This is a genomic window from Synechococcus sp. CS-1333 (assembly GCF_025128015.1).
GTDB lineage: Bacteria > Cyanobacteriota > Cyanobacteriia > PCC-6307 > Cyanobiaceae > MW101C3.
The window spans coordinates 108769-162972 of the sequence record NZ_JAHLYO010000034.1; the positions used below are offsets into that span (position 1 = coordinate 108769).

58 protein-coding genes (2 of these 58 cut by a window edge) are annotated in these 54204 nt (G+C 67.1%); 38 read left to right on the top strand and 20 right to left on the bottom strand.

The features are described from left to right. Positions 1 to 130 carry the 5' end (the start) of an MBL fold metallo-hydrolase gene (locus KQ303_RS14230; RefSeq protein ID WP_259730788.1) on the bottom strand. 668 nt of this gene lie to the left of the window's left edge, so only the first 130 of its 798 coding nucleotides appear in the window; it begins with the start codon at positions 128 to 130; its stop codon lies beyond the left edge, outside the window. A gap of 29 nt (positions 131 to 159) precedes the next feature. Beyond that, on the bottom strand, positions 160 to 312 hold the full coding sequence (locus KQ303_RS14235) for a hypothetical protein (RefSeq protein WP_198948298.1): 153 nt from the start codon (positions 310 to 312) through the stop codon (positions 160 to 162). 195 nt (positions 313 to 507) lie between these two features. Between KQ303_RS14235 and KQ303_RS14240 the strand changes: the two genes are divergently transcribed. Beyond that, entirely contained in the window at positions 508 to 2235 is a 1728-nt protein-coding gene (locus KQ303_RS14240; RefSeq protein ID WP_259730853.1) for an NAD(P)/FAD-dependent oxidoreductase, read from the top strand. Here the strand turns inward: KQ303_RS14240 and KQ303_RS14245 are convergent. Beyond that, a complete protein-coding gene (locus KQ303_RS14245) occupies positions 2201 to 2563 on the bottom strand; it encodes an AbrB family transcriptional regulator (protein ID WP_094513159.1) in 363 nt (120 codons plus the stop codon). The genes KQ303_RS14240 and KQ303_RS14245 overlap by 35 nt on opposite strands. A gap of 189 nt (positions 2564 to 2752) precedes the next feature. On the opposite strand from KQ303_RS14245, the gene KQ303_RS14250 reads away from it, so the two are divergent. Further along, positions 2753 to 4453 carry an FAD-binding domain-containing protein gene (locus KQ303_RS14250; protein ID WP_259730789.1) on the top strand — a complete coding sequence of 567 codons (1701 nt, stop codon included), beginning with the start codon at positions 2753 to 2755 and terminating at the stop codon, positions 4451 to 4453. Between the two features lie 33 nt (positions 4454 to 4486). On the opposite strand, the gene pgeF is transcribed toward KQ303_RS14250, so the two are convergent. From pgeF to KQ303_RS14265, 3 genes are read right to left on the bottom strand one after another with little or no spacing between them, the layout of a single operon-like run. Next, complete coding sequence (pgeF, locus tag KQ303_RS14255) at positions 4487 to 5296, bottom strand: peptidoglycan editing factor PgeF (protein ID WP_259730790.1); 810 nt, start codon at positions 5294 to 5296, stop codon at positions 4487 to 4489. A 10-nt stretch (positions 5297 to 5306) separates the two neighbouring features. Next, positions 5307 to 6194, bottom strand: a complete 888-nt coding sequence (locus KQ303_RS14260; RefSeq protein WP_094513170.1) for a Tab2 family RNA-binding protein — start codon at positions 6192 to 6194, stop codon at positions 5307 to 5309. Further along, positions 6191 to 7486 (bottom strand): S1 RNA-binding domain-containing protein, encoded by a 1296-nt coding sequence (locus tag KQ303_RS14265; protein WP_259730791.1) that lies wholly within the window; start codon positions 7484 to 7486, stop codon positions 6191 to 6193. Before KQ303_RS14265 ends, KQ303_RS14260 begins: the two co-directional genes overlap by 4 nt. 61 nt (positions 7487 to 7547) lie before the next feature. On the opposite strand from KQ303_RS14265, the gene KQ303_RS14270 reads away from it, so the two are divergent. From KQ303_RS14270 to folE, 6 genes are all read left to right on the top strand, one after another. Next, positions 7548 to 8345, top strand: coding sequence for a creatininase family protein (locus KQ303_RS14270; protein ID WP_094513176.1), 798 nt, complete (start codon positions 7548 to 7550; stop codon positions 8343 to 8345). Positions 8346 to 8407: 62 nt separating this feature from the next. Next, positions 8408 to 9166 (top strand): aldehyde oxygenase (deformylating), encoded by a 759-nt coding sequence (locus KQ303_RS14275; RefSeq protein ID WP_094513179.1) that lies wholly within the window; start codon positions 8408 to 8410, stop codon positions 9164 to 9166. Between the two features lie 150 nt (positions 9167 to 9316). Then, a complete protein-coding gene (locus tag KQ303_RS14280) occupies positions 9317 to 10369 on the top strand; it encodes a long-chain acyl-[acyl-carrier-protein] reductase (RefSeq protein WP_255141138.1) in 1053 nt (350 codons plus the stop codon). A gap of 38 nt (positions 10370 to 10407) precedes the next feature. Beyond that, a complete protein-coding gene (locus tag KQ303_RS14285) occupies positions 10408 to 11397 on the top strand; it encodes an acetyl-CoA carboxylase carboxyltransferase subunit alpha (protein ID WP_094513184.1) in 990 nt (329 codons plus the stop codon). Between the two features lie 24 nt (positions 11398 to 11421). Further along, positions 11422 to 12132 (top strand): SDR family oxidoreductase, encoded by a 711-nt coding sequence (locus KQ303_RS14290; protein WP_259730792.1) that lies wholly within the window; start codon positions 11422 to 11424, stop codon positions 12130 to 12132. Positions 12133 to 12139: 7 nt separating this feature from the next. Then, positions 12140 to 12883 (top strand): GTP cyclohydrolase I, encoded by a 744-nt coding sequence (gene folE / locus KQ303_RS14295; RefSeq protein WP_094513189.1) that lies wholly within the window; start codon positions 12140 to 12142, stop codon positions 12881 to 12883. A 7-nt stretch (positions 12884 to 12890) separates the two neighbouring features. Here folE and KQ303_RS14300 read toward each other — a convergent pair whose 3' ends face one another. Further along, the gene (locus KQ303_RS14300) at positions 12891 to 13400 is read right to left on the bottom strand and encodes a hypothetical protein (RefSeq protein WP_259730793.1); all 510 of its coding nucleotides are present in this window, start codon (positions 13398 to 13400) and stop codon (positions 12891 to 12893) included. A 58-nt stretch (positions 13401 to 13458) separates the two neighbouring features. After that, the gene (locus tag KQ303_RS14305; protein ID WP_259730794.1) at positions 13459 to 14124 is read right to left on the bottom strand and encodes a phosphoribosylanthranilate isomerase; all 666 of its coding nucleotides are present in this window, start codon (positions 14122 to 14124) and stop codon (positions 13459 to 13461) included. 81 nt (positions 14125 to 14205) lie between these two features. On the opposite strand from KQ303_RS14305, the gene KQ303_RS14310 reads away from it, so the two are divergent. Continuing rightward, the gene (locus KQ303_RS14310) at positions 14206 to 15450 is read left to right on the top strand and encodes a site-2 protease family protein (protein ID WP_094513196.1); all 1245 of its coding nucleotides are present in this window, start codon (positions 14206 to 14208) and stop codon (positions 15448 to 15450) included. Here KQ303_RS14310 and KQ303_RS14315 read toward each other — a convergent pair. Beyond that, positions 15396 to 16193, bottom strand: coding sequence for a lipoyl protein ligase domain-containing protein (locus tag KQ303_RS14315; RefSeq protein ID WP_259730795.1), 798 nt, complete (start codon positions 16191 to 16193; stop codon positions 15396 to 15398). The genes KQ303_RS14310 and KQ303_RS14315 overlap by 55 nt on opposite strands. A 107-nt stretch (positions 16194 to 16300) precedes the next feature. Between KQ303_RS14315 and KQ303_RS14320 the strand changes: the two genes are divergently transcribed. Continuing rightward, on the top strand, positions 16301 to 17071 hold the full coding sequence (locus KQ303_RS14320; protein ID WP_259730796.1) for a sulfite exporter TauE/SafE family protein: 771 nt from the start codon (positions 16301 to 16303) through the stop codon (positions 17069 to 17071). A gap of 4 nt (positions 17072 to 17075) precedes the next feature. On the opposite strand, the gene KQ303_RS14325 is transcribed toward KQ303_RS14320, so the two are convergent. Next, positions 17076 to 17564, bottom strand: coding sequence for a CRR6 family NdhI maturation factor (locus tag KQ303_RS14325; RefSeq protein WP_399233904.1), 489 nt, complete (start codon positions 17562 to 17564; stop codon positions 17076 to 17078). A gap of 85 nt (positions 17565 to 17649) precedes the next feature. On the opposite strand from KQ303_RS14325, the gene psaM reads away from it, so the two are divergent. The 5 genes from psaM to KQ303_RS14350 all read left to right on the top strand — a co-directional run bounded on the left by psaM (position 17650) and on the right by KQ303_RS14350 (position 21019). Continuing rightward, on the top strand, positions 17650 to 17754 hold the full coding sequence (gene psaM / locus KQ303_RS14330) for a photosystem I reaction center subunit XII (protein WP_094513206.1): 105 nt from the start codon (positions 17650 to 17652) through the stop codon (positions 17752 to 17754). Between the two features lie 292 nt (positions 17755 to 18046). After that, the gene (locus KQ303_RS14335) at positions 18047 to 18367 is read left to right on the top strand and encodes a hypothetical protein (protein ID WP_233133039.1); all 321 of its coding nucleotides are present in this window, start codon (positions 18047 to 18049) and stop codon (positions 18365 to 18367) included. Positions 18368 to 18490: 123 nt separating this feature from the next. Next, positions 18491 to 19504, top strand: a complete 1014-nt coding sequence (locus tag KQ303_RS14340) for a protochlorophyllide reductase (RefSeq protein WP_399233907.1) — start codon at positions 18491 to 18493, stop codon at positions 19502 to 19504. A 73-nt stretch (positions 19505 to 19577) separates the two neighbouring features. After that, positions 19578 to 20129 carry a hypothetical protein gene (locus KQ303_RS14345; RefSeq protein WP_259730797.1) on the top strand — a complete coding sequence of 184 codons (552 nt, stop codon included), beginning with the start codon at positions 19578 to 19580 and terminating at the stop codon, positions 20127 to 20129. Further along, a complete protein-coding gene (locus KQ303_RS14350; RefSeq protein WP_259730798.1) occupies positions 20129 to 21019 on the top strand; it encodes a hypothetical protein in 891 nt (296 codons plus the stop codon). The genes KQ303_RS14345 and KQ303_RS14350 overlap by 1 nt, the downstream gene beginning before the upstream one ends. 70 nt (positions 21020 to 21089) lie before the next feature. Here KQ303_RS14350 and bchL read toward each other — a convergent pair whose 3' ends face one another. The 3 genes from bchL to KQ303_RS14365 all read right to left on the bottom strand — a co-directional run bounded on the left by bchL (position 21090) and on the right by KQ303_RS14365 (position 25026). Next, on the bottom strand, positions 21090 to 21989 hold the full coding sequence (gene bchL, locus KQ303_RS14355) for a ferredoxin:protochlorophyllide reductase (ATP-dependent) iron-sulfur ATP-binding protein (protein ID WP_094513214.1): 900 nt from the start codon (positions 21987 to 21989) through the stop codon (positions 21090 to 21092). A 125-nt stretch (positions 21990 to 22114) separates the two neighbouring features. Further along, positions 22115 to 23782: a ferredoxin:protochlorophyllide reductase (ATP-dependent) subunit B gene (locus tag KQ303_RS14360; RefSeq protein WP_259730799.1), complete on the bottom strand. Its 1668-nt coding sequence runs from the start codon at positions 23780 to 23782 to the stop codon at positions 22115 to 22117. Further along, the gene (locus tag KQ303_RS14365; RefSeq protein WP_094513221.1) at positions 23773 to 25026 is read right to left on the bottom strand and encodes a ferredoxin:protochlorophyllide reductase (ATP-dependent) subunit N; all 1254 of its coding nucleotides are present in this window, start codon (positions 25024 to 25026) and stop codon (positions 23773 to 23775) included. Before KQ303_RS14365 ends, KQ303_RS14360 begins: the two co-directional genes overlap by 10 nt. Positions 25027 to 25258: 232 nt before the next feature. Between KQ303_RS14365 and KQ303_RS14370 the strand changes: the two genes are divergently transcribed. The 14 genes from KQ303_RS14370 to cbbX all read left to right on the top strand — a co-directional run bounded on the left by KQ303_RS14370 (position 25259) and on the right by cbbX (position 39475). After that, the gene (locus tag KQ303_RS14370; protein WP_015107695.1) at positions 25259 to 25570 is read left to right on the top strand and encodes a BMC domain-containing protein; all 312 of its coding nucleotides are present in this window, start codon (positions 25259 to 25261) and stop codon (positions 25568 to 25570) included. 73 nt (positions 25571 to 25643) lie between these two features. After that, positions 25644 to 27056 (top strand): form I ribulose bisphosphate carboxylase large subunit, encoded by a 1413-nt coding sequence (locus KQ303_RS14375; protein ID WP_259730800.1) that lies wholly within the window; start codon positions 25644 to 25646, stop codon positions 27054 to 27056. Positions 27057 to 27142: 86 nt separating this feature from the next. Next, entirely contained in the window at positions 27143 to 27484 is a 342-nt protein-coding gene (locus KQ303_RS14380; protein WP_094513225.1) for a ribulose bisphosphate carboxylase small subunit, read from the top strand. Positions 27485 to 27631: 147 nt separating this feature from the next. Continuing rightward, complete coding sequence (locus KQ303_RS14385; protein WP_259730801.1) at positions 27632 to 30076, top strand: CsoS2 family carboxysome shell protein; 2445 nt, start codon at positions 27632 to 27634, stop codon at positions 30074 to 30076. Positions 30077 to 30341: 265 nt separating this feature from the next. Beyond that, positions 30342 to 31778 carry a carboxysome shell carbonic anhydrase gene (locus KQ303_RS14390; RefSeq protein ID WP_399233946.1) on the top strand — a complete coding sequence of 479 codons (1437 nt, stop codon included), beginning with the start codon at positions 30342 to 30344 and terminating at the stop codon, positions 31776 to 31778. Between the two features lies 1 nt (position 31779). Further along, positions 31780 to 32052, top strand: coding sequence for a carboxysome peptide A (locus tag KQ303_RS14395; RefSeq protein WP_094513236.1), 273 nt, complete (start codon positions 31780 to 31782; stop codon positions 32050 to 32052). Beyond that, positions 32052 to 32303, top strand: coding sequence for a carboxysome peptide B (locus KQ303_RS14400; RefSeq protein ID WP_094513240.1), 252 nt, complete (start codon positions 32052 to 32054; stop codon positions 32301 to 32303). Before KQ303_RS14395 ends, KQ303_RS14400 begins: the two co-directional genes overlap by 1 nt. A 43-nt stretch (positions 32304 to 32346) precedes the next feature. Continuing rightward, the gene (locus KQ303_RS14825; RefSeq protein WP_399220288.1) at positions 32347 to 33159 is read left to right on the top strand and encodes a BMC domain-containing protein; all 813 of its coding nucleotides are present in this window, start codon (positions 32347 to 32349) and stop codon (positions 33157 to 33159) included. Between the two features lie 2 nt (positions 33160 to 33161). Further along, positions 33162 to 33635: a bacterioferritin gene (locus tag KQ303_RS14410; protein ID WP_259730803.1), complete on the top strand. Its 474-nt coding sequence runs from the start codon at positions 33162 to 33164 to the stop codon at positions 33633 to 33635. 76 nt (positions 33636 to 33711) lie between these two features. Beyond that, positions 33712 to 35562 (top strand): NAD(P)H-quinone oxidoreductase subunit F, encoded by a 1851-nt coding sequence (locus KQ303_RS14415; protein ID WP_259730804.1) that lies wholly within the window; start codon positions 33712 to 33714, stop codon positions 35560 to 35562. 25 nt (positions 35563 to 35587) lie between these two features. Beyond that, complete coding sequence (locus KQ303_RS14420) at positions 35588 to 37123, top strand: NADH-quinone oxidoreductase subunit M (RefSeq protein WP_255101228.1); 1536 nt, start codon at positions 35588 to 35590, stop codon at positions 37121 to 37123. Continuing rightward, positions 37120 to 38253 carry a CO2 hydration protein gene (locus KQ303_RS14425; RefSeq protein WP_259730805.1) on the top strand — a complete coding sequence of 378 codons (1134 nt, stop codon included), beginning with the start codon at positions 37120 to 37122 and terminating at the stop codon, positions 38251 to 38253. The genes KQ303_RS14420 and KQ303_RS14425 overlap by 4 nt, the downstream gene beginning before the upstream one ends. Before the next feature lie 23 nt (positions 38254 to 38276). After that, complete coding sequence (locus tag KQ303_RS14430; protein ID WP_094513256.1) at positions 38277 to 38525, top strand: 4a-hydroxytetrahydrobiopterin dehydratase; 249 nt, start codon at positions 38277 to 38279, stop codon at positions 38523 to 38525. Then, positions 38525 to 39475: a CbbX protein gene (gene cbbX, locus KQ303_RS14435; protein WP_233133041.1), complete on the top strand. Its 951-nt coding sequence runs from the start codon at positions 38525 to 38527 to the stop codon at positions 39473 to 39475. Before KQ303_RS14430 ends, cbbX begins: the two co-directional genes overlap by 1 nt. A gap of 53 nt (positions 39476 to 39528) precedes the next feature. Here the strand turns inward: cbbX and dnaA are convergent, their stop codons facing one another. Further along, on the bottom strand, positions 39529 to 40956 hold the full coding sequence (dnaA, locus tag KQ303_RS14440; protein ID WP_399233949.1) for a chromosomal replication initiator protein DnaA: 1428 nt from the start codon (positions 40954 to 40956) through the stop codon (positions 39529 to 39531). Positions 40957 to 41051: 95 nt separating this feature from the next. On the opposite strand from dnaA, the gene KQ303_RS14445 reads away from it, so the two are divergent. The 3 genes from KQ303_RS14445 to KQ303_RS14455 are packed head-to-tail and all read left to right on the top strand — an operon-like array spanning position 41052 to position 43563. Then, complete coding sequence (locus KQ303_RS14445; RefSeq protein ID WP_259730806.1) at positions 41052 to 42227, top strand: trypsin-like peptidase domain-containing protein; 1176 nt, start codon at positions 41052 to 41054, stop codon at positions 42225 to 42227. Continuing rightward, positions 42224 to 42865, top strand: a complete 642-nt coding sequence (locus KQ303_RS14450; protein WP_259730807.1) for a TIGR04282 family arsenosugar biosynthesis glycosyltransferase — start codon at positions 42224 to 42226, stop codon at positions 42863 to 42865. The genes KQ303_RS14445 and KQ303_RS14450 overlap by 4 nt, the downstream gene beginning before the upstream one ends. After that, positions 42853 to 43563, top strand: coding sequence for a TIGR04283 family arsenosugar biosynthesis glycosyltransferase (locus KQ303_RS14455; protein ID WP_259730808.1), 711 nt, complete (start codon positions 42853 to 42855; stop codon positions 43561 to 43563). Before KQ303_RS14450 ends, KQ303_RS14455 begins: the two co-directional genes overlap by 13 nt. Before the next feature lie 22 nt (positions 43564 to 43585). Here KQ303_RS14455 and KQ303_RS14460 read toward each other — a convergent pair whose 3' ends face one another. After that, entirely contained in the window at positions 43586 to 44074 is a 489-nt protein-coding gene (locus tag KQ303_RS14460; RefSeq protein ID WP_259730809.1) for a GNAT family N-acetyltransferase, read from the bottom strand. Positions 44075 to 44160: 86 nt separating this feature from the next. Between KQ303_RS14460 and KQ303_RS14465 the strand changes: the two genes are divergently transcribed. Beyond that, positions 44161 to 44940: an alpha/beta fold hydrolase gene (locus KQ303_RS14465; RefSeq protein ID WP_259730810.1), complete on the top strand. Its 780-nt coding sequence runs from the start codon at positions 44161 to 44163 to the stop codon at positions 44938 to 44940. Here the strand turns inward: KQ303_RS14465 and KQ303_RS14470 are convergent. Together KQ303_RS14470 and hisG are read right to left on the bottom strand one after the other, a co-directional pair. Then, positions 44913 to 46712 (bottom strand): ABC transporter ATP-binding protein, encoded by a 1800-nt coding sequence (locus tag KQ303_RS14470; RefSeq protein WP_259730811.1) that lies wholly within the window; start codon positions 46710 to 46712, stop codon positions 44913 to 44915. The two genes, KQ303_RS14465 and KQ303_RS14470, sit on opposite strands and share 28 nt — an antisense overlap. Next, positions 46712 to 47356 (bottom strand): ATP phosphoribosyltransferase, encoded by a 645-nt coding sequence (hisG, locus tag KQ303_RS14475; protein ID WP_255101223.1) that lies wholly within the window; start codon positions 47354 to 47356, stop codon positions 46712 to 46714. The genes KQ303_RS14470 and hisG overlap by 1 nt, the downstream gene beginning before the upstream one ends. Positions 47357 to 47385: 29 nt before the next feature. Here hisG and gloB point away from each other — a divergent pair, with 29 nt between their 5' ends. Further along, the gene (gene gloB, locus KQ303_RS14480) at positions 47386 to 48216 is read left to right on the top strand and encodes a hydroxyacylglutathione hydrolase (protein WP_259730812.1); all 831 of its coding nucleotides are present in this window, start codon (positions 47386 to 47388) and stop codon (positions 48214 to 48216) included. Positions 48217 to 48229: 13 nt separating this feature from the next. Here gloB and KQ303_RS14485 read toward each other — a convergent pair whose 3' ends face one another. Further along, positions 48230 to 49336: an ABC transporter ATP-binding protein gene (locus KQ303_RS14485; protein ID WP_259730813.1), complete on the bottom strand. Its 1107-nt coding sequence runs from the start codon at positions 49334 to 49336 to the stop codon at positions 48230 to 48232. Positions 49337 to 49477: 141 nt separating this feature from the next. On the opposite strand from KQ303_RS14485, the gene KQ303_RS14490 reads away from it, so the two are divergent. After that, the gene (locus KQ303_RS14490) at positions 49478 to 49879 is read left to right on the top strand and encodes a Rid family detoxifying hydrolase (RefSeq protein WP_259730814.1); all 402 of its coding nucleotides are present in this window, start codon (positions 49478 to 49480) and stop codon (positions 49877 to 49879) included. Between the two features lie 105 nt (positions 49880 to 49984). Continuing rightward, complete coding sequence (locus tag KQ303_RS14495; protein ID WP_094513287.1) at positions 49985 to 50251, top strand: hypothetical protein; 267 nt, start codon at positions 49985 to 49987, stop codon at positions 50249 to 50251. 213 nt (positions 50252 to 50464) lie between these two features. On the opposite strand, the gene arsJ is transcribed toward KQ303_RS14495, so the two are convergent. Continuing rightward, positions 50465 to 51718 (bottom strand): organoarsenical effux MFS transporter ArsJ, encoded by a 1254-nt coding sequence (gene arsJ / locus KQ303_RS14500; protein WP_259730815.1) that lies wholly within the window; start codon positions 51716 to 51718, stop codon positions 50465 to 50467. Then, positions 51715 to 52797, bottom strand: a complete 1083-nt coding sequence (locus KQ303_RS14505; protein WP_259730816.1) for an ArsJ-associated glyceraldehyde-3-phosphate dehydrogenase — start codon at positions 52795 to 52797, stop codon at positions 51715 to 51717. The genes arsJ and KQ303_RS14505 overlap by 4 nt, the downstream gene beginning before the upstream one ends. Before the next feature lie 298 nt (positions 52798 to 53095). Between KQ303_RS14505 and KQ303_RS14510 the strand changes: the two genes are divergently transcribed. Both KQ303_RS14510 and KQ303_RS14515 read left to right on the top strand, forming a co-directional pair. Next, positions 53096 to 53869, top strand: coding sequence for an EAL domain-containing protein (locus KQ303_RS14510; protein ID WP_259730817.1), 774 nt, complete (start codon positions 53096 to 53098; stop codon positions 53867 to 53869). Continuing rightward, positions 53839 to 54204, top strand: the beginning of a protein-coding gene (locus tag KQ303_RS14515) for a sensor domain-containing diguanylate cyclase (RefSeq protein WP_259730818.1). Its footprint extends 540 nt past the window's final position; the window shows 366 of its 906 coding nt (coding positions 1-366); it begins with the start codon at positions 53839 to 53841; the stop codon falls past the right edge of the window. The genes KQ303_RS14510 and KQ303_RS14515 overlap by 31 nt, the downstream gene beginning before the upstream one ends.

Genomic DNA, 54204 nt, shown 5'->3' on the forward strand with positions numbered 1-54204 from the left:
CGCCACGGAAAAACCAGGGGCCAGGTGGAAACTCCAGGGGGCCGGTGAGCCAGGGATCCACCAGCACGCGCAGGGCACCGAACTCCAGCAACCAGCCATTGGCACCGAGATAGGTGGCATGCAGGGCCATGCAGGCGGGCGAGCGGCTGGCCCCGGACGCTAGACGCCTTGCCAGCGCAGGCGCGAGGGGCGCCCACCAGATGCCGCGGGAGCGGGGCGGACCAGTTGCCACAGCAGCACGGCATGGGCGCTGAAGCGCACCGCGCTGAACACCGCCAGAGCGACGCAGAGGGGGCAGTGGGTAAGTCCCATGCGAAAGCGGGAAGTCCCCCCACCCTGGCACCGCTTGGTCTCGGTTGGTGGTGGATGGGTTGGGGCGCACAGCTTTGCAACCCTTCCGGCGGCAACCGGCCGGCCCGGCCGGCGCGACTCGGCCTGTGCGAGCGGGGCACGGACTGTTGGAATGAGGGGGTGCGTCAGGCCGCGCCAGGCGCGGTGGCAGATCCTGTGTTGCGGCTCAGCGAAGTCAAGCTCCCTCTCGATCACGGGGAGGAGGATCTGCGCCAGGCAATCCTGCGGCGGCTGGGGCTTCCCGCGGCCGCTCTGCTCGGCCACCGGGTGGTGAAGCGCAGCGTGGATGCCCGCAGCAAGGCGGAGATCCGCTTCAGCTACAGCGTGGATCTGGAGCTGGCCGACGAGAAACCGCTGCTGCGTCGCTTCCGCAACGATCCGCATCTGCGGCCCACCCCGGACACCACCTACCGCTTCGTGGGCAAGGCTGACGCCGCCGACCTCCAGGATCGCCCGATCGTGATCGGCGCCGGTCCCTGTGGCTATTTCGCGGCCCTGCTGCTGGCCCAGATGGGCTTTCGGCCGCTGCTGCTGGAGCGCGGCAAACCGGTGAAGGAACGCACTGCCGATGCCTTCGGCTTCTGGCGACATCAGCGTCCGTTCGACCCGGAATCCAATGTGCAGTTCGGCGAGGGTGGCGCCGGCACCTTCTCCGACGGCAAGCTCTACAGCCAGGTGCGTGATCCCCTGCACCACGGGCGCAAGGTGCTGGAGGAGCTGGTGGCCTGCGGAGCGAATGCGGAGATTCTCACCCTGCAGCGCCCCCATATCGGCACCTTCAAGCTGGCCACCGTGGTGCGTGGGCTGCGGGCCCGCATTGAGGCGCTGGGGGGTGAGATCCGCTTCCAGAGCCGCGTCGATCGCCTCGTGCTGGAGCCCTGTGACGGTGAGGGTGGCAGGCAGCAGCGCATCTCTGGGGTGGTGCTGGCCGATGGTTCCGTGCTGCCGGCCCACCACGTGGTGCTGGCGGTGGGACACAGCGCCCGGGACACCTTCGCGATGCTGGAGGCTGTGGGGGTGGCGATCGAAGCCAAGCCTTTTTCGATCGGCGTGCGGATCGAGCACCCCCAGGAGCTGATCGATCGGGCCCGCTGGGGGCCCTTCGCCGGTCACCGGCGTCTTGGACCAGCCGAATACAAGCTGGTGCATCACGGCAGCGCCGGCCGCAGCGTCTACAGCTTCTGCATGTGCCCCGGCGGGCTCGTGGTGGCCGCCGCCTCGGAGCCGGGCCACGTGGTGACCAACGGCATGAGCCAGCACTCCCGCAACGAACGGAACGCCAACAGCGCCATCGTTGTGACGGTAGGCCTCGAAGACCTGGCGCCCTATGGCAAGGCGCCCGGCGACCCCCTGGCGGGGGTCGCGTTTCAGCGCCACTGGGAGGCGGCGGCCTTCCGCGCGGCGGGCTCCACCTACCACGCCCCCGCCCAGCGCCTGGGCGATTTCTTGGCCAGCGGAGCGGAAGAGATCGACCAGACCGTTGCTCCTTCTGCCCCGGATTCTCACCCGCCTGGCCCGGCGTCTGGCCTGTCGGCGACGGCCCCCCAGCCCTCCTACGCGCCGGGGGTGCGCTACGGCGATCTGCGCGGCTGCCTGCCCCCGTTCGCCGTGCAGGCGCTGATGGAGGCCCTGCCGGCGTTCGAGCGTTCCATTCCCGGCTTTGCGGCACCCGAGGCCGTCATGACCGGGGTGGAAACGCGCACCTCATCGCCAGTTCGAATTCCCCGATTGGATGATTTCCAAAGCCTCAACATTGCGGGGCTCTTCCCGGCAGGGGAAGGGGCTGGTTACGCCGGGGGGATCCTCTCTGCGGCAATCGACGGCATCAAAGTGGCCGAAGCCGTTGCGCTCACTCGTCTTCGTCGTCGGAGCCCAGCGGGATGAGTCGGATCTGCTTGCGCCCCAGCTTGATCTCGAAATCATCCCCCGGTTTCAGGTCGAGCAGGGCGGTATAGGCCTTGCCAACCATCAGGTTGCCGTTGAACTGAACCTTTGTGGTGAAACTCAGCTTGCGACCGCCTTTTCCTACCTTTGGATTGGCCCCGAAATCCACCCCCTTGGCATTGAGCAGTGCCTCGTAGAAGGCTGTGAAATTCAGGCGCTCACTATCGTTCTTCTTTGTGGAGACATAGCCGCAGGCCCGCACGATGTCGGATTTGCTTGCATCCCCCATCTCCTTGACTTTGGCGAGAAGGTCGGCGCCACTCAACATTGGCCTTTCACCCAGAACCTTCTCATTATCTGATAAACGTTTGTTTGATGCAAGGGTTTTTGCGGTCCTTCAGGGCGCATCGACCACCTCATCTGGTCATGCTCATCGCTATCTCGCCCATGCACCGTAAGGATTCGCGGCTGGTGGTTCCCATGCCCCACGCTGTGGCTTGTCGTTTCCCCCTCGAGTTTGACCCGCACGATCATCTGGTTCCGCCGTGATCTGCGTTGCAGCGATCACCAGCCGCTGCTGGAGGCCAGCCGCCTCGGCACGGTGCTGCCGTTGTTCGTTCTGGACCGTCAGCTCCTGTTTCATCCGGAAACCGGTGTGGCCCGCGTTGCTTTCCTGCTGGCCACGCTGCAGGCCTTCGACCAAGACCTGCGGCGACGGGGCGGCCGCTTGCTGGTGCGTTTCGGTGATCCGGCCGCTGAGCTGCTGCGGCTGGTGCGGGAGGGCGGCGCCACTGGCGTGATGGCCCACACCGATAGCGAGCGGATCGTGGGGCGTGTGCGTGACGCCCGGGTCAATCGCCTGCTGGCCGCCGCCGCTGTGCCGATCCGCTGGGTCGAGCCGGTGGGAGCAGTGGACGCCTTGGTTCCCTATCCCCGTTATCGCCAGCTCTGGCAGCAGGCAGTGGCCCGCACGCCCCTACCGGCGCCCAGGCAGTTGATGGTGCCGGCTCCAGCCGATCCCGACCGGCCTACCGATCCCGCCGATCCGCTCGCGGATCTGCCGGTACCCAGCCTTGAAGCGCTGGGGCTGCAGCCCGATGGCAAACCGCTGCCGCCGGCCGGTAGCGCGGCGGCCCAGTCCCTGCTGCGCACCTTCCTCGAAGGTCCGGCGGCTCAGACCTACTACTGGGAGCTGAGCGTGCCCTCGGCCAGGGTCACCAGCGGCCTCAGTCCCCATCTCAAGTTCGGCGTGCTGAGCCCGCGCCAGGTGGTGGCCCGGCTGGGCCCCCTGGTCGCTCACCCTGACGATCGCCGGCAGCGCAGTGCCCGGCAGCTGATCAGCCGCCTGCGCTGGGGCACATCGATGGCCCAACGCTTCCGCTACCTGCCTCAGCTGGAGCTGCGCTCCCTCTGGCGCTGCTTCGATCAGGAACCCTGGCCGTTCAACGAGGAGCTTTATGCCGCTTGGAAAGAGGGGCGCACCGGTTTTCCCATGGTTGACGCCGCTGCCCGCTGCCTGCGCGGTTCAGGCGGCTGGCAGGAGCTGAACTTCCGCAGCCGGGCGATCTATGCCAGCTTCCTGGCCAATCTCTGCGGCATCGACTGGCGCTTCGGGGCCCTGCACTTCATGCGCCACCTGATCGATGGCGATTGCCCGATCGATCACTACCAGTGGGCGATGCAGGCCGGTGTCACCCAGCGGGAGGTGCAGGCCTGGACCCGCATCTATCACCCGGGGGCGGTGGCGGTGCAGCGCTGCGATCCCCAGGGGCTGTTCATCCGCCGCTGGCTGCCCGAGCTGGCCGAGCTCACCAATGACCAGCTGGCCTGTCCGCCGCCGATGGCGGCTTACCCTGCCCCGATCCTGAGCTACGAGCAGGCCCGTCGCGAGCGGATCCGCCAGCTGGCGGCACGGCGCGAGGCGGCGGATCCGGCCTTGAACCCCGCCCGACAGATGGCGGCGATGCCGGGCCAGCCGGTGCCCTTCGGGGCCGATCGCCTCCCTGCGGCGGTGGTGGCCTGGGCCCAGCAGGAGCGGGCCGAGCTGTTCCCGCCACCGCTGGAGCTCGCCGCACTCGACCCACCAGCGCAGGTTGCGCTCGAGAGCTGGTTTCGCCCTGGGGTGCGGCCGGGCCCCACGCGCCCGGCGGCTGCGTCGCGCCACCGGCGTGGCTCGAGCGGCCGGGTCAATCCCGATCAGCTGGAGCTGTGGCCGTAGCCCTGGCGGGCCACCTGCCCGTGCCGGCCAGGTCTAGCCCTGGGACACGATGCCGCTCCACTGCACCGCCTTCACCTGGTCCCGGCGCCAGGAGTGAAACAGCAGCGGCTCCGAGCTGGTGCAGAGCGGGCAGACACTGATCTGCTCGTCATGCAGTCCGGCCGCACGCAACTGGGCAGCGGTGGCGCGGCGGATGTCGAGGCGGTCGTGATCGGGGTGGGCATCGGCCTGGCGGGCACCGGCTTGCGCCAGCTGCTCAAGGGCTGTCTCGCTGGGCCAGGGAGCAGGAGAGACCGCTGCGGCCACCTGCAGGGAGACGGAGCGGTGCACCTGGTAAGCCGGGCCGCTGATGGCCGGGCCCAGGGCCACCCGCAGGTCGTGGCGCCGGCTGCCGTCGGCTTCAAGCCGCTCGATCGCCGCCGGCACGATCCGCCCCGCCACCCCCCGCCAGCCGGCGTGGCAGGCTGCCACCCGACCGCTGCCCAGATCGGCGATCAGCACGGGCGTGCAATCGGCGCCGCACACCCACAGGCTCTGGCCGCCCGCATCGCTCACCAGCCCATCAGCCTCGGGCCAGGGCTCGGCGATCGCCGCCGCGGCAGGCACCACCGCTGCGCCGTGAATCTGACGGGTGCGGTGAACGCTGACCCCGGCGCTGATGAAGCCGGCCAACTCGTGGGGCCCCCGGCCACTCCACTGGCGGCTGAAGAAGCCGTGCTCGAAGCCGGAGAGCAGATCGGCCTGCAGGTAATAGCCCCCGTAGGTGCCCACCCACGTCCAGCCGGCGAGGGCATTGAAGCCCACGTCTGTGCGATCAAAGGGGGGCGTGGTGGCTTCGGCCATGGAGTGGCGCTCAGCCGGCAGGGAGATCGCGCAGCAGCCAGAAGCCTTCGAACCGCTCTGAGCGCTCGTCGCTCTGGATGGCGAGGAACTGCAACCCACCGGCCTCGTCCCGGGCGGCCACGAAGGCCTGTTGGGCGGCTTCCGCCTCGGCCGGGTCCAGGCGACCCAGCAGCCAGCTGTTCTCCAGCCCCGCCTCCAGCACCAGTGCGCCCGCATCGAGACGCAGGCGCACGGGCTCAAGCCCGGCCACCCAGCCGGCGATCGCCAGGGAGCGTCGGGCACTGAACACCCGGATGCCAGGTACGGATGCCGTGTCGCTGAGCTGGGCGGGCAGGGGCACCAGCCCATCGAAGCCCACGTCCCAGCCGGCGGCTTCGCGCAGGTCGGCCACGCTGAGGGTGGCCCAGCTCCAGCTGTCGCCGCGCACCGCTTCCGGCAGCAGCATGGCCGGCGCCTGGGGCGGCAGCGGGGCAGGCGCCAGCGGACCTGCCATAAAGCCCTCCTCCATGGCATATACCTGCTGCTCCCGCTCCTGCAGCCACTCGATCAGCGCGTAGCAACGCCGGCTCGGCACGGTTTCAAGGCCGATGGCGTCGGCGGCACGCTGCACCATGGTGCGCATCGAGGCGCGCCAGCACCGCAACCGGCGCGGCGCTGCCAGGCCCTCGGCGGCGGCGGCGGTGAGGGCCTCGGCCAGCGCCTCCTGCAGCCAGATCGAATTCACGCTGGTGGCCGGACAGACCTTGACCCACCGGAACGCCGACCGGGAGTTCCCAAAGGCCGGGGTGCTGCAGATCAGCAACTCCCAGCGCTTCTTGCCATCGGCCTCGAGCACGGGCCTGGAGTAGTAGTCGAGTTCCCAGTCGGCGCTGGGTGCTGCGGTGGCAGGACCGCTCATTCCGGCGCCTGCTCCTGCTGCCGCAGGGTGAGGCGGGCCCGGTTGGCTCGATCGCCTGCTTCCAGCAGCACCTGTTCCTTGTTGATCAGCAGTTCACCCGGCTGGTTTTCCAGCAGGGCGGTGTTGAGGGCAATGCGGCCGCGGCCGGGGTCCACGGAGGTGACGATTGCCTGGACCCGATCGCCCTGATCGAACACCTCGCGCAGTTCGCGCAGGGTGCCGCCGGTGATGCACGACTGGTGCAGCAGGCCGCTCACCCCGCCGAGATCCACGAACAGGCCATAGGGCTTGACGGCCACCACCTGACCCTCCACCAGCTGGCCCACTTCGATTTCGGAGAAGCGGGCCGCTGTGGAGGCGCGCTTCTCGGAGAGAACCAGCTTGCGGTTGTCGGGACTCACCTCCAGGAAGGCGGCGCCAAGGGTCTTGCCCACCAGCTGCTCGTGGTTTTCGCCGTCCTGGAGCTGGGAGCGGGGGATGAAGGCACGTAGGCCCTCGAGGTCGCAGGTGACACCGCCGCGGTTGAAGCCGGTCACCTTGACCTGCACGACCTTGCCCTCCTTCTCCATCTGGCGCACCTTTTCCCAGCTCTGGCGCAGAGCGAGGGCGCGGGCGCTGATCGTGACCATGCCATCGGCGTTCTGCTCGCGGGTGACGAGCACCTCCACCGCCAGGCCTTTGGGGAAGCGTTCCTTGATGTTGGTGATCACACCGAGGCCGCATTCGCTCTTGGGCATGAAGCCCGGCGCCTTACCGCCGATGTCCACATACACCCCATCGCTTTCGACGCCGATCACAACCCCGGGCACCACCTCGCCGGAAACGCCCACCGGCTCGTTTTCGTCAAGTGCGGCAAGGAAGGCTTCTTCGTCGAAATCGAAATCGTCCACCTGACGGGCCGGCGCCGCCGGCTGGCCGGGCGCCGCTGCTGCCGAAGGCGCTGTTTTGCGTGCCGCTTTGCGGCCGGTTTCCGGGGCGGGCCCCAGCAGATCGGCCATCGTCAGGCCTTCGAGGCTGGCGGTCTCGAAGCGGTCGTCGTCGGAGATGGCGGCGGCTTCCGGGGCCAGGGGCGCCGGCCGCACGGTCATGGGAGCAGCCACCGGTGTGGGCGGATCAGCGGCGATCGGGGCACTGGTGTCGGCCACCGGCTCGTCGTCCTTGCGGCTGATGTGCAACACCTGCGGAGGCTTGCGCACCGGAGCGCCTGCGGGTTGCCGCGGCGCCGTTGGGGGCACGGGACGCCGGCTTCCTTCCCGGGGCTGTCGCGGCTGCTGGTTGCCGGAGCCGGCCATGGTCCAAGGGAGCACACAGTTGCCCACTGTAAGGATCAGGGCCGAACACAAGGGTTGGGTGATGGAGCGAGCGCTGGAACGGCTCAGCTGGCCTCAGGTGCGTGCGGCGGCGAGTCGCCCGGGAAGCACCGTGCTCTGGCCCTTCGGCGCCGTCGAGCAGCACGGTCCTCACCTGCCGCTCGGCACCGATGCTCTCTTCGCCGATCGGGTGGCCGATGCCGTGCTTGCCCGCCTGGCGGACGATCTGCCGATCTGGCGGCTGCCGGTGTCCTGGTTCGGCTTCTCACCTGAACACGCTGCCTTCCCCGGTACCTGCAGCCTGCCGGCTGAGCTGCTGATCGCCCAGGTGATGACGATCGGTGCCCAGCTGGCGGCCGCCGGCTTTCAGCGCCTTGTGCTCTTCAACGCCCACGGCGGCCAGATCGCCCTGCTGCAGGTGGCTGCCCGCCAGCTGCGCGCCGCCCATCCGGCACTGGCGGTGCTGCCCTGTTTCCTCTGGAGCGGTCCGGAAGGGATCGGCGCCCTGCTGCCTGAACCCGAACGCAGCGATGGTCTGCACGCCGGCCTGGCGGAAACCAGCCTCATGCTGCACCTGCAGCCGCAGTGGGTGGGGCCCGAGCGCCCCTGCGACGGTCAGTTGCAGCCCCCACCCCCCAGCGGCTGGAGCCTGGAGGGCGCCGTGCCCTACGCCTGGCTCACGGCGGATGTGTCGGCCACGGGGGTGGTGGGCGATGCACGCGGCGCCAGCGCCGCCCTCGGCGAGCAACTGTTCGAGCGGCTGGTGGCGGGCTGGTGTCAGCGGCTGGAATCCCTGCTGGCCAGCCCGTGGCCACCGCGTGGGCGCTTACGCAGCGATTGAACGGCGGCAGACCAGAGATGGCCGGCGGTGGTTACAGTCGAAGTCTTCACGATTTGTCCTCGATGCCTGCGCTCGACACTCCGGCGGCCAGCCTTGACGTTCAGACGTCATCCCTTGGAGCCGGCGAGGAGGCCGGGGCCGATCTTGCCGGACTGCCGGACTTCACCACCGACCTCTACAAAGACGCTTACAGCCGCATCAACGCGATTGTGATCGAGGGTGAGCAGGAAGCCCACGACAACTACATCTCCCTTGGGACCCTGCTTCCCGATGAGGCGGAGGAACTGGCCCGCCTGGCGCGGATGGAGCTGAAGCACATGAAGGGCTTCCAGGCCTGTGCCCGCAATCTGAGCGTCACGGCAGACATGCCCTTCGCCAAGAGCTTCTTCCTGCCGCTGCACGGCAACTTCCAGGCGGCCCTGGCTGAAGGCAAGGTGGTGACCTGTCTGCTGATTCAGGCCCTGCTGATTGAAGCCTTCGCTATCTCGGCCTATCACATTTATATTCCGGTCGCTGATCCTTTCGCCCGCAAGATCACTGAGGGTGTGGTGCGAGATGAATACACCCACCTGAACTACGGCCAGGAGTGGCTGAAAGCCAACCTTGAAGCCTCCCGCGCTGAGCTTGAGCAAGCCAACCGCGACAATCTCCCTCTCGTGCGCCGCATGCTCGAAGAGGTTGCTGGTGATGCAGCCGTGCTCGGCATGGAGAAAGAAAGCCTGATCGAAGATTTCCTGATCGCCTACCAGGAAGCGCTCACCGAGATCGGCTTCTCCACCCGCGAGATCGCCCGCATGGCCGCTGCCGCCCTGATCGGCTGATTCAAGGAGGGGGTCTGGTGGCTGGATCGGGGTTCGGCCCTCCGTCTGTACATGGACCCTGCAGCTGCCTCGGTTTGCAACCGCCGATGTAGCGTGCGCAACCCTGTGGCCCCCGCCACCTTCCCCTCAGCCTGAGGGTACGCATCTCCCATGTTCGGTCTGATCGGTCACTCCAGCAGCTTCGAAGAGGCGCGTCGCAAGGCCGGAGCTCTCGGCTACGACGAGTTCGCCGCCGGCGATCTGGACGTGTGGTGCAGCGCGCCGCCTCAGCTGCTGGAAACGGTCAGTGTCACCAGCCTCACGGGCAAAACCATCCAAGGGGTCTACATCGACTCCTGCTTCGTGCCGGAGATGCTGAGCCGCTTCAAGACGGCCACGCGCAAAGTTCAGAACGCCATGGAGCTCGCCCAGAAGAGCGGCATTGCGATCACGGCGCTGGGCGGCTTCACCTCGATCATCTTCGAGAACTTCGATCTCTCCAAGTTTCAGCAGATTCGCTCCACCACCCTGGAGTGGGAGCGTTTCACCACTGGAAACACCCACACCGCCTGGGTGATCTGCCGCCAGGTAGAAACCAACGCTCCGCATCTCGGCATTGATCTCTCCACCGCCAAGGTGGCGGTGGTGGGCGCCACCGGCGACATCGGCAGTGGGGTGTGCCGCTGGCTGAGCCAGCGCACCGGCGTGGGTGAGCTCCTGCTGGTGGCCCGGCAGCGTCAACGCCTGCTGGATCTGCAGAGCGAGCTCGGAGGCGGCCGCATTCTTCCGCTTGAAGACGCCCTGGCAGAGGCGAATGTGGTGGTCTGGGTTGCCAGCCTGCCGCAGACGCTCACGATCGATCGTGAGCGTCTGCAGCACCCCTGTCTAATGATTGATGGCGGCTACCCAAAGAACCTCGACACCAAGGCGGCCGGTGATGGTGTGCACGTGCTAAAAGGTGGCGTGGTGGAGTTCTTCAACGACATCGACTGGCAGATGATGGAAGTTGCCGAAATGGAGAATCCCAAGCGCCAGATGTTTGCCTGTTTTGCAGAGGCGATGCTGCTGGAATTCGAAGGCTGGCATACCAACTTCAGCTGGGGCCGCAACAACATCAGCGTCGAGTCGATGGAACAGATTGGCAACGCGTCCCTCCGCCATGGCTTCCAACCGCTCGGCCTCGAGCCGGTGGTCCCGCAGCCGCTGGCCGCCGCCGTCGCCTGACCCTTTCGGCTCGCTACTCCCGCCTCCCCCCCCACCCCATGGCCCGACGCCCCCTGCTTGATTTCGAGAAGCCGCTCGTGGAGCTCGAGGAGCAGATCGAGCAGATCCGGCAGCTGGCAAAGGATTCCGAAGTGGATGTCAGCCAGCAACTTCTTCAGTTGGAAACCCTTGCCGCCCGACGCCGCGAGGACATCTTCAGCGCCCTCACTCCGGCGCAGAAGATCCAGGTGGCCCGCCACCCGCAGCGTCCCAGCACCCTGGATTACATCCAGGTGATCACCGATGAGTGGCTGGAGCTGCATGGCGATCGCCGGGGCTCCGACGACCAGGCTCTGGTGGGTGGAGTCGGCCGCATCGGCGATCAGCCCGTGGTGCTGATCGGCCATCAGAAGGGCCGCGACACCAAGGAGAACGTGGCCCGCAACTTCGGGATGGCTTCCCCTGGCGGCTATCGCAAGGCGATGCGGCTGATGGAGCACGCCGATCGTTTCCGGCTGCCGATCCTCACTTTCATCGACACTCCAGGCGCCTATGCAGGGGTTCTGGCCGAGGAGCTCGGCCAGGGGGAAGCGATCGCCGTCAATCTGCGCGAGATGTTCCGGCTGCGGGTGCCGGTGATCGCCACCGTGATCGGTGAAGGTGGCTCCGGTGGTGCGTTGGGCATCGGCGTGGCCGATCGGCTGCTGATGTTCGAGCACAGCGTCTATACCGTGGCTAGCCCTGAGGCCTGCGCGTCCATCCTCTGGCGTGATGCGGCCAAAGCCCCTGTCGCTGCCACCGCCTTGAAGATCACGGCAGCGGATCTGCTGCAACTCGGGTTGATCGATGTTGTGCTCAATGAGCCCTCAGGCGGGAATCACTGGGGGCCGATGCAGGCGGCGGACACACTCCGCAGCGCCTTGATCGAGCAGTTGGCCGTACTGGGCCAGCTCAGCGAGGCGGAGCTTCTGCAACAGCGCTACGACAAGTTCCGTCGCATGGGACGGGTGCTCGGTGCCGGTACCACGGATTCCACCGTGGGTTCTTAGGGTTTCAGCAGGAGCGGTTTCGGTTTGCCGTCGGTTTTGATCACGGGTGCCTCCAGGGGCATCGGAGCTGCTGCAGCTCGCTCCTTTGCCGGCGCTGGCTGGGATCTGCTGCTGATGGCACGCACGCTCCAGGATCTGGAAGCCGTGGCTGAGCCCTTCCGGCAAAAGGGAAGGCAGGTGGGCATCGCCACCGTGGATTTTGCTGATCCCAGGGCCATCGCGCCGGCCATCGCCGCACTGCTGGCAAGCCACGCGGCGCCGAACGTGTTGATCAACAACGCTGGCGCGGCTTACACCGGCGAACTTGCCGCCATGACACTGGAGCACTGGCAATGGTTGTGGCAGTTGAATCTCACCAGCGTCTTCCAGGTCTGCCAGTCGGTGCTTCCCGCCATGCGTCAGATCGGTGGGGGACAGATCATCAACGTGAGCAGCCACGCAGCCCGCCGCGCCTTCCCCGAGTGGGGCGCCTATTGCGCCACCAAGGCAGCGCTTGAATCGTTCAGCCGCTGCCTCGCCGAAGAGGAACGTAGCCATGGCATCCGGGTGAGCACGCTCACCCTCGGTGCCGTGGATACCCCCCTGTGGGGGACGGAAACCGTCCACGCTTCCTTCGATCGGCGTGCCATGCTTTCAGCAGATCAGGCCGCTGAAGCTCTGCTGTATCTGGCCCAGCAGCCTCCGTCTCAACTGGTGGAGGATCTCACCCTGATGCCCGCAACTGGTGTTCTTTGAGTCTTCCATGACCTCCACATTTTCCTCCACCCCGCTGGATCGTGCCCTTACGCCTGAAGTGGGTCCGGCACCTGTAAGCTTGCGCATTCGTGAGCGCCTGCAGCAGGCCGGGGTCTCCTTCTTCGCTAATGACAACCTGGCCGATCATCTCCAAGAGGGGGAGCTTGAGCAGCTCGAGATCGAGGTGGCAGGAAAAGTGCGCGAGATGTTGCGTAGTCTGGTGATCGATATCGATAACGACCACAACACCGAGGAAACGGCAGAGCGTGTCGCTCGCATGTACCTACACGAGGTGTTCAAAGGCCGCTATCACAAGCAGCCCAAGATTGCCAGCTTCCCCAACGTCAAAAAGCTCGACGAGATCTACACTGTCGGCCCGATCTCGGTGCGTTCGGCTTGCTCCCATCACCTGGTTCCGATTCTTGGCAGCTGCTGGATCGGCATCAAGCCAGGCGATCGGGTGATCGGCCTCTCCAAATTCGCTCGTGTGGCCGATTGGGTGTTCTCCCGTCCCCACATCCAGGAGGAGGCCGTGATGATCCTGGCCGATGAGATCGAGCGTCTCTGCCAGCCCCAGGGTCTGGCGATCCTGGTGAAGGCACAGCACTACTGCATGAAGTGGCGCGGCGTCAAGGAGCCCCAGACCAGCATGGTGAACTCCGTGGTGCGCGGCGATTTTCGCCACGATCCCAGCTTGAAGCAGGAATTCTTTGAGCTGGTGAAGCAGCAGGAGTCAATGCTCACCAGCTGAGCTCAGATCATTGGCCCAAGGGGCCGAGTGGGGGCGACGCTTCGCGTTTCACCTGCCCGTTTTCCGTGGTTACAGCCACCACCATCAGCAAGCTGCCTGCATCAGCCGGCTTGATGGTGTATGCGCCTCCCTGCGCTCCGGGAATCAGGATCCAGGTACTCTCCCCCGGCCGCTTCACGTACCAGTGGAACTCCGGGGTGCTGAGGGTGGCCAGGGTGGTGGCAATCAGCTGGGCAGTCAGCACGGATCCAATGGCGGTTTCCCCCTGCAGCAGCAACTGGCTGAGTCCTGTGATCTGCTGATCCACAACCCCTTCCATGGCCGTGTCGGCGCTGATCTGACCCTGCATGATCTGGATCTGCTGCTCAGGCGTTGTGGTCAGCCCAGGCACGCACTGCAGGTCGGCGCCCACCAACCGGCAGCCAGCGATCATGCCCTGTGCCACGGCCGCCTGACTCCCGGTCAGGGCCGTCAGCAGCAGCAGCGGGGCCAGTGAAAACGATGGAATGGGTCTCAAGGGGAAGGGGGGATGGCTACCCCGTGATGCTCGCCCGCTTTGGGGCCAACCGCCAGCATCAGCTCCCGCCTGCTGCGTTTCCGCTTCCCTTCACGGCCTCCACCAGAGCTGCCACCCGGGCCAGGTCCTTGTCCCCCGGTGCGATTTCCACCCCACTGGACGCATCAAGACCGTCGGGCTGAAGCTGCTCCAGCACCTCACCCACGTTGCCCGGACTCAGCCCCCCCGCCAACCACCAGGGGCAGCCGGGGGCAAACCCTTCCAGCCAGGCAACCGGCAGGCGGCGGCCGCTGCCGCCCAGTTGATCCGGCACCCAGGCATCGAGCAGCAGGGCGGCCACCACCTCGCTGTAGTCCTCGGCCCGCTGCAGATCCCCCGGGCTGCGAATCCGCAGCGCCTTCCACACCTGGCACTCAAGCGTTTCGCTGAGCATCCGGCAGCGCTCGGGTGTCTCGTTGCCGTGCAGCTGCAGCAATTGATGTCCGCCGATGAGGGGATCCAGCTGCTCCTGGATCGCGTCCTCGGGATCGGCCACCACCAGCACCCCCAGGCAGGCGGGATTGGCCTGGCGTGCGGCGCTGAACACCGCAGCGCGCTGCTGGGGCTCCAGCCACCGTGGTGACCCAGGCACCGCGATCACACCGATCGCCTCCACCCCCAACGCCGCCACGGCGTACGCCTGGTCCGGGCTGCGAAGTCCGCAGATCTTGAGAAGTGGGGTCATCGCAGCCTGCCCATCCGCCAGGTTTCTAGGATCGGGCTTCGACGGCCTTGGGTCAGCCCTGGGGCACTACTGGATAACGGCGTGGGCGAGGGTTGGATGTTGTTCAAGATCCGCGGCATCCCGCTGCGGATCCATCCCAGCTGGTTCATCGTGCTGGGTCTGGCCACGGCAGGCTTCCAACAGCAGTATTCCGTCTCCCTGGTGGGGCGCGCCTCCCCAGTGGCGTTGTGGCTGCTGGCCTCTGCAACGGCTGTGCTGCTGTTCGTATCGGTGCTGCTCCACGAGCTGGGGCATTCGCTGGTGGCGATCGCTCACGGCGTCAAGGTGCGCAGCATCACACTCTTCCTGCTCGGTGGGGTGGCCACCGTGGAGCGGGAATGCAGCACCGCGATCGGTGCCCTTCAGGTGGCGGCTGCCGGACCGTTCGTGAGTCTGATCCTGGCGGGGCTGCTGCTGGCGGGGGCCCATCCGGCTGCCCATCTGTCGCCCCTGCTGGGCGAGATGGTCACCCAGCTCGGGGTGCTCAACCTGATCCTGGCGCTGTTCAATCTGCTGCCTGGGCTGCCGCTGGACGGCGGCCTGATCGTCAAGGCGCTGGTGTGGCAGTTCACCGGCAGCCAGCGGCGCGGCATTCAGGTGGCGGCGGCGATCGGCCGTTTCCTCTCCCTGATGGCGGTGGGCATGGGCACCCTGCTGGTGCTGCGAGGGGGAGGTTTCGGGGCGTTCTGGTTGATTGTGCTGGGCTGGTTTGGTCTTGGTGCCTCCCGCAATCAGCTGCAGTTGCTCTCGTTGCAGCAGGCCCTGCGCGATCTCAAGGTGAGTGAAGCAGCCCGGCGTCGTTTTCGGGTGCTCGAGTCCAGCTGCTCGTTGCGGGAGCTCAGCCAGCTGCGCCGCAAGGAGGAAACGATCCAACCGGCCGATTGGGTCCTGATCTGTGAGCAGGGCCGTTGGCAGGGCGTGATCAACGACGACCCCCTCCAGTCGTTGCCTGTTCAGCGCTGGGATCAGGAACGGGTGGGCGACCACCAGCAGCCCCTCTCCACGCTCCCCTCGATCCGGGAGGACGCTCCCCTCTGGCAGGCCGCCGTCCAACTGGATGAGCCCGGCGTCGATCGCTTGCTGGTGCTGGGGGTCTCCGGCCTGCCCACTGGCACGATCGAGCGGCCTGAGCTTTCTGAAGTCGTGCTCAAGCGTCTGGGGGTACGCCTGCCTCCGGCGCTGCTTGAGGCGGCCCGTCGTCAGGGCACTTACCCGCTCGGTATGGCCATCGCTCAGGTGGCCCGCGGCATGGCGTTGGAATCGGCCGGCGGTGACGTGCCGCGCTGAGGCCCATCCCTCACCACCACGGCCGCCTCCGCCCCCTTCGCCTCAGCCGCCTTCCGACCGCTGCCGCCACAGCGCACGGCGAAGTTGCCGCGGCGCTGCTCCACCTCGTCCCATTCCCTGCGGCTGAGCGGCCGGCTGCTCCAGCTGCCGCCCAGATCCTGCTGGGCGGCTTGCCGCAGGCCCTCGATCAGCGCCTCACCCTCCACCGGCAGTGGGGCCAGCGCGGCCGGGGGCTCCTGCCCGAACACCTCCAGCCAGCGGGTGCTTGTGGGCCGCAGCAGCAGCGTGCCGTGCTGCAGCAGGTGCCCACGCCGCCAGAGCTGGGCGCTGCCCACCCGCTTGGCCCCAGTCGCCTCCACCAGGTCGGCCGCCGTGCTCGTGGCGAAACAGCTGCTGCGCTGACGGCTGGCGGCCTGCTGCCCGGGGTGAAGGGGATGGCCCCACCCCGCCAGTGCCTGCCGCAACCACTGGACGGCGCGGCAGTAGGTCTGGGCGCGGCTTCCGCTGGCCGCTGGCCAGTGCAGCGCGTAGGTGAGGCAGCCGTCATGCAGCACGGCTCTCCCGCCGCTGGGGCGTCGCACCATGGACAGGAGGCCGGCATCCACAAGCGCCTGCCAGTGGGGTTCCAGCCGGTGCTGGTGGTGCCCCAAGGACAAGGTCGGCCGGTCCCAGTGGTAAAGACGCAGCACCCCCTGGCCAGAACCCTGCACCAGGCCGTCGAGCAGCAGATCATCGATAGCCATCTGGCGATCACCGCTGCTGGTCAGGGGCGGGATCCAGCGCCAATGCGTGGGCAGGGTGGGCGTCAGGGAAGATGCAGGGGCCAGTGGCTGGGCGTCAGGGCGTCACCATGCTGATCGACCTGCTGGCACTTCTGCCCCTGCTGCTGATGGGGGTGGTGGCCGGGTTGCTGTCGGGCCTGCTCGGCATCGGTGGCGGGCTGGTATACGCTCCGATGCTGCTGCTGGCCGGTCTGCCGCCGCATGAGGCCCTGGCCACCAGCACCGTGGCGATCGTGCCCACCACCTTGGGTGGCACCTGGTCGCATCTGCGGCAGGGCCACCTCGCCGTTCGGCCCTGCCTGGCGATCGGCGTGGCGGCGGCCGTCAGCGGCGTCGCGTTCAGCCGCCTGGGCGGGCTGCTGCAGGGCTGGCACCTGCTGGCCCTGCAGGCGCTGATGTACGCCGTGCTGGCCCTCACGATCGAACCCCGTCGGGGGGCGGCAGCCGGCGCAGAGGAGCCACCCGTTCCCCTGCCAGGGCTGGTGGCGGTGGGAGGGCTGGCTGGCTTTGCCGGGGGCCTGCTCGGTGTGGGCGGCGGGCTGATGATGGTGCCGCTGATGGTGAAGGGCCTGAGGATGCCGTTGCATGCGGCCATCCGGCTCAGCACCCTGGCAGTGCTCTGCTCCGCCTCGGCCGCCTCGGTGGAGTTGCTCTCCGGTGGGCGTGCCGATGCGGTGATGGCCCTGTTGCTTGGGGGCTCAGCCGCCATGGCCGCCCGCTGGTCGGCGGCGCGGCTGGACAAGGTGAGCGAGGCCCGCCTGGTGCTGATGCTGCGCACGATCACGGTGGCGCTGGCACTGGATAGCGGACGGCGCGGCTTGCAGTTGCTGCTCGCCTGAGGCTTCAGTGCTCCGGCAGTGCGGCCCAGAAGGCTGGGTCGAGATCAAAGCCGAGCACTGCCGCCATCTGACCCAGACCCTGGCGGCAGTGCAGGTCGTGCCGGCGGCTCCAGTCGTCGAGCAGAAAAAGCCGGTGCGTGATCCAGAGCTCCAGGCTTTCCGGTGCGAAGCGAATCCCCTCGTTGCGGCTGAAGCCGTGGGGCAACAGCATGGCCACGTGCCGGCACAGCTGGCCGCTGCCGCGATCAAGCACGAACGGCAGCCAGGGATTCAGGGCGTCGGCCCGCAGGTTCCAGAGCCGCACTTCCGGCACTTCCGACAGCTCGCGCGGATCTTCCTGGGGACGGGGCCACTCAAAGCTGAGCTGCAGGCTGCCCGCCTGCTCGATCAGCTGGGCGGCGGAGAGCGAACTCCAGGCCATCAGGGGTGAGGTGTCGAGGGCCCGAATCTGATCGGCGGAGATGGGCAGCAGGGAGGGAACGGAGGAGATCAAGAGCTGTGACAGCCCAACGGTTGGGTCGGGCCCATGGCAGGGTTGAGCCAACAATGGTGGCGTCAAACGCTTGTTTTCGTCGGCCATGGTCACCTCTCTGAGCCAGGTTGAAGTTCTGATCGCGCTGGTTGTGGCGGCCCACGCCGGCGTGCTGGCCATCCGTCTGAGCGTCAGCCTCTACAACTCCTGAAGCTTCAGGCCTTGGCAGGGGGCGTTCCGCCTGCTACAAGACGGCAACCCCTGCGCCGCCCCCATTGGCTTCCGCCCTGCGCTCCCGTCAGGCTCCCACCGACAGCCCGCGCCGGGCCAGCCGTGCCAAGCCTCCTGCAGGGGGAAAAGATCTCCCTCGCATTGGCCACGGACGATCTGCCGCCCCAGCCGGGGTTGTCACCCGCCTGAGCTCCGCCGCCTCCAGCACCACCGCAGACCTGCACCCCGACGGCTGGCAGGCCTCGAGTGAACGCCAGGAGCTTCTCTGCAGCGTGATCGGCCTGGCGGTGAAGCTGGGCTTTGGCCTGCTCGCCTCTGTGAGCCTGGTGCACCTGGCTGGGGCTTACCAGCAGCGGCTTGACAGCCACGGCGAAATCAGCGCCATTCTCGATATCGAAAAAAATAAACTCCGCAAAGTTCAGCAACGCTTCGATCAGCTCTTTTCCAAGGACGGCGAACAGCGTTTGATTCGTGAGCAGGATCAATGGATCGCTCCCAATCGGCTGCGGATCGTCTGGGAAGATTCCCAGCTCAAGAATTCATCAGCCGCCCAGTCCACACCGGCGTCGAAGCCCGCTCCAGCAGGCGGTTGACCCTGCTTCCTCCCTTCCCCTGGGGCGCTCGTTGCGCGTTTCCTTCTGTTGAATCTCGCCGGTAAAGCCCCGGAGACCTGAGGCTCCCTCCTTAGGTTGAGGCGCACCGCGTCCCTTCAACCCATGGCGACAGAGCAGACCTCCGCCTCTTCAACGGCCGGTACCGCAGTCACCACCGGCCAGCCCGGCACGGTGATGGTCACAGGTGCGTCGTCGGGCGTGGGTCTTTATGCCGCCAAGGCACTGGTGGACTGCGGCTGGCAAGTGGTGATGGCCTGCCGCGACACCGCCAAGGCCCGCGCGGCCGCCACGGCTCTGGGCCTTCCGGAGGCCAGCCTCACCCACCTGCAGGTGGACCTCGGCGATCTCGACAGCGTGAGGGGGCTGGTGCAGGCGTTCCGTGCCACCGGGCGGCCGCTCGATGCACTGGTGTGCAATGCGGCCGTGTACCTGCCACTGCTCAAGCAGCCGCTGCGTTCGCCCCAGGGCTACGAGCTCTCGATGGCCACCAACCATCTGGGCCACTTCCTGCTGATTCAACTGTTGCTCGAGGATCTGCAGCGCTCCACCCATCCGTCGCGTCGCCTGGTGATCCTGGGCACGGTCACGGCGAACTCCAAGGAGCTGGGCGGCAAGATCCCGATTCCGGCGCCGGCAGATCTGGGCGATCTCTCCGGCTTCAAGGCAGGGTTCAAGGCCCCGATCACCATGGCCGGCGGCAAGCCGTTCAAGCCGGGCAAGGCCTACAAGGACAGCAAGCTCTGCAACATGATCACCACCCAGGAGCTGCACCGGCGCTTGCACGAACGCACCGGCATCGTGTTCAGTTCGCTCTATCCGGGGTGTGTGGCGGATACGCCGCTGTTCCGCAACAGCTATCCCCTTTTTCAGAAGATATTCCCCTGGTTTCAGAAAAACATCACCGGCGGCTATGTCAGCCAGGAGCTGGCCGGCGTCAGGGTGGCACAGGTGGTGGCCGATCCAGCCTTCGCCGTGTCCGGTGCCCACTGGAGCTGGGGCAACCGGCAGAAGCAGGGTGGCAAGCAGTTCGTGCAGGAGCTCTCGGAGAAAGCCAGCGATCCCGCCATCGCTGCCCAGACCTGGGACCTTTCCCTGCAACTGGTGGGCCTGAGCTGAGCCGTCGCCGGCCAGCCCCTCTTCGCTTTCTTTCCCTGATTCTCCCCTTCTCTGTTCTTCGCCCAGCCTGTCGATGCCCCGCTTCCTGCGCTGGATCCTTGCCCTTGGCCTCGCTGCCGCTCTGGTGGGGGGCGCTGTGGTGCTGCTCCCCTTCTCCGACTGGCTCCCCGGCGGCACGGTGGGCGATGTGCCCGCCCAGCAGGTGGTCAACGGCACGGCATTCAACCGCCTGTTCCCGGCGGCCTCGCCGGGCGAAGAGCTGGTGTTCAGCCAGGAGAAGCGTGGCTTCAGCGAGGCCAGGCTGAAGCGAAGTGGCGAAGTGGTGGCGCTGTTGGCGATCTCCGACACCACCACCGCCCCCGAGGCCCGCGAGAAGTTCGCCGCCGCTGCTGACACCCTGGCCGGCTGGCCCCTGGTGGAGCAGGGCAGCCAGGCCAGCGCCGTGCTGGTGGGTGGCCGCTTCCAGGTGAAGGTGATCGGCCAGGGCGTCGGTCTCGATGCGCATGAGCGCCATGAGCTTCTGGAGAGCTTTGACCTCAAGGCCCTCGCTTCTGAGCGGCCCAGGCGGCTCGGCCCCTCGTCAAGCCCTGCCGCCACTGTCCCATCCCTTGCTCTGGTGCGCTGATGGCCCGCCCAACCGTGCTTGAGCGCCTTGAGCGTCTGCCCCGCCGGGGCCTCACCGTGCTGGCGCTCCAGGGCATCAGCACCCTGGTGCCCGGGGGGTGGACCAACCTCCGCAGCGCCGAGGACCTGATCAAGGAGGTGATCGGCGACGACGATCCTGCCCTGATCGCCCGCATCCGTTCCCGTGCCGATCTGCTGAGCCGTGCCCGCGGCGAGGGCTACGGCCGCGCGCTCAGCCTCTACGACGCCGTGAACCGTTCCCAGCACGCGGCCGGTGGGGTGCGGCTGCTCGCCAACGTGAGCGCTGGTCTGCCCTTGCTCAAGCGACTGGCAGATCTGACGCCGCCTGGCGACACCCTGCAGGCGGTGGATCTAAGCCTGAAGGTGGCGGCGGAGTTGCTGGCCTTCACCCAGGTCAATGGCCTGCCCGGCGACAGCTTCGGCGCCTTCGGCGCTGCCCTGGCCGACTATGCCGGTGAAGCGAGGGTGCGGATGGCTGCCTTGATCTGCTTCGATGCCCTGCTGCCGCTCGGTGATCAGGCTCTGCAACGCCTGGACGGCCTGCTGGGGGCGGCTGGCCAGAAAGATCTGCAGCGGCTGCCCTCCTACCGGCAGATGGCCGGTCTGATTCCGGGGCGCGGCGATCAGGCCCACCTCAGCTTTCTGCGCCGGGGCGTGGACCAGTGGCTGGGCTGGGCCGGCGGATTCACTGCTGAACTCGCCCTCACCGGCCAATCTGCCGTGCGGGCGATGGAATCAACGCTGGGACCGTGGCAGGGGCGACTGGATCAGTTCGCCGTGTTCCTGGACGCCTTTACCGACACCTATGCCCACACGGGTGTGCAGGCAGTGGCCCGCCGCCTGGTGGAACGGGCGGCTGCCGAAGTGTGAACCGCCGGAGTCATCGCTGCGGGAACGTGTCATGCCGGCGACAGGGGGGTGTGCCGCCGGCGATCCGTACTCAGTCGAAGCCGAGCAGATCGAAGATGTCCCGATCCTTGAGGGATTCGGCCTCCAGCGGTTCCACATCGCTGAGCATCTTCTGAGCAAGGCTCAGGTACTCCTGTTGCACCGCCTCCACTTCCGGGCTGGGTTCCATCTCAAAGATGGTGCACTTCTTCAGGCGTGATTTCCTGATGGCATCAACGGTTTTGAAGTGGGCCATCGTGCGCAGGCCCGTGCGCTCGTTGAACTTATCGATCTGGTCAGTTTCCTCCGAGCGGTTGGCAATCACACCACCGAGCCGCACCTTGTAGTTCTTGGCTTTGGCATTGATCGCCTGCATGATCCGGTTCATGGCGAAGATCGAGTCGAAGTCGTTCGCCGTGACGATCAGGCAGTAATGGGCATGCTGAAGGGGTGCGGCGAACCCACCGCAGACCACATCGCCCAGTACATCGAAGATCACCACATCGGTGTCTTCCAGCAGGTGGTGCTCCTTGAGCAGTTTCACCGTCTGGCCGGTGACGTAACCCCCGCAGCCGGTGCCAGCCGGCGGCCCACCCGACTCCACGCACATCACGCCGTTGTAGCCCTCGAAGACGAAATCCTCCGGCCGCAACTCCTCACTGTGGAAGTCCACGGTTTCGAGGATGTCGATCACCGTGGGCACCATCTTCTTGGTGAGGGTGAAGGTGCTGTCGTGCTTGGGATCGCAGCCGATCTGCAGCACCCGCTTGCCGAGCTTCGAAAAGGCGGCCGAGAGGTTGGAGGAGGTGGTGGATTTCCCGATCCCCCCCTTGCCGTATACCGCAATCACCAGGGCGCCGGTCTCGATGTTCATCGAGGCGTCCTGGTGCACCTGCAGGCTGCCTTCGCCGTCTTCAACGCGATTGGTGGGAGTCGTGAGCGTGGCTGTCATCAGCGCGATCCTTGCCTTGAAACGGGGCCGAACAATGGCTTGGTTCCATGCAAGGTCAGCACGGCCAAGCGTGTTGGCGCATGGTGCAAACCGAAACATCTCCCGGCTGCTCTGCGCTCAATCCCTCACTTGCTGTAATGCGCCTTGGCGTCATAGAGGACCTCTTCGGTGATCGCCACCAACCCGTGCTCACGGGCGAAGGTTTCGGTGTTGGTTTTCACCTTGCCACGCACGAAAAAGGGGATCTTGCGCAGGGCGGCTTCGCCGTCGGCGCTCCAGACCGCGACGCCTTCGGACACTGAGGGAGGTGCCAGTGTGGCCGTGGCGCCCGCTGCTCCAGCGCCATTGCCGGTGCCGTTGGCCGCCGCTGCCAGGGACGTCCCGGCCACCGCGGCCTGGACAGGCTCGGCTGCCGCAGCCTGACGGGGCGGCGCTCCCTCAGCCAGATGACTGCGGTGCCCTTCGACGAATTCGAAGTCGTGGCGGAACATGCCGATCAGGTGTTCCTCCAGGCCCATCATCAGCGGGTGTACCCAGGAATCAAAGATCACGTTCGCCCCTTCCCAGCCCATCTGCGGGGCGTAACGGGCCGGCACGTCCTGCACGTGCAGCGGAGCACTGATCACCGCACAGGGAATGCCCAGCCGTTTGGCGCTGTGGCGTTCCATCTGGGTGCCCAGCACCAGCTCCGGTGCGGCCTCTCCCATCGCCTTCTCCACGGCGAGGTAGTCATCGGTGATCAGGGCTTCCAGCCCCAGGTCCTTGGCTGCGGCCCGCACCTCGCGGGCCAGCTCGCGGCTGTAGGTGCCCAGCCCCACCACCGTGAAGCCGAGCTCATCGGCGGCGATGCGCGCAGCGGCGATCGCGTGGGTGGCATCGGCAAAGATGAACACCCGCTTGCCGGTGAGGTAAGTGGAATCCACCGAGCGCGAGTACCACGGCATCCTGGAGCGCAGGTCGGCCTCGTTGGCTTCGGGCGCTTCCAGATCGAGCACGGTGCTCAGTTCGTCAAGAAACCGCCGCGTGGCTCCCACACCGATGGGCACGGTGCGCACCACCGGCGTGCCGAACTGACGCTCCAGCCAGCTGCAGAGTGGCCCGGCCACTTCCGGATACAGGCAGACATTGGCGTCAGCTTCCGGCAAGCGCAACAGATCGGCAGGCCTGGCGCCCATCGGTGCCACGACGTTCACATCGATGCCGTGTTCGCTCAGCAGGCCGCGGATCTCCTTGATGTCGTCGCGGCAGCGGAACCCGAGCAGGCTCGGTCCGAGCAGATTCACCCGCGGCCGACGGCCTTCGGACCGCCAGCGATCGGGTGAGGGCCGCGGAGTTCCGGGCGCCGGCACCTGCTCGCGCAGCAGGCTGCGGCAGAGCTGATAGAGGGTTTCGGCTGCCCCCCAGTTCTCTTTCTTTGAATAGGCGGGCAGTTCCAGGTTCACCACAGGCACGCCGAGATTCATCCCACCGGCAAGCGCACCCGGCTGGTCCTGGATCAGTTCCGCCGTGCAGCTCTCGCCCACCAGCAGGGCTTCGGGCTGGAAGCGATCCACCGCCTGCTGGATCGAACGCTTGACCAGTTCAGCTGTGTCACCGCCGAGGTCGCGGGCCTGGAAGGTGGTGTACGTGACGGGGGGACGGCGATCTCGCCGCTCGATCATCGTGAACAGAAGGTCGGCGTAGGTGTCGCCCTGGGGCGCATGCAGCACGTAGTGCAGCCCTTCCATCGAGGCGGCGATCCGCATCGCGCCCACATGAGGGGGGCCTTCGTAGGTCCAGAGGGTCAGTTCCATTTCAGGAGTTGGCGGCGGTGCAGCGGACGGGCAAACAATTCGGCGAGATCGGCGGCCTGGTCGATGCCGTGGATGGGGCTGAAGACGAGCTCGATCGACCACTTCGTGGCGATGCCCTCCGCTTCCAGCGGATTGGCGATCCCCAGCCCGCAGACCACAAGATCGGGACGGGCGGCGCGCACCCGCTCCAGCTGCCGCTCCAGGTCCTGGCCTTCACTGAGCTGCGTGCCCTCCGGCAGCAGGGCCAGCTCTTCTGCCATCAGGGGGCGATCGAGATAGGGGGTGCCCACCTCCACCAGCTCCATGCCGCATTCGCGGCTGAGGAAGCGGGCCAACGGGATCTCCAGCTGGGAGTCGGGCATCAGGAAGAGACGCTTGCCTTCGAGTTGCTGCCGCAGTGGAGCCAGAGCCCGGCGGCCCCGCTCCACCAGCGGATCGAGCACCTCCGCCACGAGGCCGGGGTCGACACCGAAGGCGGCGGCGGCGGCGGCCATCCAGGCGCGGCTGCCCTCCACTCCCAGGGGGTAAGGGCTGGCGAGGCGGGTGGCGCCGCGGCGCTCCAGTGCCCGAACGGTGTCGCTGAGAAAGGGCTGGGCGAGCAACAGCTTGGTGCCGGGCCCAACGGCGGGGAGATCTGTCGACTGGCGTGGCGGCAGGCTGCGCACCGGCCCGACCCCCAGGCGCTCGAACAGGGTGAGGAAGCGGTCCTCGACGCCATCGGCCAGGGTTCCCACCAGCAAAAGCTGGCTTTCATCGCTGCTGGGCAGCAAGGGAACCAGCGCACTAAGGGCACCGTCTTCGCCCTGAGTGAAGGTGGTTTCGATGCCGCTGCCTGAGTAGTTCACCACCCGGACACGGCCGCGCATGCGAGTGTTGATCCGCTCTGCGGCCTTGGCCAGGTCAAGCTTGATCACTTCCGACGGGCAGGAGCCCACCAGGAACAGGGTGCGGATTTCGGGCCGGCGCTCCAGCAGGTCGTTCACCACCCGGTCGAGCTCTTCATTGGCATCGGCCAGGCCAGCCAGATCCCTTTCCCCCAGGATCGCTGTGCCGAAGCGGGGTTCAGCAAAGATCATCACCCCTGCCGCCGACTGCACAAGGTGCGCGCAGGTGCGGGAGCCCACCACCAGAAAGAAGGCATCCGGCATGCGGCGGTGCAGCCACACGATCGAGGTGAGACCACAAAAGACCTCCCGCTGGCCGCTTTCACGCAACAAGGGCGGCAGGGTTGGCGTCGAGGCCATGGGCACGGGTGTTGGTCCCTTCCTGGTTAATCCGTCCGGCGTCAAAGAGAGAGGAAAGCTGGCCACATCAGCGGTTTCCTTCACAGGGCGTAACGACCTGGAACCCATGAGCAGCGCTTATCGGGTTCACCATGGACGGTGATGGGAAGGGCCACCCAAATCGCTTGACGCAGGGGTACCCCGAAGAGCAGTGTTCCTAGCGAACCTCCTCCTCACAGTTCCGGAGTCGTCAATGGCGAATGAAACCATGGGCATCGCCCTCGGCATGATCGAGACCCGCGGCCTGGTGCCCGCGATCGAAGCGGCCGACGCGATGACCAAAGCCGCAGAAGTGCGTCTGATCGGTCGTGAGTTCGTCGGCGGCGGCTACGTCACCGTGCTGGTGCGCGGTGAAACCGGCGCTGTCAACGCTGCTGTTCGCGCTGGCGCTGACGCCTGCGAGCGTGTCGGCGACGGCCTCGTGGCAGCCCACATCATTGCCCGCCCGCACCGTGAAGTCGAACCGGCGCTCAACAGCAGCTTTGGTCTGGGCTCCAAGGACTGAGAGCTGAACCGCCCCTGAATCGAGGGCTGCCCAGCTTTCCCCTTCCCACCCGACCCACCACGAGATTTCCCCCATGAGCAAGAAGTACGACGCCGGGGTCAAGGACTACAGAGATACGTACTGGACTCCCGACTACGTTCCCCTCGACACCGACCTGCTGGCCTGCTTCAAGGTCACCGGCCAGGAAGGCGTTCCCAAAGAAGAAGTGGCTGCCGCCGTGGCCGCTGAATCTTCCACCGGCACCTGGTCCACCGTGTGGTCCGAGCTCCTCACCGATCTCGACTTCTACAAGGGCCGTTGCTACCGCATCGAAGACGTTCCTGGCGACAAGGAATCCTTCTATGCCTTCATTGCCTATCCCCTCGATCTGTTCGAGGAAGGTTCGATCACCAACGTGCTCACCTCCCTGGTGGGCAACGTGTTCGGCTTCAAGGCCCTGCGCCACCTGCGTCTGGAAGACATCCGCTTCCCGATGGCCTTCATCAAGACCTGCCCCGGCCCGCCGAACGGCATCTGCGTCGAGCGCGACCGGATGAACAAGTACGGCCGTCCTCTGCTCGGTTGCACCATCAAGCCCAAGCTCGGCCTTTCCGGCAAGAACTACGGCCGGGTGGTCTATGAGTGCCTCCGCGGCGGTCTTGACTTCACCAAGGACGACGAAAACATCAACTCCCAGCCCTTCCAGCGCTGGCAGAACCGTTTCGAGTTCGTGGCAGAAGCCGTGAAATCGGCGGAACAGGAAACCGGCGAGCGCAAAGGTCACTACCTCAACTGCACCGCCGCCACTCCTGAAGAGATGTACGAGCGGGCCGAGTTCGCCAAAGAACTGGGTCAGCCGATCATCATGCACGACTACATCACCGGTGGCTTCACTGCCAACACCGGTCTGTCGAAGTGGTGCCGTAAGAACGGCATGCTGCTGCACATTCACCGCGCCATGCACGCGGTGATCGACCGCCATCCCAAGCACGGCATCCACTTCCGGGTGCTGGCCAAGTGCCTGCGTCTCTCCGGTGGTGACCAGCTGCACACCGGCACTGTGGTCGGCAAGCTTGAAGGTGATCGCCAGACCACCCTGGGCTTCATCGACCAGCTGCGTGAATCCTTCGTTCCTGAAGATCGCAGCCGCGGCAACTTCTTCGACCAGGACTGGGGCTCCATGCCCGGCGTCTTCGCCGTGGCCTCCGGCGGTATCCACGTGTGGCACATGCCCGCACTGGTGGCGATCTTCGGCGACGATTCCGTGCTGCAGTTCGGTGGTGGCACCCACGGCCACCCCTGGGGTTCCGCCGCTGGCGCCGCAGCCAACCGTGTGGCCCTCGAGGCCTGCGTCAAGGCCCGCAACGCCGGTCGCGAGATCGAGAAGGAGAGCCGCGACATCCTCATGGAAGCCGCCAAGCACAGCCCTGAGCTGGCCATCGCTCTCGAAACCTGGAAGGAAATCAAATTCGAGTTCGACACCGTCGACAAGCTCGACGTCGGCTGATTTTCCCCAGTCCGTTCTGGCGGTGAACCTGTTTCACCGCCACTGCGGAGCTCCTCTGAACCTTCCCCTCCACTTCAAGGACCCCCATGCCCTTCAAGAGCACCGTGGGTGACTATCAAACAGTCGCCACCCTGGAGACCTTCGGCTTTCTTCCGCCGATGTCCCAGGACGAGATCTACGACCAGATCGCTTACATCATTGCCCAGGGTTGGAGCCCGCTCGTTGAGCATGTCCACCCCAGCCGTTCCATGGCCACCTACTGGTCGTACTGGAAGCTCCCCTTCTTCGGCGAGAAGGATCTGGGCGTGATCGTGAGTGAGCTCGAGGCCTGCCATCGTGCCTACCCCGATCACCACGTGCGTCTGGTGGGCTACGACGCCTACACCCAGAGCCAGGGTTCCTGCTTCGTGGTTTTCGAAGCGCGCTGAAGCGGTGTGGGTCCCGCTTCGGCGGGACCTCTTCCCCTTCCTTTCACTCCAAACGCTCCCAGTTCTGTTCAGTACCTCATCGCACGGTCGATCGGTCTGACGCTGCGCGCAAAGAACGTTCACTGGCACTTTCCTTACCGGGCGGATATGGCAACTCAATCCAGTCGCGAAGCGGCACTGGCACGTCGATTGGCACTTTCCACCGCCGGAAAGTCTGCTGAGAAGCGTTATTCCTCCAGCCCCAACCGGGTGCGTGGTGCTGCCGAAGCTCGCCCAGCCCGCACTGTGGAAGCGGCCCCGCCCAAACCTGCTGCCGTTGTCTCCGCTCCCGAGCGCCGCTCGCCTCGCTTTGAACAGCTCGGCGCCGCTCCCAGTGGATCCAGCCAGCGCTCGATTTCGTCGCGCATCGCCAACCCCAGCCGGGATCTGGTGCTGGCCCGCCGCGAAGCCCTCAGCAAGAAGGGAAAGCGCGCCGACACCAGCCGCGATCGCACCCGCAAGGAAGCGCCTTCCACCTCTGCTGCCGCCAAGCCAGCCGATTGCAAGTGCAAGGGCAAGACAGACGCCGCCGCTGCTGCGGCTGAACGCCCTGCGGCTTCAGACCAGTGGTCACTCGGCAGCAGCCGCACCGCCGGTCTTGGTTCCACTAGCTCTGCTAGCCGCAGCGACGATCGCCGCCTTTCCGGCAACCGCCGGGTGGCCCAGCACAACCCCAGCCGTGCCCGGGGCCTGGCCCGCCGCGAAGCCCTCTCCAAGCACGGAAAATCCGCCGCCACCAATGGCTCCAACGGCACAGCCGCCGTCGTGCGGCAAGGCAACCCCGAGATGAGCAGCCGCGAACTCGCCCAGCGCCTTCGCGACCTCAAGAGCAAGAACGGCGCCGGCGCCGTGGGTCCTTGCGGTGGCACCTCGCGGCCCTGCGGTCCCCGTCGTGGAGCCAACCGGCCCGTCGGCGCTCAGGACGCCACCTGGAAGGTGGGCGCCAGTGAAACCACCCGAGGTCAGGTGGTCACCGGCACGCAGGCCAATCGTTCCGAGAAGACCACCGGCAACGAGGCCAGCACCTGCCGGCCGGTCACCGGCACCGAATACATGGGCGCCGACGTCTTCCGCCTGTTCTGCCAGAACGAGCCCACCCCCCTGCAGCCCGCCAAGGTGCGCGTCACCGCTACCACCCATGGCAACCGCGTCACCGGCAACGAAGTCGGCCGCTCTGAGAAGGTCACCGGCGATGAGCCCGGTACCTGCAAGTTGATCACCGGCACCGAATACATCTCCGCTAACCAGGCGGCGGCTTACTGCGGCACCACCGGTTCCCCCAGTCCCCGCAAGGTGGGCCTCAGCCAGACCCTCGGTGGCCGCCCGGTCTCCGGTGTGATGGTGGGTCGCTCCGAGAAGGTCACCGGTGATGAGCACGGCGCCTCGGTACGCACCACCGGCACCCAGTACGTCGGCAACGACTCGATCGCCAGCCCCGGTCAGGCGCCGCCGAAGGTGGGCCAGGTGCACACCCTCAGGGGCACGGGCATCACCGGCACTCTCGTGGGCCGCTCCGAAAAGGTCACCGGCAACGAGCCGGGCACCTGCCGCCGGGTCACCGGTGATGAATACATCGGCAGCCAGCAGTACGAAGGTTTCTGCGGCGCGCGCCCCGAGCCGGAAGCGGCCAAAGTGGGCTTCAGCCTCACCGGCAAGCAGCAGATCGTCTCCGGCACCAACACCGGCCGCTCCTCCAAGGTCACTGGCGATGAGCCCGGCACCTGCAAGGCCGTCACCGGCACTCCCTATGCCGGCCTTGAGCAGGCTTCCGGCTGGTGTGCACCCGAAGCGGTCCGCACGATCCGCCAGAGAGTCCCCGTCGGCATGGGCACCCCAGGACCGCGCCTCAGTGGCCTTCAACCTGGCATCGGCGGCATCATGACCGGCGCCTCCAAGGGTGCCTGTGAGCCAGTCACCGGCACCCCGTACGTGGGCGCCGACCAGTTCAACGAGGCCTGCGGTGCTGCCGAGGGCCATGAGGCGGATTTCCCTCAGCCGCTCGACACCCAGCCCTGGCAACAGTTCAGCGTTCAGTCGCCGGCCCGCGCCGCCCATCAGCAGCGGGAACGAAGCCATGCCGTAACGGGAACCCGCTACGAAACCAGCGCCAGGATCACCGGCCCTTTTGATCTGGCCGGTGACAAAGTCACCGGCACCGAACAGTTCCGCTTCGACCGCCCCACCAGCCCCAGCGTGGTTGCCACCATCCCCATGGCCCGGCGCCTGGCCCCCGGCCCTGCGGTGGTTTCTGCTCCCCCGCTCGCTGAACCGGCAGAAGGCGAACGCCCGCTCTCACGGGTGACCGGCGAAGGCATCTCTGCCGGCCTGCACATCACCGGCGATGACTGGGACCGGGGCAAGCGTGTCACCGGCACGGAGGGAGCCTCGGCCCGCCGCCGCAATCCCACCCGCTCTGGTCCGATGTCGGCCATGGCTCCTGTTCAGCCGAAGCGCAACGACGAGATTGCCCAGCCCGTGAGCCGCGTGACCGGCTCCAGCGGTGGCACGGACAAGGGCTCCCTGATCACCGTTTCCGGTGGTGCCCGCGGTTGATGCTTCGTTTCGTCCCTTCGCTTGACTGCTGACGTTGGCTTCTTCGCGCCGCTATCCCTCCGTTGAGAGGCCTCTGGCTCCCACGGCTCCGCGGCGCCGTCAGGACCAGACCGGTATCCAGGCGATCGCGCCCGACTCACTCATGCGGGCGGCTCCACAGGAGTTGCGCTCGCTCGCTCCCGAACCCATCCTCCGGGCTGCCGATCCGCTGTCTCTGGCCCGCGCCAAGGCGGGCGCCCGCGGTCCGTTCCGTCCCACCCGGCCCATGCGCGGCCGTCGTCCGCTGCCAGCGGGGGCTCTCCACCCGCTCACCGATTCCGCTGCCAACGAACGCCTGCACGCCTACGACACCCAGGTGAAGGGGGCCTTCGACCGCATCGTGCCGGTGCTCAAGCGGCTCTCGGCGCTTCAGCACGAACCCGATTTCATCGCCCAGGCCCAGCAGCACGCTGCCGCCGAACTGGGCTTTGAGCTGCCCCTGCCCATCCTGGAGTCGGCCTGGGTGCAGCAGCTCGACATGCGCACCCTGTTCGCATGGTGCGTGTTCGAAACTTATGAACAGGTCAGTGGGGCTTTCTTCCGTGAAGACCCACTCGAAGCCCAGGATGGAACCCCGGCGGCTGAGGCCTTCAATGCCTTCCTGCTCGCGTCCGGTTTCCATCTGCTCGATGTGACGCCCTGCGCCGATGGGCGTCTGGCCCACGCCATCACCTACGCGCTGCGCCTGCCGTTCAGCTCCGTGCGCCGCCGCCCCCACGCCGGCGCCCTGCTGGATGTGGAGAACACGGTGGATCGCTGGGTGAAGACTGAGCACCTGCGTTACCGCGAGGGTCGGCCGAATCCCGCCCACGAGCCCACCCGCTACCTCAAGGTGGCGATGTATCACTTCAGTTCCCGCGATCCGCTGCACGAGGGCTGCGCCGCCCACGGCTCCAATGATGTGCTGGCCGCCGCTTCTGCCCTTGCCCGCCTCCGTGACTTCCAGCAGGCGGTGGAGAACAGCTTCTGTTGCGGCGCTTCGGTGGATCTGCTGCTGATCGGCATGGACACCGACACCGATGCCATCCGCGTACACGTTCCGGCTCAGGATGGGACCACGGATCTGGAGCGCTGGCTGGATGCCCGCCAGGCCTACGACGACACCCAGGCCCTGACTCCTGAGGCTGCCCGCCACAAGCTGCTCTCACTGGTGCGCCAAGCGGCTCCCGGTGAACCCGACGACGGCATGGTGGCACTGGTGGCCCGGCTTCTGGAGCACAATCTTTCCCAGATTGATTATGTGCGCACTTATCACGAGGGAGCCTATGTGGACGCTGGCCATGCCGAACGCTTCATCGGTGTTGGCATCGGTTTCAAGGAGATTCATTTGCGTAATCTCACTTACTTCGCTCACATGGACACCCTGGAGGAAGGCTCTGCAGACATGGATGTGGGCGTGAAGATCTTCAAGGGACTGAATGTGTCACGCGGACTGCCGGTGCCAGTGGTGGTGCGTTTTGATTATCACGGCAGCGTGCCGGGGGCTCGGGATCGGGCCATCCAGCATTGCCGCCGCACAGACGCGGCCATTCGCAGCCGCTACAGCCAGCTGTGTGCGGAGGGATTGCTGCAAACCCTGCTGACCGTGCGCGACCGTGATCAGCATGCCCCAGCCGAAGCCGTAGGGTCTTCGATCAGCTTCGGCACGGGAGGAGGGCACTGAGATGTTGATCTGCAAAGTGCTCAAGCCTCTGGTGGCCACCAATCGCATCGCTGAGTTCGAGCACAAGCATCTTCAGGTGGTGCTGGATGGCAGTTCCCAGAAAGTGGCGGTCGATGCCGTTGGCTGCATTCCCGGTGACTGGGTGATCTGCGTGGGTAGCTCTGCTGCCCGGGAAGCAGCCGGTAGTAAGTCGTATCCCAGCGATCTCACAATCGTGGGCATCATTGACCACTGGGATCCTGAATCTGGATCGGCCGAACGGAGATCTGCCTGATGGAGATCATGCAGGTCACCGGATCGCTTGTCTGCACCCAGCGGATCGAAGGTCTGCGTCACTGCCACCTGCGGGTGCTGCGCAACACCAAGGGCAAGCTCAGCGTGGCGGTCGATCCCATCGGCGCCCTGCCCGGCAACTGGGTGTTCACCGCCAGCGGCTCTGCAGCCCGCTTCGCCACCGGTAATCCCGACATCCAGACCGATCTGACCATCGGCGGGATCATCGACCTGTGGGACCCGGACGGTTGACCCTTCCCGCTCCAACTTCCATACCGTCCGTTCCTGCTGCCCCATGGCCACCCCCTCCTCCCGCCAGCCCTCGTCCCGCCGCACATCGCCCGCCGCTGCCGTGACCCCTCCCTCCACGACAACGGCGTCAGCGGATCCGGCCAAGGCCTTGCCTGCCGTCACCCCTGCGGCGGCCGCGCCATCGGCTTCAGCGGCCACTGCAGCCCCCGCACCCACACCCCAGGCAGCGGCCCCAGCCGCCAGCAGCACCCCTGCGTCCAGCAGCGCTGCTCCAACGGTGGCTGCCGCGGCTTCGCCGTCGGCTGTTTCCTCCGTGTCGGCTGGAGAAGCGTCCCCGCCGATCACCGTCCCGGCGAAGGCGATCGCCACCAGCAGCCCGGCCCGTTCGGCGCCGGTCCGCTCCACCAGCCGCCGCAGGGCGCCGTCCACACCCACCCCCCGGCGAGCGACCCCCTCCCGCGCCGCCACCCCCTCCTCTGCCAGCCGCGGCTCCTCCCGCGGCGGCAGCGGCACCCCCCCCACCCCATCCCCTACTGAGAGCACAGCCATGGCCTCCACACCGACCGGCATCGCCCTCGGCATGATTGAAACCCGCGGCCTGGTGCCGGCGATCGAAGCCGCTGACGCCATGACCAAAGCAGCTGAAGTCACCCTGATCTCCCGCGAATTCGTGGGCGGCGGCTACGTGACCGTGATGGTGCGTGGTGAAACCGGCGCTGTGAACGCTGCCGTGCGCGCCGGTGCCGATGCCTGCGAACGGGTGGGCGATGGCCTGGTGGCGGCCCACATCATTGCCCGCCCCCACTCCGAACTGGAGCCCGTGCTGACCTTCAGCGGCGCCCTGCGCAGGAGCTGATCATGCAGGCCGGTACCCATCCCCGGGTGCTCGGCTATCTCGGCCGGGCCCTCAGCCTGGAGCTCTCCGCGGTTCAGCAGTACATGACCCAGGCGTCACTGCTGAGCCTCTGGGGCCATGAGGAAGCTGCAGAGCGCTTCAGGCTCGACACCGCCGAGGAGATGCAGCATGCCCAGCGCCTCGTGGAGCACATGCTCCTGCTTGGGGTGGCTCCGGCCGCTTCGCAGCTCACGCCCGTGAGCGTTGCCGGCGACCTGGTCGGTCTGCTGCGGCGCAATGCCGAGCTCGAGCAGCGCCTGGTTGATCACTACGGGGAAGCCAGCCGTTTCTGCGCCTTGATCGGCGATACCGCCAACGGCCATTTCTTCCACCGCCTCTGGACGGAAGAACGCCTGCATGGTGAGCAACTGCACGACTGGCTCCACCAGTTGCTGGGCGACCAGCGCGCTTTCGTGAATCAACGCGCCACTTTCTGAGTGTTCGGCCCCCAGGCGGGCTTGGCACAACAAGACTGCTGAACGGTCCACGTCCCAACCCACCCGTCGCGCCACCTTGCTCACGGTCGCCGCTCCGCACCTGATCATTCAGCTGGCCTGGCTGATTCCTCTGTATGGCTTCGTCGGCGTCGTGCTGTCGCTGCCGTGGGCCTGCGGCTGGATTCGCCGCGATGGCCCCAGGCCGGCCGCGTACCTGAACATTCTCGTTTCGCTGGTGGCCTTCCTGCATGGCAGCGCCGTGCTGGCCGTCGTGCTGCGTGAAGGCCCCTTCGCGATCACGGTGCCCTGGTTTCAGGCCGCCGACCTCACCCTCTCGCTCAGCTTCGATCTCTCGCTCACCAGCCTGGCCAGCCTGGAGCTGGTGACAGGGCTGAGCCTGCTGGCCCAGTTCTTCGCGCTCGGTTACCTCGACAAGGAGTGGTCGCTGGCGCGCTTCTACGCCCTGGTGGGATTTTTCGAGGGGGCGATGGCGGGGGTGGTGCTCAGCAGTTCGCTGTTTCTCACCTACTTCCTGCTGGAGATGCTCACCCTCTCCACCTACCTGCTGGTGGGCTTCTGGTATGCCCAGCCGCTGGTGGTGACGGCCGCACGCGATGCCTTCCTCACCAAACGGGTGGGCGACGTGCTGCTGCTGATGGGGGTGGTGGCGTTGTCGGCGTGGGCGGGGGTGATGCGCTTCGACGACCTTTACAGCTGGGCGGCAGGGGCACAGATCAGCCCGCTGGCGGGCAATCTGCTCGGCCTGGCGCTGATCTCCGGGCCACTGGGCAAGTGCGCCCTCTTTCCGATGCACCTCTGGCTCGATGAGGCGATGGAGGGGCCGAATCCAGCTTCGATCCTGCGCAACTCGGTGGTAGTCACCTGCGGCGCGCTCGTGCTGCTGCGCCTGATGCCGATCCTGCAGCTTTCGCCCCTGAGCCTGGCGGCGTTGGTGGTGCTCGGCTCGGTCACCGCCATCGGCGGTTCGCTCGTGGCCATCGCTCAGGTGGATATCAAGCGAACGCTCTCCTATTCCACCAGCGCCTCGATGGGGTTGGTGTTCATTGCCATCGCCATGCAGCAGCCAGGTATTGCCCTGCTGTTGCTGTTCGCCCATGCCGTCGGCAAGGCACTGCTGTTCATGAGCATCGGTTGTGTGATCGCCACCACCAACTGCCAGGACCTCAGCGAACTGGGCGGTCTGGGTCGGCGCATGCCCGCCACCACCTGCGCGTTCCTGGTGGGGGCGGCAGGTACCACCGGCCTGGTTCCCCTCGGCTGCTTCTGGGCGCTGGGTCTGGATGTGCAGGCGATGCTGCGCAGCGCTCCCTGGCTGGCGGCGATCGTGCTGCTCGCCAACGCGCTCACCGTGCTCAACCTCACGCGGGTGTTCCGGCTGGTGTTCCTCGGCGCGGCCCAGCCCAAGACTCGCCGCACCCCTGAGGTGAACTGGCAGATGGCCCTGCCGATGGTGAGCCTCACCGTGCTGGTGCTGGTCACACCGCTGATCATGGTGGTGATCGACCCGGTGCCCGGCCTGGCCTCGTTCTCGCTGCCGGTGGCGCTCTCGCTGCTGCTTACCAGTGCCGGCGCCCTGGTGGCCGGCTGCCTGCTGCCGCTGCGCAAGGGCTGGTCGGTCACGATCCTGCGGCCGCTGCGCCTGCTGCAGGATCTGCTCGCCTACGACTTCTACACCGATCGGATCTACCGGCTCACGATCGTGGCGCTGGTGGCGGGGCTCTCGCGTGCCGCCGCCCGCTTCGACCGCGATGTGGTCAACGCTCTGGTGAACCGGGTGGGCAGCCTGTCGTTGGCCAGTGCCGAAGGCCTCAAGCTGAGCGTCAACGGTCACACCCAGACCTACGTGCTCACCGGGACCGTGGCGATCGTGCTGCTGCTCACCTCGCTCTCCTGGGTGGTGCGATGACCCTTCCTTCCGAACAAGTGCCGCCATGTTGAGCGGTCTGCTGCTGATCCCGCTGCTCGGTGCCATCGCCCTGCTGCTCTGGCCCGGTGAGGTGAGCGGAGAGCGTCTGCGTCGCACCTGCCTGGCGCTGCTGGTGTTGCAGGTGGCCTGGTCGCTGCGGGTGCTGTGGCAGTTCGACCCCGCCATTCCCGGCCTGCAGCTCGAGGAGATGGCGCCCTGGGTTGGCAGCCTTGGCCTCGACTACCGGCTCGGCATCGACGGCCTTTCGCTGCCTCTGGTGCTGATCAATGGGGCGCTCTCGCTGGCAGCGGCGCTGGTCACGTCCACCTCCACGCCGCGACCCCGCCTCTACTACGCCCTGCTGCTGCTGATCAGCGGGGCGGTGAACGGCGCCTTCCTCGCCCAGAATCTGCTGTTGTTCTTCCTCTTCTATGAGCTGGAGCTGATTCCGCTCTGGTTGCTGATCGCCATCTGGGGTGGCAGCAACCGCGCCTATGCGGCCACGAAGTTCCTCCTGTTCACCGCCGTGTCCGGTGTGCTGATCCTTGGCGCCTTCTTCGGACTGGCGCTGGCCACCGGCACGGCCGATTTCAGCCTGCAGCCGCTGCTGGGCCAACAGCTGGGTATGGGCCTTCAGCTGCTGCTGATGGGGGCCCTGCTGGTGGGGTTCGGCATCAAGATCCCGCTGTTTCCATTCCACACCTGGCTGCCGGATGCCCACACCGAGGCCTCCACGCCGGTGTCCCTGCTGCTGGCCGGGGTGCTGCTGAAGCTCGGCACCTATGGACTGTTGCGCTTCTGCCTTGGCCTTTTCCCCGATGCCTGGCAGTTGATGTCTCCATGGTTGGCGGGCTGGGCCGCGGTGTCGGTTCTGTTCGGCTCGCTGGCTGCGATTCAGCAGCAGGACATGAAACGGATGGTGGCCTACAGCTCCGTGGGCCACATGGGCTACGTGCTGCTGGCAGCTGCCGCTGCCACTCCGGTGAGTCTGCTGGGCGCGCTCTTTCAGATGGTGAGCCACGGCCTGATCTCCGCGCTGCTGTTCCTGCTGGTGGGGGTGGTGTACGCCACCACCGGCACCCGCGACCTGAACGTGCTGCGTGGCCTGCTCAACCCTGAGCGGGGTCTGCCGATCACCGGTTCGCTGATGATCGCCGGGGTGATGGCCAGTGCCGGCATCCCCGGCATGGCGGGCTTCATCTCCGAATTTCTGGTGTTCCGCGGCAGCCTGGTGCCCTTCCCGCTGGCCACCGTCCTGTGCATGGTGGGCTCGGGCCTCACGGCGGTCTACTTCCTGCTGCTGGTGAACCGGGTGTTTTTCGGTCGCCTTTCCCCTCCGGCCGACGACGTCGACACGCCCTTGCCGGCGGTGCCCCTGGCCCGACAGATCCCTGCACTTGCGCTCACGGTGGCGGTGCTGCTGCTCGGGGTGGCGCCGCAGGGACTGGGCACCCTTGCCACGGCCACCACGACGGCGATGAGCCGGGCGCCGCACAGCCTGGCGGCTCTGCCTGCCCCGGTGGTGCCTGATGGCCTGGTCGCCGGGGGGAGGGGGCGATGACCCGTCAGCCTGAAGCGGCAGCGATGCTGGAGCGCCTGCTCGCAGGGGTGCCGCTGCTCGATCACTCCGCCGAGCATCTGCTGGAGGTGGTGGCGGTGCTGGAGAGCTATGGGGAGGTGCTCGATGCCTACAGCCGCAACCTCATCCACCAGGCCCAGCGCGAGTTTCTCAATCCCTTCCCGGTGCTGCGCTTCCTCAACGGGGAGGTCACCCCGCAGCGGCTCTGGCGCCACCTGATCCACGACCGCATCAACTTCGAATACGCCGAGTATTGCCAGCGCCTGATGCTCTGGCATGGCACCGGCGGCCTTGATGCCTACCTCGATTCGCCTGCCTTCCAGCAGCATTGTGCCGTGGTGATCGGCCACAAGCGCCGCCGTGATCCGCTGCTGGCCCTGCTGGATCCTCTGTTCCCGGAGTTCCTGCCTGAGCTGATCCGCTCGGCGGCCACCGCCAGCGCGCTGGGCCAGTTCTGGCGGGTGATGAGCGATCTGTTCCTGGATCTCGCCGCCTCCCACCGCCGCGGTGAGGTCGCCACGATCGCCGCTGTGGTGGCCTTCATCCGCGAGGGGCTGGTGGCGGCTGCCGGCCAGCCCATCTGCTACACGGTGGAGCTCGATGGTGTGCCCTTCGAGATCCTGCCGCCTGCCGCCGGCCTCACCTTCCTGAGTGATGTGGCGGTGCCCTACGTGGAGGCGGTGTTCCTGCGGGGCAGTCCGTTCCTCGGCACGGTGTCGTTCAACGCGCAGGCGCGCCAGATCCCGATCGATCAGGCCTGTTTCCAGTACGGCGCGCTCTATGCCGATCCACTGCCAACCATGGGTGCGGGCATTCCGCCCAGCCTGCTGATGCAGGACATGAGCCGCCATCTGCCGGCGGCGTTGCTGCAGGTGTACCGCAGCCGGGGCCGGGGGGAGGGTGATCTACGCGTGAAGATCTGCGCCAGTTTTCAGAAGGCGATGTTCTGCGTCACCAATGCGGCGATCGACGGCACCTTTCCCCACCCGCTCTCCAGCAGTGACCCAAGCGAACAACAGGCCAACCGGGCCTATGCGATGGCCTGGATCGAGCGGTTGCGGGTGGCGCGCATCGACTGCCTGCCTGACCGATTGGCCGCCGCGGCTGGATGATTTCCCTGCAGTAGGTTTCCCAGATGGAGCAACCCTGGACCCATCGGCAGCGACCCGAACGTCTGGAGCGGCGGCTGGAATTCGGCGACTACGAAACCACCCGCGTCTTCCTCGAGCAGCTCAACGATCTGTCTGAGCGGAGCGGCCGCTTTCCGGACATCAGCTTCGGGCGCACCTACGTGAATCTCACCCTGCGCAGCGAAACAGAGGACGGCCCGATCGGTGAACCAGAAACCGCGTTCGCCGAGGCCATCGATCGTCTCGTGCCCTGATGGCCCCCTCCACCGTCGGCCCCAGCTCCGATCCGGTGATGGCGGATGACACCCCGGTGGATCTGCGGGCCGCCTACGAAGGCACCGGTGTGGGTGATGTGCTCGATCAGCTCGACCGTGAACTGATCGGGCTCAAGCCGGTGAAGATGCGGATCCGGGAGATCGCCGCCCTGCTGGTGGTGGAGCGAGCCCGCAAGCAGGTGGGGCTGGCCACGGCGGCCCCCAGCCTGCACATGTCGTTCACGGGGCATCCAGGCACGGGCAAAACGACTGTGGCCGAGAGGATTTCCGAAATCCTGCACCGGCTGGGGTATGTGCGCAAAGGCCATCTGGTCACGGCCACCCGTGATGATCTGGTGGGCCAGTACATCGGCCATACCGCCCCCAAGACGCGGGAGATGCTCAAGCGGGCCATGGGTGGCGTGCTGTTCATCGATGAGGCCTACTACCTCTACCGCCCTGAGAATGAGCGCGATTATGGCGCTGAGGCGATCGAGATCCTGCTGCAGGTGATGGAGAATAACCGTGATGATCTGGTGGTGATCTTTGCGGGCTATAAAGACAAGATGGATGTCTTCTATCAATCGAATCCCGGCCTATCTTCCCGTGTAGCCAACCATATCGACTTCCCGGATTACACTGCTCCGGAGTTGCTGGCCATCGCCAAGCTGATTCTTGCCGGAGAAAGCTATCGCTTCAGCGATGAGGCCAGCATCGCTTTTTCTGATTATATCCAGCGGCGTATGTTGCTGCCGTTTTTCGCCAATGCCCGCTCGATCCGCAATGCCATCGATCGGGCCCGCATGCGTCAGGCGAACCGGCTGTTCAACCACATGGGGCGCGGCCTCACCAAGCGGGATCTGATCACGATCGAGGCGGAAGACATCACCGCCAGCAGTGTGTTCCAGGGCCGAGTCGAAGGCCTCGATCGCAGCCTGCCGCTCACCTGAGCCAAGGGCCGATCAGCGGCTGCGGATTGGCGGCTGCAGATCACCACCAGCTTCTAGCGTCGGCGGCGGCCGTCGATCTGCAAGAGATCACGCACCTGCTGCAGCTGGCGGGCCAGGGAAGGATCGCTGGCCAGCTTCTTCTCCACCTGCTCCACGGCATACATCACGGTGCTGTGGTCCTTGCCGCCGAACACATCGCCGATGCGGGGCAGGCTCAGATCGGTGGTCTGGCGCATCAGATACATGCCCACCTGGCGCGCCTGGCTCACGGCCCGCTTGCGGCTGCTGCTGCGCATCTCCTCGATGCTGACACCGAACACCTCGGCCACCTTCTCCACCACCTGCTGCGGCGTCACCACCACCTCGTTGCCCACCGGATCGAGCATTGGCGCCACCGATTCCACCGTCATCGGCAGACCGGTGATCGAGGCGAAGGCCACGGCCCGGGTGAGCGCCCCCTCCAGCTCCCGGATGTTGGAGGTGAAGCGGCCCGCCAGGTACTGGATCAGGTCGCGCGGCAGGGTCATGCGTTCCTGCTCCGCCTTCTTGTGCAGGATCGCCATGCGGGTCTCCAGGTCCGGTGTCTGGATGTCGGCGATCAGGCCCATCGAGAAGCGTGAGATCAACCGCTCCTGCAGGCGGGGAATCTGGCTGGGGGGGCGATCGCTGGCGATCACGATCTGGCGCCCCGCCTCATGCAGGGCGTTGAAGGTGTGGAAGAACTCCTCCTGGGTGTATTCCTTGCCTTCGATGAACTGGATGTCGTCCACCAGGATCAGATCGGCGGCCCGGTAGCGGTCGCGGAATTTCTGCATGCCGTCCTTACGGATCGCCTGGATCAGGTCGTTGGTGAACGACTCTGTGGATACGTAGAAAACGCGCGCGTCCGGGTCGATCTCGACGCGGTAGTGGCCGATCGCCTGCATCAGGTGGGTCTTGCCCAGCCCGACCCCACCGCAGAGGAACAGGGGGTTGAACTCCCGCCCCGGCGCCTCCGCCACCGCCAGCGACGCCGCATGGGCCATGCGGCTGTTGGGCCCCACCACAAAGCGGTTGAACACATAGCGGGGGTTAAGCCCCGGCGCCGGCCGCCTGGGTGTTTCACCGCTGGCGGTCGCCGCCAGCACCGGGGCGCCGGAGGACGGGCCCGCCATCGCCCTGGCACCGGCGGCCACCGGCCCCCCTTCGCCGGCCATGGCCTCCGGCAGCCCATCAGGGCTCTGCTCAGGGACCGTCTGGGCGGTGGACACCTCTACGGCGACGCCGTGCCCGGCGAGCTCAGAGGCGACGGCGGCAATGGTGGTGAGGTAGTTCTTGCGCAGCCAGCCACAGGCGAAGCTGTTCGGCGCTTCCAACTGCAGCACCCCGTTGCTGAAGCCGGCACAGCGGGCTGGACGGATCCAGGTTTCGAAGGTGGGCTTGCTCAGATTGGCCTGAAGCGAATCCTGAACCCGGTGCCACAGCTGATCACCCTGCTGCACCACCACCCCAACGCCCGGGGGCCGAATATAGGCAGAGACCTTCCAGGCGGGCGGCCTCCGTTGAGGCGCATCCTGACCTGGCTTGCCCGCCCACGATGTCCCCTGTCCGCCTCCCCCGTCCGCGCCGGTTTCCACGGGCTGGCCTCACTGCCGGACTGCTGGGAATCGCCATGAGCGGCTGCGCGGTGAGCCTGCCGGACCTGCCCGGCTTGCCCCAGCTGCCGCAGCTCCCCCGGAGCGACCGTGCTCCCGCACTGCCGAAGGTGAGCGATGCGCCGCCGGCAGGGCCGCTGCAGACCGGCAACAGCTTCATCGTCAATGCGGTCGAAAAGGTGGGTCCGGCCGTCGTGCGCATCGACACGGTCAAGCGGGTGGTCAACCCGCTGGGTGGCCTGTTCGGGCGTGGTCCGGCGATTCAGCAGCAGCAGGGGCAGGGCTCGGGCTTCATCACCCGCTCCGACGGGGTGATCATCACCAACGCCCACGTGGTGGAGGGGGCCAACGAGGTGTCGATCACGTTGCCAGACGGGCGCAGCTTCACCGGCAAGGTGCTTGGCAGTGATCCGCTCACCGACATCGCCGTGGTGAAGGTGGTGGCCCAGGGGCTGCCAGTGGCGCCGCTCGGGGATTCCGCCCGCGTGAGGCCCGGGGAGTGGGCGATCGCGATCGGCAACCCGCTGGGGCTCGACAACACCGTCACCGCAGGGATCATCAGCGCCATCCAGCGCACCAATGCCATCGGCGAAGGCCAACGGGTGCCCTACATCCAGACCGACGCGGCCGTGAACCCCGGCAACAGCGGGGGGCCGCTGATCAACGACCGGGGACAGGTGATCGGTGTGAACACCGCCATCCGCCAGGCGCCCGGTGCCGGCCTCAGCTTTGCGATCCCGGTCAACCTGGCCCGTCAGATCGCCGCCCAGATCCTGGAGAAGGGCCGGGCCTCGCACCCCTACATCGGTGTGCGCCTACAGGCGCTCACGCCCCAGCTGGCGCGCGAGATCAACGCCACCTCCTCTGAGTGCGAGCTGCCGGAAGTCCAGGGCGTGGTGGTGGTGGAGGTGCTGCCCCGCAGCCCCGCCGAGCAGGGGGGGCTCAAGCCCTGCGACCTGATCGAACAGGTGGACGACAAGGCCGTGCGCAGTCCTTCCGAGGTGCAGGTGGCGGTGGATCAGGTGCGGGTCGGCAGCGACATGACCATCAGGGTGCGCCGTGGCAGCCAGACCCTCACGCTCAACATGCGACCGGCGGAGCTCAAGACTCCTGGATGAGCGAGGCTGAGCCGGCTCCCTCACCCAGGGGGCAGCGTGTTCTGGTGGTGATGGCGCGCTGGCCCGCCCCGGGCCGCTGCAAGCGGCGCCTGGGGGCCAGCATCGGCGCCGTTTCGGCGGCCCGCATCCAGCGCCTACTCACCGCCCACACCCTCGTGGTGGCCGGGGCTCTGGCCGCTGCCGGCCGCTGCTCCACGCTGCTGGCCGTGGAGGGGCTGGGCAGGCGGGCGGCAGGGCGCTGGGGGCGCGGCGCAGGCCTTGAGGCAGTGGTGCTGCAGGGGAAGGGCAACCTGGGCGTGCGCATGGCCCGCCAGTTTCACCGCGCCTTTCGCGCCGGGGCCCACCGGGTGGTGCTGATCGGCACAGACCTGCCGCTGCTGGAGGGCGCGGATCTGGCCGCTGCTTTCGTGGCGCTGGAGCACAGCCCCCTGGTGCTGGGCCCCGCCACAGATGGCGGTTACTGGTTGATCGGCCTGCGCCGGCCCGAACCGGCGCTGTTCTGTGGCATCGACTGGGGCTCGTCGGCGGTACTGGATCAGACCCTGCATCTGGCCCGCCAATGCGGTCTGGAACCCACTCTGCTGACGCTGCGCAGCGACCTCGACCGCGTCGGCGACCTGGCGCCATGGCACAGCTGACGGCCGCCGCGCCACCGGGGGGGATCGCCGTGGTGATCCCCGTGCGCAATGAGGCGGCCCATCTGCCTCTGCTGCTGGCCGATCTGTCGCTGGCGCCACCGGGGCTGATCAGCGAACTGCTGGTGGTGGATGGAGGCAGCTCCGATGGCAGCGGCAGGCTGGCGCGGCTGGCCGGTGCGGCGCTGCGGCAGGTCGCCGGGGGCCGGGGAGCCCAGCTGGTGGCGGGAGTGGCCGCCACGGAAGCCCCCTGGCTGCTGCTGCTGCATGGCGATCTGCGTCTGCCGCCGCGCTGGTGGGAGTCAGTGCGGGCGGCGCTGGGGCAGGCCGAAGCCGCCTGGTACTTCCGTCTGCGGGTGCAGGAGCCGGGCCTGGCCCTGCGGCTGATGGAGGCGGCCGTGGAGCTGCGTAGCCGCTGGGCGTGCATGCCCTACGGCGACCAGGGGCTGCTGCTGCCGCGGCGCCTGCTGGAGCGGGTCGGTGGGCTGCGCCCTCTGCCCCTGATGGAGGACCTCGATCTGGTGCTGCGCCTGCGCCGGTGGGCGCCGGTCCGCTGCCTGGGACCTGTGGTGTGGGTGGAAGGCAGGCGCTGGCGGCGGCTGGGGGTGTGGCGCACCACCTGGCACAACGCGCGGCTCAGGCGTGCCTGGCGCCACGGCACCGAGGCCGGCGAGCTCGCCCGCCGCTATTACCAGCTTTGAGAGCGAGTGGTCGGGCGATGGTTCAGGGGGAATACCAGAAGGCGCAGCGCCGCTGACGCGGCTCCAGTTCCCAGCCCTGCGACTGGTAGAAGCCCACCACGTCGGGGTCGGCGAACAGGCTCACGCGCTCCACCTCCATGGTGCGCAGGCGATCGAGCACGTAGGCCATCAGCTGCCGCCCCAGCCCCGCTCCCTGATAGAGCGGGTGCACCGCCACATCCCACACCGTGGCTTCCAGCACGCCATCGCCGGTGCAGCGGGCGAAGCCCACCAGCCGCGGCACGCGTGGATCGTGACGCCATAGCCCAACGCGCAGCAGGCTGTGCTGCAGCGCCTTGCGCACCCGCCGCAGCGGCCGGCGGCTCCAGCCCACCGCATCACAGAGTTTTTCGAGCTCCACCAGATCGATCTCCCGGTCTTCGCTCAACACCAGCTGCAGCTGCGGATTGGGCGTGGGGCAGAGGCGGAATCCGACGCCGTAGAAGCTGGAGAGAAGGGGGTCGGAGTCCAATCCTGAGGGCCGAGGCAACGCAATGGGACGATCCTGCCCGATCGGCGGGGTTCCGTTGCAGGCTGGAGGCCTGCTTCGCCCCTGGATTGCCCCGTTCCGTTCCGGCTGACCAGGGCGTCGCCCCCCCTCCCGCCGCTGCCGGGGAAGAGCGGCCACTGCTGGTGTGCCTGCACGGCTGGCTGCTGGCCGGTCGCCTCTGGGACCCGCTGCGCCTGGCACTGAACGGGCGCCAGCGACTCTGGACCCCTGACCTGCCCGGCTTCGGTGGCACGCCCCGTCCCCGTTCCCTCCACCCCACCCTGGCCAGCTACGGCCGTTGGGTGGCCGACCAGTGCCTCAGCCTGGAAGAGCGGCGCGTGGTGCTGGTGGGCCACTCGCTCGGCGGCAGCATGGCGCTGCATGCGGCGCCGCTGTTGGGCGATCGGCTCCTGGGGGTGATTCAGATCGCGGCGGGGGGCGGGGTGTACCAGCCGCGCGCCTTCAGCCAGTTGCGCAATGGTGGTCGGCTGTTCCTGCAGTGGCGCCCCAGCTGGCTGGCGGAGCTGCCGGGCACCGGCGCCATCCGCAGCCCCCTGATCGCCGAGCAGCGGGCGGCCCGCAGCCTGCTGGCCTGCAGCACCAACCGCGGCGCCGTGCGCCAGCTGCCGGCGCTGGTGGCCGGCCTGCAGGTGCCGAGCCTCTGGATCGCTTGCAGCCGTGACCAGGTGATGGAGCCCCGCTACGTGCGCCATCTGGCGGGTTACTCCGATCGCCACGAGCTGGCCGAACTGCAGGGCTGCGGCCATCTGCCGATGCGCCAGTCGCCCCATCAGCTCGCAGAGGTGATCGAGAGTTGGGTTCAGAGCCTGGCCAGGCCACGCTCCTGAAGATCGGCCAGCTGGGCGTAGAGCCCACCGGCCTGGCGCAGTTCGCGGTGTGTGCCCTGCTCGATCAAGCGGCCGCGCCGCAGCACCAGGATCCTGTCGGCGGCCTCCACGGTGGCCAGGCGGTGGGCGATCACGATCGCGGTGCGGGTATGCAGCAGTTTGTCGAGGTCGCGTTGCAGGGTGGCTTCAGTGGAGGGATCCATGAAAGCGGTGGCCTCATCCATCACCAGCACGGATGGGTCGCGGATCGCCACCCTTGCCACCGCCAGCAGCTGCCGCTCGCCCGAGGACAGGTTGCCGCCCCGCTCGCGCAGTTCGGTGGCCAGCCCATCGGGGAGGCGCCGCAGCAGAGCATCGAGGCCGAGCTCACGGCAGATCCGCTGCAGCTCGTCGTCGGGGATCGCCGCATCGAGGCGCAGGTTGTCGGCCACGTTGCCGCTGAACAGGAAGGTGTCCTGCAGCACCACGCCGAGCCGTTGGCGCAGCGTGAGGCTGGGCAGCTCGCGGATGTCGATGCCATCGAGCAGGATCCGCCCCTGCTGCGGCTCGTAGAGCCGGCAGAGCAGGCGGATCACGGTGGTCTTGCCGGAGCCGGTGGGGCCCACCAGGGCCACATGCTCGCCAGGGGCGATGCGGAAGCTGAGGTCGGTCAGGATCGGATCGTCGGGCCGGTAGGCGAACGAGACGTTCTCGAAGATCACCTCGCCCTCGCTGGCCCGTTCGCGGCCGGAGCGGCGGGCGGCGGCGGTGCGTTGTTCGATGGCCAGATCGCTGATCTCGATCGGTTCCTCCAGCAGCTCACCGATGCGCTGCACGGCCGTGAGGCCGCCCTGGATCTGGGTGAAGCGCTCCGCCAGCTGACGCAGTGGATCGAACAGGCGCTGGGAGAACAGGATGAAGGTGGTGAGGGTGCCCAGGCCGATGGTGCCGTCGGTGACCATCCAGCCGCCCAGGGCCAGCACGAATGCCACGGCTGTGAGGGCCACCCATTCGATGAAGGCGGAGATCGAACTTTCGTAGAAGATCGTGCCGTCGACCGCCTTGCGGTAGGCGTTGGTGGTCACGCCGAAGCGGGCGCTGTTGACCGCCTCACGCCGGAACATCTGCACCACATCCAGCCCCTGCAGGTTTTCCTGCAGGTCGGCGTTGAGCTGGCTGAGCTCTTCGCGCACGCGGTAGTTGGCTTTGCGGTAGCGCCCCTGCAGCCAGAGGATCACCACCACCACCGGAATCTGGATCACCAGCAGCAGGGCGCCAAGCCGGAACTCGATCGAGAGCATGGTGACGGCGATCACCACCAGGGTCACCAGGTCGGCGAGCACACCGATGGCGCCGCTGCCGAACACTTCGGCCAGGGCGTCGACATCGCTGGTGAGGCGGGTGAGCAGCTTGCCCACCGCGGTGCGGTCGTGGAAGCGCAGCGACAGGGCCATCGCATGGCGAAACAGGTCGTCGCGGATGCGGGCGGTGAGGCGCTGCCCCACGGCCTGGACGCTGTAGCTCTGAACCCCCTGCAGCGCCAGGCGCACCAGCACCGCTGCCAGCAGGCACAGCACCAGGGTGCGCATCGCCTCCGACACGCTCTGGCCCACCAGCCAGGCGGCCCTGGGCTCGTTGCGAAGCACCGAAATCGCCTGGCCCACCAGCAGCGGCTGCACGGCCGCCGAGAAGGCGACGGGAATCAGCAGCAGCAGCGTGAGCAGCAGCCGGCGGCGGTCGCGGCCCAGGTAGGGAATCAGGTTGAGCAGCCGCTGACGGTCGCGGGCGGCCATCAGCGCGCCTCCAGACGGGCCGCCGCCACCCGGTCGATGATCGTCTGCAGCTGGCCCTGATCCAGTCGCAGGGCCAGGGGATGGCCGATCAGCCGGGCAGTGCTGTGGAACAGGTCCTCAATGGCCACCAGCCCGTTGTCGCGCAGGGTGCGGCCGGTGGCCACCAGATCCACGATCGCCTCAGACATGCCGGTGATCGGTCCCAGCTCCACTGACCCGGTGAGGTGAATGAGCTCCACCGGCAGGTCGAGCTGGTTGAAGAAGGTTTCGGCGCAGCGCACGAACTTGCTGGCCACGCGGCAGTGGGCCGGCAGATCGGCGGCCCGGCGGTAGCCGCTGCTCGCCTTCACCGCCACGGCCATGCGGCAGCCACCGAAACCAAGGTCGACCAGGGGGGCCACCGGCAGCTGGTGCTCCCGCAGCACGTCCTCGCCGACGATGCCGAGCTGGGCCTGGCCGTAGGCCACGTAGACAGGCACATCAGCGTTGCGCACCAGCAGGGCGCGGGCGGTACCGCACGGGCTGGGCACCATCAACTGGCGGTTGTCGCTGTCGAGCAGGGCGGAGAAATCAAGACCGGCCGCGGCGAGGCAGCGCACCGAATCCTTCAGCAGGGCCCCTTTGGCCAGAGCAACGGTGATCATGGGCGTGCTCCGCAACCTGGACTTTACCGATGCAGACCTCCCGCAGCGAGCCGCCGGCCGTGGCAGCAACGGGAGGGCGGCCACCGGCGCTGGCCGTGTCGCTGATCCCGGTGCTGAACGACAACTACGTGTTCGTGCTGCACGACCCCTTGGTGCCAGGGGCGGAACCCGGCCGGGCGGTGGTGGTGGATCCTGCCGTGGCGCCGCCGGTGCGCGCCTGGCTGGAGGCCCACCGGCTGGAGCTGGTGGCCGTGCTGCAGACCCACCACCACTCCGATCACATCGGTGGCACCGCCGGCCTGCTGGAGCGCTGGCCAGCCGCTGCGGTGATCGCCGCCGCCGCCGACCGCGACCGCATTCCGCTCCAGACCCTCTCGGTGCGTGGCGGTGACAGCCTGACCCTGCTGGGCCGGGCCGTGGAGGTGCTGGAGGTGCCGGGGCACACCCGCGCCCATCTGGCCTATGTGCTGCCCGAGGTGCCGGGCGGGCACGGGGAGCTGTTCTGCGGCGACACCCTGTTCGGCGCCGGCTGCGGGCGGCTGTTCGAGGGCTCGGCGGAGCAGATGCACCACTCGCTGCAGCAGCTTGCGCAGCTGCCGGACAGCACGCGCGTGTGGTGCGCTCACGAGTACACCCGCGCCAACCTTCGCTGGGCTGCTGCGCTGGTGGCGGCAGAGCCAGAGGCTGCCGCGGGCGCGATCACGGCACGGTTGGCGGCCGTGGAGCTGGCCCGCAGCCAGGGGCAGGCCACCATCCCCAGCACGATTGCTCTGGAGCGTGCCACCAATTTGTTCCTGCGTGCCGGCAACGCCGCCACGCTCGCCGCGCTGCGTCGGCACAAGGACGGCTGGCAGGGCTGAGGCGTCAGGGGGCTCAGAGGCAGGGGAGCAGGGGCAGCCGCTGGGGAAAGAGCAGGGCCGGTTGCTGGGGCCGCAGGCCCAGGCGGCAACGTTCGGAGAGCTGGAAGGTGCGCTCCAGCGGCAGGCGCAGCCGCAGGCGGAACGGGGCCGCCTGCGGCTGTTCCAGCTCCACCTGCAGCAGCCATTCCCGCCCCAGAAACTCCCGACCCATCACCCAGGCAGTGCCAGCCGGATCGGGGGTCAGCTCCAGGGCATCGGGTTGCAGCAGCACCTCAGCCGGTGCCCCGTCCGGGCAGGGGGAGGCCGCCGCGCCGGAGAGGGGCGCGAAGGCCCCCAGTGGCGTGACCACCTGGCCGTTGCGCCACTGGGCCGGCAGCAGGTTGCGTTGCAGCACGAAGTGGCCCACGAAGGCGGTGGCGGGATGCTCCACCAGCTCCTGCGGCGCCGCGCACTGGTGCAGCCGCCCGTCCTTGAGTACCGCCACGCGGTCGCAGATCGCCAGCGCCTCCTCCGGGTCGTGGGTGACGATCAGGCCGCTGGCGCCGCAGCGGCTGAGCACGCCAGGCAGTTCGCTACGCAGCCGCAGCCGCACGTCCACATCCAGGTTGGAGAAGGGTTCATCGAGCAGCACCAGCTCCGGTGCGGGCGCCAGCGCCCGGGCCAGTGCCAGCCGTTGCCGCTGGCCGCCGGAGAGTTCGTGCGGGTAGCGCTGCTCCAGACCCGCCAGTCCCAGCAACTCCAGCAACCAGGCGGCCCGGCTGCGGTCCTGGCGCGGCCGCAGGCCGAAACAGGTGTTCTGCCAGGCATCGAGGTGGGGAAACAGGGCGTAGTCCTGAAAGACCATGCCCACCCCGCGCCGCTCCGGCGGCACCCAGACGGCCGGACCGGCCACCTGCCGGCCCTGCACTGCCACCTGCCCCCGCGACGGCCGTTCGAAGCCGGCGATCAGGCGCAAAAGTGTGGTCTTGCCGCAGCCGGAGGGACCAAGCAGGCCCACCAGTTCCCCCGGGCCCAGGTGCAGGTCGATCGCTTCCAGCGCCCAGTCGTTTGCCTCGCCAGGGGCGCCGCCGCGCCCGTAGCGGTGCCAGACACCATCGAGGCGCACCGGATCGGCCGGCATGGACTCAGCGGCTGCAGGTCGGTTCCCAGTGGCGGCGTTGGCAGCAGCTGCAGCGACAGCACGGGCAGCGGCCGCTGCGGAAACCCCGGTGGAGCTGGCGATAGGACACCCTTAAGCTCGTTTTTCCCATCTTCCAACGCCATGGGCGCCGGCCAGTCCATCGAGGCGATCCAGACTCCCGCCGCTCCTGAGCCGGTGGGCCCCTACAACCAGGCCGTGCTGGCGGGCGGCTGGCTGTTCTGCTCCGGCCAGATCGCCTTGGATCCCGTCAGCGGCGCGATGGTGGGCGACGGCGATGTGGAGGCCGAGACCCGCCAGGTGCTCAGCAACCTCGTGGCGGTGCTGCGGGCGGCAGGCAGCGGCCCGGACCAGGTGGTGCGCACCACGGTGTTTCTGGCCGACCTGGCCGATTTCGCCCGGGTGAACGCGATCTACGCCGAAACCTTCCAGGGGCCTGTGCCCCCCGCCCGCGCCTGCGTGGAAGTGGCGGCCCTGCCGCGGGGCGCGCGGGTGGAGATCGACTGCATCGCGTTGCTCGGTTGAGGCCTGGTGGGGCCACCGTCAGGTAACGAACACGACATCACGTAGTCGACGTGACAGTCAGCAGCTGGCACAGGACCGACACTGTTCCTCTGCGTTACGACGTTCATGGCGTTCTCCCCCTTTCGTCGCTCTGCCCCCGCCGCCGGTTCGCAGCGGCTGTATCGCCTGGTCGACCGCCAGTGCGCTCCTCACCCTGTGCTCGACGACCACTTCGAGTCGATGGATGCCGCCTGGGAAGCGGCCCTGAGCTGGTGGGAAGAGCAGGCCTGTGCAGTGGAGCAACCGATCGAGATCGGCATTGAGGTGAGCACACCCCGCGGCGACTGGCGAACCCTGCGCTACCCGGGCGGCTGGCCCGGACTGATGCACTGAAAGAGTCGATAGTCTTGGCGCGTTGGTTGTCAATAAGTGCTGGAGGATGAGCGGGTCAAGCCGTTCATCACGATCACTTCTCCCTTCCTCGTGTTCGGTGGCCCGTTCGCCACCGGCGCCTCGGCACCGACTTCACGCTGATCGGCACCATCGTGTCGCGCAAGCGGGCAATTGAACACTCGTACTGGCAGAACCGGCTGAGCAGCTGGAGCCTCAGGCGACTTCTAACTGCTGCCGCAGCGGCGGCGGCAGCCTGATCCCGGAGAGAAAGGCGAGTGCCACCAGCAGGCACGAGGCCCACAGGCAGGCCTGCAGGCCGCCCACCAGGAACAGGGCGCCCGAGAGCAACGTGCCCACCAGCCGGCCGGCCGCATTGGCCATGTAATAGAAGCCCACGTTGAGGCTCACCGATTCGGCATCGGTGTAGGCCAGCACCATGTAGCTGTGAATCGAGGAATTCATCGCGAACACGGCGCCGAAGGCGACCAGCCCCACCACCAGGGCCACGCTGGGATTGCCCACCTCGCGCCACAGGCTGATGGCGATCAGGGCGGGAATGGCGGTGAGCACGGCGCTCCAGAACTGCACCGCAGACACCCCTGGTGGGCCGCTTCTGCCCCAGCTGCGCCGCAGGGCCGGCACCGAGGCCTGAATGATCCCGTAGCCGATCACCCACAGGCCCATGAAGCCACCGGCCTCCCAGTATTTCCGGCCCAGCACCGATTGCAGAAACACCGGCAGGGCCACCACGAACCACACATCACGGGCACCGAACAGGAAGAAGCGGGCGGTTGAGAGCACATTGATGCCCTTTGATTTCGAGAACAGTGCGGTGATCGCCGGTTTCTGCTTCATGCGGCCGATCTCACCGGGCAGCACCAGGGTGAGCAGAAAGGCCAGGAACAGGCCGGCCGCCATCGCTCCCACGGCGGCGCTGAAGCCGATCGTGGCGAGCAGCACCCCACCGAGGAAGAAGCCCACCCCCTTGAGGGCGTTCTTGGAGCCGGTGAGGATCGCCACCCATTGGAACAGCTGGCTCTCGCCCCGGCTGTGGTCGTCAGGGGTTTCCGCCACCACGGTCTTGATGGCGCTTTTGGCGCTCATCTTGTTGAGGTCTTTGGCGATGCCGCTGATGGCCTGGGCCACCATCACGTAGGCCACGCTCCACCAGCGTGGCCAGTCGTCAGCCACCGGAATCAGCATCAGCAGGGCGCCCACCTGCAGCAATGTGCCGGCCCAGAGGGTGAGCCGCAGCCCGAAACGGGCCCCGAGCCAGCCGCCGTAGAGGTTGGTGACGATGCCGAAAAATTCGTAGAACAGGAACAGAAAGGCGATTTCCAGGGTGGTGTAACCCAGCTGGTGAAAGTGGAACACCACCAGCATGCGCAGCGCCCCGTCGGTGAGGGTGAAGGCCCAGTAGTTGGCCGTCACGATGCCGTATTGCTGCAGGGCAGTGAGCTGCTTCATGATTCGGAAAGCTCGCGGACCGCTGGCCCGACACTGGCTTCGAGCGCCGCCACGTGGCAGGCCAGATCGGCCATGCGGCAGCTGTAGCCCCACTCGTTGTCGTACCAGGCGAACACCTTGAGCTGGGTGCCGTTCACCACCATCGTGGAGAGAGCATCGATGATCGAGCTGCGGCTGTCGTTGAGGTAATCCACCGACACCAGCGGCCGCTCTTCGTAGCCCAGGATTCCCTGCAGTGGGCCGGCGGCGGCGGCGGCAAAGGCCCCATTCACCTCCTCCACACTCACCGCGCGCTCCAGTTCGAACACCGCATCGGTGATCGAGGCATTCGTGAGCGGCACCCGCACGGCGTGGCCGTTGAGCTTGCCCTGCAGTTCGGGAAAGATCAGACCAATTGCCTTGGCCGATCCGGTGGTGGTGGGGATCAGCGAGTTGCCGGCGGAGCGGGCGCGGCGCAGATCGGATTTGAAGGCATCGATCACCACCTGGGTGTTGGTGATGTTGTGCAGGGTGGTGATCGAGCCGTGGCGAATGCCGAAGCTTTCGTGCACCACCTTCACCACCGGCGCCAGGCAGTTGGTGGTGCAGGAGGCGGCGGTAAGCAGACGGTGGCGGCTGGGCTCATAGAGGTGATGGTTGATGCCGAACACCACGTTGAGGGCTTCTGCGCCGGCGACCATGCCTTTCACCGGGCAGGCCACGATCACCCGCCTGAGGCCCGGCACAGTGAAGAAGGGCTCAAGGGTGTCGGGGGTCTTGATCTTGCCGCTGCATTCGAGCACCAGGTCCACGCCGGCGTCGGCCCAGGGCACGGCGGTGGGATCCTTGTGACGGCTGTAGCTCACGGCATGATTGCCAATGCGGAAGCCGTCGGCTTCGGCCTGCACCGCCTGAGACCAGTGGCCGTGCACGGAATCGAATTCGAGCAGATGGGCGGCAGACGCAGCGTCACCGGCAGGATCGTTGACATGGACCAACGTGTAGCCCCCGGCGTCCGCGCTGCGGTGGGCCGGGCGTTCACAGAGCGCGCGGAACACAAGGCGGCCGATCCGGCCAAAGCCGTTGATGCCGATCTTCATCGCAAGGCGATCGCAAGCAAACCGACGTTAAATCAAGTTTGGTTGATGGATGCGTGTTGTGGGACACGCCGGGTGCCGTTGTGCCTGTCCGGCACTCCAGCGCCCCAGCTCCAGGCGGGAGCTTCGGTGTGATTGGATATGCCTTAATGGGCATCACTCAGCATGAGTGATAGTGGCATGGTGAGTGGGCTCTCGGAAGCAGCCCGCAGCCGGATTGCCGACTTCTGCCTGATCGCCGACCTCACAGGCACTGATCTGCATGTGTTCGCGTTGAGCAGCGGCCGCTTCGTGGCCTGCAATGACTCCGCACACACCCGGCTGGGATACAGCAGAGCCGAACTGCTCACTCTCCCCGGCCGCCATCACCCTGGCGCAAGGCCTGGGGATGGAGTGCATCGCTGAGGGGGTCGAGACAGAGGAGCAACGCCAGATCCTCGAGAACCTCGGCTGCAACCTTTACCAGGGCTACCTCTGCGGCCGCCCCCTGGAGCTGGACGCCTTTGAAACCCTGCTCCGTGATCGCCTCACCAGCCCAAAGAGCGGAGATGACACCGGCCGTTGGCAGAGCCAGGTGAGCCTGCAGCCCAACCGGCAGGGAAACAGCACATCCGTGCCCAGCACGTTTGAACAACTGGAACTGCTGCGTTCCGCCTTCGATCTGGCCGACGACTACTTCATGCTGCTGCAGGTGATCCAGGGGGACGAGGATTCGATCACCGACTTTCTGATCCTGGAGGCGAATCAATCGGCCTGCGCCACGATGCAGCAGGAACGGGAGGCCATCGTGGGCAAGACCCTACTGACCATCTTTCCGCAGATGGAGCAGAACGGCCTGCTGGAGATCCACATCGATGCCGCCTCCCGCAGCACCCCTACGTTCATCAACGATTTCGTCTACAAGGATGACACCCTCATCCAGGTCCACCGCTGCTACGACATACAGATCCTGCCCACACGCGGCTTTCTTGTGGTGAGCTGGCGCGACGTGACGGATCGCCTCAGGGCCGCACGCACCCTGGCGAATTCTGCAGGCCCTATCTCTTGCTCACCGACAACATCGTGGAGGTGGTGATGCTGCTCAATCAGCAGGAGGAGGTGGTGTGGGTGTCTCCTTCCCTGGAGCCGATGACGGGCTGGCGAGAAGACCAATGGAAGGGAAAGACCTTCTGCGAGCTGTTTGTGTCAGCCGAGGGTCGGCCAGAGCCCCTGCAGCTCGATGCCTGGCTAACGCCCCATGGCCCGATTCACCAGGGACGCCTGCGGCTGGCGGATCCCAAGGGAGGCTGGAGCTGGGTGGATCTGAGTGTGAGGCGCCTGCAGGAGGAGGGGCGGCGCAGCGGTGATTCCAGCGCCGCTCCCGAGGGATCGCCGGCTGCGCTGAATCTGCACGAGGGCTATGTGATCACC

Excerpts from the sequence above, each read along its gene's own strand:
- KQ303_RS14490 (WP_259730814.1), top strand. The coding sequence starts at position 49,478 with ATGGGCGCCGGCCAGTCCATCGAGGCGATCCAGACTCCCGCCGCTCCT.
- KQ303_RS14385 (WP_259730801.1), top strand. The coding sequence starts at position 27,632 with ATGGCAACTCAATCCAGTCGCGAAGCGGCACTGGCACGTCGATTGGCA.
- KQ303_RS14305 (WP_259730794.1), bottom strand. The coding sequence starts at position 14,124 with ATGACCCCACTTCTCAAGATCTGCGGACTTCGCAGCCCGGACCAGGCG.
- KQ303_RS14430 (WP_094513256.1), top strand. The coding sequence starts at position 38,277 with ATGGAGCAACCCTGGACCCATCGGCAGCGACCCGAACGTCTGGAGCGG.
- KQ303_RS14285 (WP_094513184.1), top strand. The coding sequence starts at position 10,408 with ATGGCCCGACGCCCCCTGCTTGATTTCGAGAAGCCGCTCGTGGAGCTC.
- KQ303_RS14470 (WP_259730811.1), bottom strand. The coding sequence starts at position 46,712 with ATGGCCGCCCGCGACCGTCAGCGGCTGCTCAACCTGATTCCCTACCTG.
- KQ303_RS14450 (WP_259730807.1), top strand. The coding sequence starts at position 42,224 with ATGAGCGAGGCTGAGCCGGCTCCCTCACCCAGGGGGCAGCGTGTTCTG.
- KQ303_RS14350 (WP_259730798.1), top strand. The coding sequence starts at position 20,129 with ATGGCCCGCCCAACCGTGCTTGAGCGCCTTGAGCGTCTGCCCCGCCGG.
- KQ303_RS14340 (WP_399233907.1), top strand. The coding sequence starts at position 18,491 with ATGGCGACAGAGCAGACCTCCGCCTCTTCAACGGCCGGTACCGCAGTC.
- KQ303_RS14390 (WP_399233946.1), top strand. The coding sequence starts at position 30,342 with ATGCGCGGCCGTCGTCCGCTGCCAGCGGGGGCTCTCCACCCGCTCACC.
- KQ303_RS14265 (WP_259730791.1), bottom strand. The coding sequence starts at position 7,486 with ATGGCCGGCTCCGGCAACCAGCAGCCGCGACAGCCCCGGGAAGGAAGC.
- KQ303_RS14345 (WP_259730797.1), top strand. The coding sequence starts at position 19,578 with ATGCCCCGCTTCCTGCGCTGGATCCTTGCCCTTGGCCTCGCTGCCGCT.
- KQ303_RS14395 (WP_094513236.1), top strand. The coding sequence starts at position 31,780 with ATGTTGATCTGCAAAGTGCTCAAGCCTCTGGTGGCCACCAATCGCATC.
- psaM (WP_094513206.1), top strand. The coding sequence starts at position 17,650 with ATGGTCACCTCTCTGAGCCAGGTTGAAGTTCTGATCGCGCTGGTTGTG.
- KQ303_RS14320 (WP_259730796.1), top strand. The coding sequence starts at position 16,301 with ATGCTGATCGACCTGCTGGCACTTCTGCCCCTGCTGCTGATGGGGGTG.
- KQ303_RS14825 (WP_399220288.1), top strand. The coding sequence starts at position 32,347 with ATGGCCACCCCCTCCTCCCGCCAGCCCTCGTCCCGCCGCACATCGCCC.
- KQ303_RS14275 (WP_094513179.1), top strand. The coding sequence starts at position 8,408 with ATGCCTGCGCTCGACACTCCGGCGGCCAGCCTTGACGTTCAGACGTCA.
- KQ303_RS14280 (WP_255141138.1), top strand. The coding sequence starts at position 9,317 with ATGTTCGGTCTGATCGGTCACTCCAGCAGCTTCGAAGAGGCGCGTCGC.
- KQ303_RS14365 (WP_094513221.1), bottom strand. The coding sequence starts at position 25,026 with ATGGCCTCGACGCCAACCCTGCCGCCCTTGTTGCGTGAAAGCGGCCAG.
- KQ303_RS14380 (WP_094513225.1), top strand. The coding sequence starts at position 27,143 with ATGCCCTTCAAGAGCACCGTGGGTGACTATCAAACAGTCGCCACCCTG.
- KQ303_RS14235 (WP_198948298.1), bottom strand. The coding sequence starts at position 312 with ATGGGACTTACCCACTGCCCCCTCTGCGTCGCTCTGGCGGTGTTCAGC.
- KQ303_RS14260 (WP_094513170.1), bottom strand. The coding sequence starts at position 6,194 with ATGAGCGGTCCTGCCACCGCAGCACCCAGCGCCGACTGGGAACTCGAC.
- KQ303_RS14370 (WP_015107695.1), top strand. The coding sequence starts at position 25,259 with ATGGCGAATGAAACCATGGGCATCGCCCTCGGCATGATCGAGACCCGC.
- KQ303_RS14410 (WP_259730803.1), top strand. The coding sequence starts at position 33,162 with ATGCAGGCCGGTACCCATCCCCGGGTGCTCGGCTATCTCGGCCGGGCC.
- KQ303_RS14495 (WP_094513287.1), top strand. The coding sequence starts at position 49,985 with ATGGCGTTCTCCCCCTTTCGTCGCTCTGCCCCCGCCGCCGGTTCGCAG.
- KQ303_RS14245 (WP_094513159.1), bottom strand. The coding sequence starts at position 2,563 with ATGTTGAGTGGCGCCGACCTTCTCGCCAAAGTCAAGGAGATGGGGGAT.
- KQ303_RS14445 (WP_259730806.1), top strand. The coding sequence starts at position 41,052 with ATGTCCCCTGTCCGCCTCCCCCGTCCGCGCCGGTTTCCACGGGCTGGC.
- KQ303_RS14375 (WP_259730800.1), top strand. The coding sequence starts at position 25,644 with ATGAGCAAGAAGTACGACGCCGGGGTCAAGGACTACAGAGATACGTAC.
- KQ303_RS14505 (WP_259730816.1), bottom strand. The coding sequence starts at position 52,797 with ATGAAGATCGGCATCAACGGCTTTGGCCGGATCGGCCGCCTTGTGTTC.
- KQ303_RS14315 (WP_259730795.1), bottom strand. The coding sequence starts at position 16,193 with ATGGCTATCGATGATCTGCTGCTCGACGGCCTGGTGCAGGGTTCTGGC.
- cbbX (WP_233133041.1), top strand. The coding sequence starts at position 38,525 with ATGGCCCCCTCCACCGTCGGCCCCAGCTCCGATCCGGTGATGGCGGAT.
- gloB (WP_259730812.1), top strand. The coding sequence starts at position 47,386 with ATGCAGACCTCCCGCAGCGAGCCGCCGGCCGTGGCAGCAACGGGAGGG.
- KQ303_RS14455 (WP_259730808.1), top strand. The coding sequence starts at position 42,853 with ATGGCACAGCTGACGGCCGCCGCGCCACCGGGGGGGATCGCCGTGGTG.
- pgeF (WP_259730790.1), bottom strand. The coding sequence starts at position 5,296 with ATGGCCGAAGCCACCACGCCCCCCTTTGATCGCACAGACGTGGGCTTC.
- KQ303_RS14270 (WP_094513176.1), top strand. The coding sequence starts at position 7,548 with ATGGAGCGAGCGCTGGAACGGCTCAGCTGGCCTCAGGTGCGTGCGGCG.
- folE (WP_094513189.1), top strand. The coding sequence starts at position 12,140 with ATGACCTCCACATTTTCCTCCACCCCGCTGGATCGTGCCCTTACGCCT.
- KQ303_RS14420 (WP_255101228.1), top strand. The coding sequence starts at position 35,588 with ATGTTGAGCGGTCTGCTGCTGATCCCGCTGCTCGGTGCCATCGCCCTG.
- KQ303_RS14485 (WP_259730813.1), bottom strand. The coding sequence starts at position 49,336 with ATGCCGGCCGATCCGGTGCGCCTCGATGGTGTCTGGCACCGCTACGGG.
- KQ303_RS14425 (WP_259730805.1), top strand. The coding sequence starts at position 37,120 with ATGACCCGTCAGCCTGAAGCGGCAGCGATGCTGGAGCGCCTGCTCGCA.
- hisG (WP_255101223.1), bottom strand. The coding sequence starts at position 47,356 with ATGATCACCGTTGCTCTGGCCAAAGGGGCCCTGCTGAAGGATTCGGTG.
- KQ303_RS14400 (WP_094513240.1), top strand. The coding sequence starts at position 32,052 with ATGGAGATCATGCAGGTCACCGGATCGCTTGTCTGCACCCAGCGGATC.
- KQ303_RS14360 (WP_259730799.1), bottom strand. The coding sequence starts at position 23,782 with ATGGAACTGACCCTCTGGACCTACGAAGGCCCCCCTCATGTGGGCGCG.
- arsJ (WP_259730815.1), bottom strand. The coding sequence starts at position 51,718 with ATGAAGCAGCTCACTGCCCTGCAGCAATACGGCATCGTGACGGCCAAC.
- KQ303_RS14510 (WP_259730817.1), top strand. The coding sequence starts at position 53,096 with ATGACTCCGCACACACCCGGCTGGGATACAGCAGAGCCGAACTGCTCA.
- bchL (WP_094513214.1), bottom strand. The coding sequence starts at position 21,989 with ATGACAGCCACGCTCACGACTCCCACCAATCGCGTTGAAGACGGCGAA.